At 48.3% G+C, this 57141-nt stretch carries 63 protein-coding genes (2 of these 63 cut by a window edge); 58 read left to right on the forward strand and 5 right to left on the reverse strand.

The genetic code is table 11. The features are described from left to right. The 9 genes from KNO91_RS04520 to KNO91_RS04560 form a co-directional block, all read left to right on the forward strand. Positions 1-372 carry the final stretch of a glycerol-3-phosphate dehydrogenase/oxidase gene (locus KNO91_RS04520; protein WP_214816461.1) on the forward strand. It extends 1287 nt beyond the left edge of the window, so only the last 372 of its 1659 coding nucleotides appear in the window; the start codon falls outside the window, past its left edge; the stop codon is at positions 370-372. Between the two features lie 127 nt (positions 373-499). After that, on the forward strand, positions 500-859 hold the full coding sequence (locus KNO91_RS04525) for a YxeA family protein (RefSeq protein WP_214816463.1): 360 nt from the start codon (positions 500-502) through the stop codon (positions 857-859). 91 nt (positions 860-950) lie between these two features. Next, positions 951-1310 (forward strand): response regulator, encoded by a 360-nt coding sequence (locus tag KNO91_RS04530; protein WP_214792879.1) that lies wholly within the window; start codon positions 951-953, stop codon positions 1308-1310. Positions 1311-1471: 161 nt separating this feature from the next. After that, positions 1472-2326 (forward strand): class II fructose-1,6-bisphosphate aldolase, encoded by an 855-nt coding sequence (fba, locus tag KNO91_RS04535; RefSeq protein WP_214694578.1) that lies wholly within the window; start codon positions 1472-1474, stop codon positions 2324-2326. 153 nt (positions 2327-2479) lie between these two features. Then, positions 2480-3130 carry a fructose-6-phosphate aldolase gene (gene fsa / locus KNO91_RS04540; protein ID WP_214792882.1) on the forward strand — a complete coding sequence of 217 codons (651 nt, stop codon included), beginning with the start codon at positions 2480-2482 and terminating at the stop codon, positions 3128-3130. 27 nt (positions 3131-3157) lie between these two features. Further along, on the forward strand, positions 3158-4414 hold the full coding sequence (gene murA / locus KNO91_RS04545; protein ID WP_214792885.1) for a UDP-N-acetylglucosamine 1-carboxyvinyltransferase: 1257 nt from the start codon (positions 3158-3160) through the stop codon (positions 4412-4414). A gap of 14 nt (positions 4415-4428) precedes the next feature. After that, positions 4429-5400, forward strand: coding sequence for a class II fructose-bisphosphatase (glpX, locus tag KNO91_RS04550; protein WP_074035838.1), 972 nt, complete (start codon positions 4429-4431; stop codon positions 5398-5400). Positions 5401-5487: 87 nt separating this feature from the next. Next, positions 5488-6414: an ATP-binding cassette domain-containing protein gene (locus KNO91_RS04555; RefSeq protein ID WP_214816465.1), complete on the forward strand. Its 927-nt coding sequence runs from the start codon at positions 5488-5490 to the stop codon at positions 6412-6414. After that, entirely contained in the window at positions 6404-7174 is a 771-nt protein-coding gene (locus KNO91_RS04560) for an ABC transporter permease (protein WP_012727390.1), read from the forward strand. The genes KNO91_RS04555 and KNO91_RS04560 overlap by 11 nt, the downstream gene beginning before the upstream one ends. Before the next feature lie 47 nt (positions 7175-7221). Here KNO91_RS04560 and KNO91_RS04565 read toward each other — a convergent pair whose 3' ends face one another. Further along, entirely contained in the window at positions 7222-7923 is a 702-nt protein-coding gene (locus tag KNO91_RS04565; protein WP_214816467.1) for a C40 family peptidase, read from the reverse strand. Between the two features lie 384 nt (positions 7924-8307). Between KNO91_RS04565 and rho the strand changes: the two genes are divergently transcribed. The 10 genes from rho to KNO91_RS04615 all read left to right on the forward strand — a co-directional run bounded on the left by rho (position 8308) and on the right by KNO91_RS04615 (position 16518). Next, the gene (gene rho / locus KNO91_RS04570) at positions 8308-9645 is read left to right on the forward strand and encodes a transcription termination factor Rho (RefSeq protein ID WP_214816469.1); all 1338 of its coding nucleotides are present in this window, start codon (positions 8308-8310) and stop codon (positions 9643-9645) included. An 82-nt stretch (positions 9646-9727) separates the two neighbouring features. Then, entirely contained in the window at positions 9728-9970 is a 243-nt protein-coding gene (locus KNO91_RS04575; protein ID WP_012727387.1) for a type B 50S ribosomal protein L31, read from the forward strand. 99 nt (positions 9971-10069) lie between these two features. Then, positions 10070-11293 carry a cation:proton antiporter gene (locus KNO91_RS04580; protein ID WP_214816471.1) on the forward strand — a complete coding sequence of 408 codons (1224 nt, stop codon included), beginning with the start codon at positions 10070-10072 and terminating at the stop codon, positions 11291-11293. A 106-nt stretch (positions 11294-11399) separates the two neighbouring features. Continuing rightward, a complete protein-coding gene (locus KNO91_RS04585) occupies positions 11400-12011 on the forward strand; it encodes a thymidine kinase (protein ID WP_214786257.1) in 612 nt (203 codons plus the stop codon). An 82-nt stretch (positions 12012-12093) separates the two neighbouring features. After that, complete coding sequence (gene prfA / locus KNO91_RS04590) at positions 12094-13164, forward strand: peptide chain release factor 1 (protein ID WP_214786259.1); 1071 nt, start codon at positions 12094-12096, stop codon at positions 13162-13164. After that, positions 13161-14021 (forward strand): peptide chain release factor N(5)-glutamine methyltransferase, encoded by an 861-nt coding sequence (prmC, locus tag KNO91_RS04595; RefSeq protein WP_371816634.1) that lies wholly within the window; start codon positions 13161-13163, stop codon positions 14019-14021. The genes prfA and prmC overlap by 4 nt, the downstream gene beginning before the upstream one ends. Then, complete coding sequence (locus KNO91_RS04600) at positions 14002-15012, forward strand: L-threonylcarbamoyladenylate synthase (RefSeq protein ID WP_214816473.1); 1011 nt, start codon at positions 14002-14004, stop codon at positions 15010-15012. Before prmC ends, KNO91_RS04600 begins: the two co-directional genes overlap by 20 nt. Positions 15013-15033: 21 nt before the next feature. Next, complete coding sequence (locus KNO91_RS04605; protein WP_214816475.1) at positions 15034-15534, forward strand: low molecular weight protein arginine phosphatase; 501 nt, start codon at positions 15034-15036, stop codon at positions 15532-15534. 4 nt (positions 15535-15538) lie between these two features. Beyond that, entirely contained in the window at positions 15539-15979 is a 441-nt protein-coding gene (rpiB, locus tag KNO91_RS04610; RefSeq protein WP_214694546.1) for a ribose 5-phosphate isomerase B, read from the forward strand. After that, positions 15976-16518 carry a TIGR01440 family protein gene (locus tag KNO91_RS04615; RefSeq protein ID WP_371816635.1) on the forward strand — a complete coding sequence of 181 codons (543 nt, stop codon included), beginning with the start codon at positions 15976-15978 and terminating at the stop codon, positions 16516-16518. Before rpiB ends, KNO91_RS04615 begins: the two co-directional genes overlap by 4 nt. A gap of 51 nt (positions 16519-16569) precedes the next feature. Here the strand turns inward: KNO91_RS04615 and KNO91_RS04620 are convergent, their stop codons facing one another. Then, positions 16570-17355: an alpha/beta hydrolase gene (locus KNO91_RS04620; RefSeq protein ID WP_214792911.1), complete on the reverse strand. Its 786-nt coding sequence runs from the start codon at positions 17353-17355 to the stop codon at positions 16570-16572. Positions 17356-17487: 132 nt separating this feature from the next. Here KNO91_RS04620 and glyA point away from each other — a divergent pair, with 132 nt between their 5' ends. From glyA to KNO91_RS04740, 24 genes are all read left to right on the forward strand, one after another. After that, positions 17488-18741, forward strand: a complete 1254-nt coding sequence (glyA, locus tag KNO91_RS04625; protein WP_214786268.1) for a serine hydroxymethyltransferase — start codon at positions 17488-17490, stop codon at positions 18739-18741. A gap of 4 nt (positions 18742-18745) precedes the next feature. Then, positions 18746-19690 carry a hypothetical protein gene (locus KNO91_RS04630; RefSeq protein WP_214816479.1) on the forward strand — a complete coding sequence of 315 codons (945 nt, stop codon included), beginning with the start codon at positions 18746-18748 and terminating at the stop codon, positions 19688-19690. 99 nt (positions 19691-19789) lie between these two features. Continuing rightward, positions 19790-20038, forward strand: coding sequence for a hypothetical protein (locus KNO91_RS04635; protein ID WP_214816481.1), 249 nt, complete (start codon positions 19790-19792; stop codon positions 20036-20038). A gap of 65 nt (positions 20039-20103) precedes the next feature. Then, on the forward strand, positions 20104-20781 hold the full coding sequence (locus KNO91_RS04640; RefSeq protein WP_214786274.1) for a response regulator transcription factor: 678 nt from the start codon (positions 20104-20106) through the stop codon (positions 20779-20781). A gap of 2 nt (positions 20782-20783) precedes the next feature. After that, positions 20784-22019 carry a sensor histidine kinase gene (locus tag KNO91_RS04645; protein ID WP_214792920.1) on the forward strand — a complete coding sequence of 412 codons (1236 nt, stop codon included), beginning with the start codon at positions 20784-20786 and terminating at the stop codon, positions 22017-22019. A 108-nt stretch (positions 22020-22127) separates the two neighbouring features. Then, a complete protein-coding gene (locus KNO91_RS04650) occupies positions 22128-22799 on the forward strand; it encodes a S1 domain-containing protein (RefSeq protein ID WP_214792923.1) in 672 nt (223 codons plus the stop codon). Positions 22800-22989: 190 nt separating this feature from the next. Beyond that, positions 22990-24198: a hypothetical protein gene (locus KNO91_RS04655; RefSeq protein ID WP_214792926.1), complete on the forward strand. Its 1209-nt coding sequence runs from the start codon at positions 22990-22992 to the stop codon at positions 24196-24198. Between the two features lie 103 nt (positions 24199-24301). Next, complete coding sequence (gene upp / locus KNO91_RS04660; protein WP_074035874.1) at positions 24302-24931, forward strand: uracil phosphoribosyltransferase; 630 nt, start codon at positions 24302-24304, stop codon at positions 24929-24931. 662 nt (positions 24932-25593) lie between these two features. Then, positions 25594-25821, forward strand: a complete 228-nt coding sequence (locus KNO91_RS04665; RefSeq protein ID WP_214786282.1) for an AtpZ/AtpI family protein — start codon at positions 25594-25596, stop codon at positions 25819-25821. After that, on the forward strand, positions 25818-26225 hold the full coding sequence (locus tag KNO91_RS04670) for an ATP synthase subunit I (protein ID WP_214792929.1): 408 nt from the start codon (positions 25818-25820) through the stop codon (positions 26223-26225). Before KNO91_RS04665 ends, KNO91_RS04670 begins: the two co-directional genes overlap by 4 nt. After that, a complete protein-coding gene (gene atpB / locus KNO91_RS04675) occupies positions 26225-26962 on the forward strand; it encodes a F0F1 ATP synthase subunit A (RefSeq protein WP_214786286.1) in 738 nt (245 codons plus the stop codon). The genes KNO91_RS04670 and atpB overlap by 1 nt, the downstream gene beginning before the upstream one ends. Positions 26963-27027: 65 nt before the next feature. Beyond that, positions 27028-27249, forward strand: coding sequence for a F0F1 ATP synthase subunit C (gene atpE / locus KNO91_RS04680; RefSeq protein ID WP_012727360.1), 222 nt, complete (start codon positions 27028-27030; stop codon positions 27247-27249). A 71-nt stretch (positions 27250-27320) separates the two neighbouring features. Next, positions 27321-27848 (forward strand): F0F1 ATP synthase subunit B, encoded by a 528-nt coding sequence (gene atpF / locus KNO91_RS04685; RefSeq protein WP_214816483.1) that lies wholly within the window; start codon positions 27321-27323, stop codon positions 27846-27848. Next, positions 27848-28381 carry a F0F1 ATP synthase subunit delta gene (locus KNO91_RS04690; protein WP_214792931.1) on the forward strand — a complete coding sequence of 178 codons (534 nt, stop codon included), beginning with the start codon at positions 27848-27850 and terminating at the stop codon, positions 28379-28381. Before atpF ends, KNO91_RS04690 begins: the two co-directional genes overlap by 1 nt. 18 nt (positions 28382-28399) lie before the next feature. After that, positions 28400-29908, forward strand: coding sequence for a F0F1 ATP synthase subunit alpha (gene atpA / locus KNO91_RS04695; RefSeq protein WP_214816485.1), 1509 nt, complete (start codon positions 28400-28402; stop codon positions 29906-29908). Positions 29909-29944: 36 nt separating this feature from the next. Then, complete coding sequence (atpG, locus tag KNO91_RS04700) at positions 29945-30802, forward strand: ATP synthase F1 subunit gamma (protein WP_074035890.1); 858 nt, start codon at positions 29945-29947, stop codon at positions 30800-30802. Between the two features lie 34 nt (positions 30803-30836). Further along, positions 30837-32255: a F0F1 ATP synthase subunit beta gene (atpD, locus tag KNO91_RS04705; protein ID WP_159562971.1), complete on the forward strand. Its 1419-nt coding sequence runs from the start codon at positions 30837-30839 to the stop codon at positions 32253-32255. A 28-nt stretch (positions 32256-32283) separates the two neighbouring features. After that, positions 32284-32694, forward strand: coding sequence for a F0F1 ATP synthase subunit epsilon (locus KNO91_RS04710; protein ID WP_012727354.1), 411 nt, complete (start codon positions 32284-32286; stop codon positions 32692-32694). 149 nt (positions 32695-32843) lie between these two features. Continuing rightward, positions 32844-34034, forward strand: coding sequence for an EAL and HDOD domain-containing protein (locus tag KNO91_RS04715; RefSeq protein ID WP_214792937.1), 1191 nt, complete (start codon positions 32844-32846; stop codon positions 34032-34034). Between the two features lie 200 nt (positions 34035-34234). Then, complete coding sequence (locus KNO91_RS04720; protein ID WP_214792940.1) at positions 34235-34453, forward strand: DUF1146 family protein; 219 nt, start codon at positions 34235-34237, stop codon at positions 34451-34453. 243 nt (positions 34454-34696) lie between these two features. Next, on the forward strand, positions 34697-35998 hold the full coding sequence (gene murA / locus KNO91_RS04725; protein WP_214816487.1) for a UDP-N-acetylglucosamine 1-carboxyvinyltransferase: 1302 nt from the start codon (positions 34697-34699) through the stop codon (positions 35996-35998). A gap of 81 nt (positions 35999-36079) precedes the next feature. Continuing rightward, positions 36080-37066, forward strand: a complete 987-nt coding sequence (gene mreB / locus KNO91_RS04730) for a rod shape-determining protein (RefSeq protein WP_074035900.1) — start codon at positions 36080-36082, stop codon at positions 37064-37066. A 167-nt stretch (positions 37067-37233) separates the two neighbouring features. Next, the gene (locus KNO91_RS04735) at positions 37234-37413 is read left to right on the forward strand and encodes a hypothetical protein (protein ID WP_214816489.1); all 180 of its coding nucleotides are present in this window, start codon (positions 37234-37236) and stop codon (positions 37411-37413) included. Beyond that, positions 37398-37994, forward strand: coding sequence for an SDR family oxidoreductase (locus tag KNO91_RS04740; RefSeq protein WP_214816491.1), 597 nt, complete (start codon positions 37398-37400; stop codon positions 37992-37994). The genes KNO91_RS04735 and KNO91_RS04740 overlap by 16 nt, the downstream gene beginning before the upstream one ends. A 40-nt stretch (positions 37995-38034) precedes the next feature. Here the strand turns inward: KNO91_RS04740 and KNO91_RS04745 are convergent, their stop codons facing one another. Beyond that, positions 38035-38814 (reverse strand): response regulator, encoded by a 780-nt coding sequence (locus KNO91_RS04745; protein WP_214792946.1) that lies wholly within the window; start codon positions 38812-38814, stop codon positions 38035-38037. Next, entirely contained in the window at positions 38795-40576 is a 1782-nt protein-coding gene (locus KNO91_RS04750; RefSeq protein WP_214792950.1) for a sensor histidine kinase, read from the reverse strand. Before KNO91_RS04750 ends, KNO91_RS04745 begins: the two co-directional genes overlap by 20 nt. A gap of 186 nt (positions 40577-40762) precedes the next feature. On the opposite strand from KNO91_RS04750, the gene KNO91_RS04755 reads away from it, so the two are divergent. The 4 genes from KNO91_RS04755 to KNO91_RS04770 all read left to right on the forward strand — a co-directional run bounded on the left by KNO91_RS04755 (position 40763) and on the right by KNO91_RS04770 (position 45542). Next, entirely contained in the window at positions 40763-42718 is a 1956-nt protein-coding gene (locus KNO91_RS04755; RefSeq protein WP_214816494.1) for a HAMP domain-containing sensor histidine kinase, read from the forward strand. 98 nt (positions 42719-42816) lie between these two features. Further along, positions 42817-43590: a flagellar hook-basal body protein gene (locus KNO91_RS04760; RefSeq protein ID WP_214816497.1), complete on the forward strand. Its 774-nt coding sequence runs from the start codon at positions 42817-42819 to the stop codon at positions 43588-43590. Between the two features lie 11 nt (positions 43591-43601). Further along, positions 43602-44384 (forward strand): flagellar hook-basal body protein, encoded by a 783-nt coding sequence (locus tag KNO91_RS04765; protein ID WP_214816499.1) that lies wholly within the window; start codon positions 43602-43604, stop codon positions 44382-44384. Between the two features lie 60 nt (positions 44385-44444). Next, positions 44445-45542, forward strand: coding sequence for a glycerate kinase family protein (locus tag KNO91_RS04770; protein WP_214816501.1), 1098 nt, complete (start codon positions 44445-44447; stop codon positions 45540-45542). Positions 45543-45567: 25 nt separating this feature from the next. Here KNO91_RS04770 and mscL read toward each other — a convergent pair whose 3' ends face one another. Beyond that, entirely contained in the window at positions 45568-45945 is a 378-nt protein-coding gene (gene mscL, locus KNO91_RS04775; RefSeq protein ID WP_214792967.1) for a large conductance mechanosensitive channel protein MscL, read from the reverse strand. Positions 45946-46139: 194 nt separating this feature from the next. Between mscL and KNO91_RS04780 the strand changes: the two genes are divergently transcribed. From KNO91_RS04780 to KNO91_RS04830, 11 genes are all read left to right on the forward strand, one after another. Next, positions 46140-46400, forward strand: a complete 261-nt coding sequence (locus KNO91_RS04780; protein ID WP_214784769.1) for a DNA-directed RNA polymerase subunit beta — start codon at positions 46140-46142, stop codon at positions 46398-46400. Positions 46401-46413: 13 nt separating this feature from the next. Beyond that, entirely contained in the window at positions 46414-46836 is a 423-nt protein-coding gene (gene fabZ, locus KNO91_RS04785) for a 3-hydroxyacyl-ACP dehydratase FabZ (RefSeq protein WP_214786316.1), read from the forward strand. A gap of 11 nt (positions 46837-46847) precedes the next feature. Then, a complete protein-coding gene (locus KNO91_RS04790) occupies positions 46848-47303 on the forward strand; it encodes a hypothetical protein (protein WP_214792970.1) in 456 nt (151 codons plus the stop codon). A 95-nt stretch (positions 47304-47398) separates the two neighbouring features. Next, positions 47399-49135 carry a methyl-accepting chemotaxis protein gene (locus tag KNO91_RS04795; RefSeq protein WP_214816502.1) on the forward strand — a complete coding sequence of 579 codons (1737 nt, stop codon included), beginning with the start codon at positions 47399-47401 and terminating at the stop codon, positions 49133-49135. Between the two features lie 63 nt (positions 49136-49198). Beyond that, a complete protein-coding gene (locus KNO91_RS04800; protein ID WP_214792976.1) occupies positions 49199-50248 on the forward strand; it encodes a C45 family autoproteolytic acyltransferase/hydrolase in 1050 nt (349 codons plus the stop codon). A gap of 57 nt (positions 50249-50305) precedes the next feature. Then, positions 50306-50584, forward strand: coding sequence for a hypothetical protein (locus KNO91_RS04805; protein WP_012727334.1), 279 nt, complete (start codon positions 50306-50308; stop codon positions 50582-50584). Positions 50585-50701: 117 nt separating this feature from the next. Further along, the gene (locus KNO91_RS04810) at positions 50702-52240 is read left to right on the forward strand and encodes a maltose/glucose-specific PTS transporter subunit IIC (protein WP_214792979.1); all 1539 of its coding nucleotides are present in this window, start codon (positions 50702-50704) and stop codon (positions 52238-52240) included. Positions 52241-52263: 23 nt separating this feature from the next. Further along, positions 52264-53067: a MurR/RpiR family transcriptional regulator gene (locus tag KNO91_RS04815; RefSeq protein WP_214816504.1), complete on the forward strand. Its 804-nt coding sequence runs from the start codon at positions 52264-52266 to the stop codon at positions 53065-53067. 5 nt (positions 53068-53072) lie between these two features. Beyond that, the gene (locus tag KNO91_RS04820) at positions 53073-53768 is read left to right on the forward strand and encodes an N-acetylmannosamine-6-phosphate 2-epimerase (RefSeq protein WP_214816506.1); all 696 of its coding nucleotides are present in this window, start codon (positions 53073-53075) and stop codon (positions 53766-53768) included. A 285-nt stretch (positions 53769-54053) separates the two neighbouring features. Next, complete coding sequence (locus tag KNO91_RS04825; protein WP_214816508.1) at positions 54054-56588, forward strand: ATP-binding protein; 2535 nt, start codon at positions 54054-54056, stop codon at positions 56586-56588. Between the two features lie 3 nt (positions 56589-56591). Then, positions 56592-57141, forward strand: partial view of a response regulator transcription factor gene (locus KNO91_RS04830; RefSeq protein WP_214792991.1) — the 5' portion only. The gene runs 134 nt beyond the window's last position; 550 of the gene's 684 nt are visible here — the first part of the coding sequence; it begins with the start codon at positions 56592-56594; its stop codon lies off the right edge, out of view.

A 57141-nucleotide genomic window follows, 5' to 3' on the forward strand; every position in this document is an offset into this window, starting at 1 on the left:
AAGAAAACGAAAGAACTTCAAAATCATGGTTTAGACGCAAATCATGCAGAAGAACTTGTCCGTTTATACGGATCGAATATCGACCGCGTCATCGAACGGATGGATGCGAACGCATATGACCTTCCTGAAATCGTCTATGCGCAGTTGGTGTACGGCATCGAGGAAGAATCGGTCGTTCGTGCCATCGACTTCTTGATTCGCCGCACGGGAGCGATGTTCTTTGACATCGACTTCGTCCGTCAATACAAAGACGGCGTCCTTCGCTGCATGGCCGATGTCTTCAAATGGTCAGATGAGCGTTTGAAAGAGGAACGTGAAGAAGTCGAGAAAGAAATTGAAATCGCAGTTGTTCCAGTGGCTGTCGAATCATAAGATACAATGCGTCATACGAGAGGTTCATTCTGAACAGGATGAACCTCTTTTTGTGGAATGGTTTCATGACTTCGGAATAACGGTATATCTCATAAGTAGTGACTCTTATGTTGAAGGAGAACTGTTTATGAAGAGAAATTTTATCGCCGTCTTGTTGATTGGCGTTTTAATAGTAGTAGGCTGGCGCTATGTCGACGTAGATCGTCTATTGGCGGATGTGTATTATGTCAAAGTCCCGAATGCGGAAGTGGCGACACAGACGTCGAACGGGTATCGATATGACCTCATCGGATACGATGAAGATGGGAAGAAGCGACCGCTCGCCATTACAACGACTACCCTCCTGGCCGAAGGAGACTTTCTAAAAGTTTTTGTGAAAGAAGAATCTCCCGAAGTGACCGATTATGAACGGGTCAATGCGTTGGAAGTGCCAGAACAGTTGAAAGAAGAGCAGGAAGAGGACAGTTCCGAGACGCCGTTCCCTTGATTTCAAAAGATAGGCATCGCGAAAAAGAGATGAGTTTGGTATGGTTAAATTGTTTGATTATGGAAAATGATGAATGAAAGAAGGGACATGCATGTCACGGATGTTGATTGCAGACGACCAGGATGGAATTCGTACGATGCTCGCACAAGTGTTCACGAACATGGGTGTTGACGTGGACACGGCGCAAGACGGCATCAAAGCCTGGGAGTTTTTAGAGAAAGAACGATACGACTTAGTACTTCTCGATATGAACATGCCGCGTATGTTCGGTCATGAAGTATTGCGTCGGATGAGAGAACAAGAACTAGAGACACCTGTCATGATCATGACGGCGTTCGGAGAAGAAACGGTGATTGACGAGGTGCGTCGTCTCGGAATTGCTGCGCAATTTGAAAAGCCATTTGATATATACGGAATGATTGAAAAAGTGAAGGAAGTCTTGGAAATTTGACGTTTCGTCACCAAGATGACATATGTAAACGCTTGCGCTAAGCCATTTCTATGCCCGAATAGCATAGGCACATGTTTTACGGTGTGTTATAATGGGAACGAATTGCACGGGGGAACTTTTCCCAAACGTGTATAATAGCGAACAGACAGGAGGATGTCATTATGCCATTAGTATCAATGACAGAAATGCTTAACAAAGCATTCGAAGGCAAGTATGCAGTAGGCCAATTCAACATCAACAACCTCGAGTGGACGCAAGCGATTCTTCGCGCTGCGGAAGACGAGAAATCACCAGTAATCCTCGGTGTATCAGAAGGTGCAGCGAAGTACATGGGTGGCTTCACAACAGTTGTCAAAATGGTTGAAGGTCTCATGCACGACTACAACATCACTGTTCCAGTTGCAATCCACCTTGACCACGGTTCTTCATTCGACAAGTGTAAAGCAGCGATCGACGCTGGATTCACATCAGTCATGATCGACGGTTCACACCACCCGATCGACGAAAACGTTGAAATGACGAAACAAGTTGTCGAGTACGCGCACGCTAAAGGCGCTTCTGTTGAGGCAGAAGTCGGTACAGTTGGCGGCGAAGAAGACGGCGTCATCGGTGGCGTACAATACGCTGACCTCGAAGAGTGTGTACGTGTTGTTAAAGAAGCGAAAGTGGATGCACTCGCTGCAGCACTCGGTTCTGTACACGGACCATACCAAGGTGAGCCGAAGCTTGGCTTCAAAGAGATGGAAGAAATCGCGAAAGCGACACAAACTCCACTCGTTCTTCACGGCGGATCAGGTATTCCTGAGCACCAAGTTAAAAAAGCAATCGAGCTCGGACACAGCAAAATCAACGTCAACACAGAGTGCCAACAAGAGTGGACTCGTGCGGTACGTGAGAAGCTTGACGCTGACTCGAAAGTATATGACCCACGTAAAGTTATCGGACCTGGGATCGAAGCGATCTACAACGTCGTAACTGGCAAAATGCGTGAGTTTGGTTCTAGCAACCAAGCATAATCCTGTTTGATCAAGTCGGTTCTCTATGAGGACCGACTTTTTGTATATTTCGGCTTTCATCAGGCTCGGAATCTGACAAAGGGTGTAGTAATTCACCTGTTCTTTCCTCATAATAGAGATTGTAAGCGATCACAAATGAAGGAGGAGACACATATGCGTTTTTTCATTGACACAGCAAATGTGCAAGACATTAAACAAGCTCACCAAATGGGCGTCATCGGAGGCGTGACGACGAATCCATCGCTCGTCGCCAAAGAAGGTGTCGACTTCCATACAAGACTTCGTGAAATCTGTGAGATCGTCGGGGATCTCTCGGTCAGTGCGGAAGTTATTGCACTCGATGCAAAGGGTATGGTGGAAGAAGGAAAGGAACTTGCTGCCATCGCGCCGAATATTACGGTAAAGGTACCGATGACACCAGCGGGGATGGAAGCGGTGAAACAGTTCAAAGAGCTCGGGATCAAAACGAACGTGACGCTCATCTTTAACGCGAACCAAGCGTTACTTGCGGCACGTGCCGGCGCTTCGTATGTTTCTCCATTCATCGGACGTTTGGATGACATCGGTCAAGATGGACTCGATCTCATCGAGACGATTGCCAACATTTTTGCGATTCATGGCATCGAGACAGAAATCATTGCGGCATCTGTACGTCACCCGGTTCATGCGACGAAAGCCGCACTCCTTGGGGCTGATATTGCGACAGTCCCTTACAAAGTCATCGAACAGATGATGAAACATCCGCTCACAGACAAAGGCATTGAGCAGTTTTTAGCGGATTGGAACAACGCTCAATCCAAATAAGTCCGTCGTAGAAAGGTTTTGATCAGCGTGGAAATTCTCCATATCGTTGGGCAGCAAAAATTAGAAGGAACCGTCGAGATTAGCGGGGCGAAACAAAGCGCCCTCCCTTGCCTTGTGGCTGCACTTCTCACAGAAGAGTCGGTGACAATTGAAAATGTCCCGATGATTGAAGATGTAGAAGTGATGGTCAACTTGTTAAGAGAGCTAGGAGTTCGAGTGGAGCGTGAGGGAGAACGGATGACCATTCATTCGAATGAAGCCGTCGCCATGCCTCTTCTTGGTTCCGAGACGCGGAAAGTTCGTGCCGCTGTCTATTTACTCGGTGTCTTCGCCGCTCGATTCGGAAAAGGAGCGGTCGGGCTACCTGGGGGATATGCGATTGGTCCACGACCGATTGACTTACATTTGAAAGCGTTAGAACGTCTCGGAATTCATGTCGAGAATGAATCCGGTCTCTATCATGTCCGGGTCGAAGAACTCGTCGGGAATCGAATTTACTTGGACTTGCGGTCGTTCGGGGCAACCGTGAGTGCGATGCTCGCGGCGGTTTTAGCGAAAGGGACGACGGTCATCGAGAATGCGGCCTGTGACCCTGAAGTCGTCGACGTGGCAACGATGCTCACATCGATGGGAGCACACGTGAGTGGAGCGGGTACCGATGAGATTCGCATCAAAGGCGTCGAACGTTTGCACGGATGTACACACACATTGATTCCTGATCGCCTCGAGGCCGGCACGTTCATGATGTTCGGAGCGGTATCGGGTAGCGTGACCGTACAACCGGTCATTCCGACACACCTTGAAGGTGTCATTCAAAAACTGTTGGATTTTGGTGCGGAGGTAGAGGTCGGTGAGGAGTCGGTCACTGTGACTGCTAAGAAATTCGTGCCGACAGACATTCGTGTGTTCCATTACTCGGGATATCCGAGTGATTTGCAGCCAATCATGTCAGCGGCTTTATTGAAGGCGGACGGGACGAGCATTGTCACAGACAAATTGTACTCCCAACGATTCCGACATATCGCCGAGATGCGTCGGATGAACGCACAGATTACACTAGAAGATGCTTCGGCGGTCATTCGCGGAGGGAATCAACTCGCAAACGCAGAGATGGAATGTACAGACGCAAGAAGTGCAGCGGCGCTTGTTTTATCGGCACTTCAGGCGTCTGGAGAATCGACGTTACTTCATGCAGAACGATTGAATGATTCATATGTCGACTTTGTCGGCAAATTAAAACAGCTCGGTGCGCTCGTTTGGGTGGAAGATCACGCCGAGGTATAAAGGGGAGATTTCGGGTGGAACGAAGTTTATCGATGGAACTGGTCCGGGTCACAGAAGCGGCGGCACTTGCTTCAGCCCGTTGGATGGGTCGCGGTTTAAAGGTCGAGGCAGATGATGCAGCGACTACGGCGATGCGAGATGTCTTTGATACGATTCCGATGAAGGGGATTGTTGTCATCGGGGAAGGTGAAATGGACGAGGCCCCGATGCTCTATATCGGGGAGAAGGTCGGGAACGGTTATGGCTCGCGTCTTGATGTCGCGGTCGACCCGTTAGAAGGAACGAACATCGTAGCGACGGGGACGTGGGGAGCGCTCGCCGTTCTCGCTGTCGCCGATGCGGGAGACCTTCTTCACGCACCGGATATGTACATGGAAAAAATTGCGGTCGGACCGGAAGCTGCGGGTCTCGTCAGTCTCGACAACTCGATTGAAGAGAATATCGAAATCGTGGCGAAAGCCAAGAAGAAAAACGTGGAAGACGTCGTCGTGACCATCTTACATCGGGACCGACATGAGGAAATCATTCAGCGGGTCCGGGCGACTGGAGCTCGAATCAAGTTGATTCCAGACGGGGATGTCGCGGCAGCCATTAACACGGCCTTCCCAAAAACGGGTGTCGACTTACTACTCGGTTCAGGTGGGGCACCGGAAGGCGTCATCGCCGCGGTCGCAATGAAGTGTCTAGGGGGAGACTTCCAAGGACGCTTGCTCCCGGAAGACGAGGCACAAAAACAGCGTTGCCATGACATGGGGATCGAAGACACGGATCGAATCCTTTTACTCAATGACTTGGTGAAAGGTGAAGATTGTATCTTTGCGGCGACAGGTGTCACGGACGGTGAATTGTTACGTGGTGTCCAATTCACGTCCCAAGGCGGGCAGACGCATTCCGTTGTCATGCGTGCAAAATCTGGTACCGTACGCTTCGTAGAAGGGAACCACTCTCTTACGAAAAAACCGAAAATGGTCATGAAACCTGAATAACATGGAGTCGCGGATGTGTAAACGTCCGCGGCTTTTTTGTGATGAAAGATTGAGAAAACGGGAATGGATAGTCAGGAGGTGAGTGTGATGATTGAAGTGGAAGGACTCGTGAAGACCTTTAAAGATGTTCCGGCGGTGAACGATGTTTCTTTCTCCGTGAAAGAAGGGGAAATCTTTGCGTTTTTAGGACCGAACGGTGCCGGTAAATCGACGACGGTGCAAATGTTGACGACGCTCGTCCGTCCGACGTCTGGGGTGGCGCGGGTGAACGGATTCGATGTCGTCAAACAAGAAAAAGACGTCCGCCTGTCCATCGGGGTCGCACTACAGGAAACCGGGATCGATAAAGTACTGACGGGTCGTGAACTGCTCGTCTTACAAGGACGTTTATTTAAGATGTCGAACGAGGAGGCGCGTCGCCGCGCAGATGAATTGTTAGAAGTCGTTTCTCTGACAGATGCCGCGGATCGACGGAGTGGTACGTATTCAGGAGGGATGCGGCGACGTCTCGATTTGGCCCTCACGCTCGTCCATCGTCCAACCGTATTGTTTTTAGATGAGCCGACGACGGGTCTCGACCCGGTGAGTCGGATTGAGATATGGAATGAAGTACGGCGACTGAATCAAGAATTTGGGACAACGATCTTTTTGACGACCCAGTACTTAGAAGAGGCGGATGAATTGGCTGACCGGATTGCCATCATCCATCATGGGAAAATCGTCAGTGAGGGAACGGCTGAGGAACTGAAACAACTAGTCGGCGGTGAGACGATTGCAATGGACTTCTCAAATGAAGCGGATGCGATGACCGCGGCAACGCTCTTCCAGACGACGGCGAACGGGAATCACGTTTCGTTCGAACTACGCGATGTGACGTTGACCGAAATTGTTCGAGCGTTAGATGAACGGGGACTACAACCCGAACGATTGACCGTGAAACAACCGTCGCTTGATGACGTCTTCTTACAAGTGACAGGTGAATCTTATGAAGGGGGCGAGATTCGTGTGGACTGAGACATGGTTATTCACGAAACGGAGCTTAGTGACGACAATCCGCAATCCATTTTCGTTTATCCCGAACTTGATCATCTCTGTATTCTTTTTACTCGTGTACACGAGCGGTCTATCTAGTGTGGCCTCGCTTCCTCAATTTGAAGGGAGCGACTACTTGAACTTCATCTTGCCGGTATCGATTGTCTCAGGTGCCGTCGGCGGGGCAGGAGGAACAGGACAAGCCCTTGTTCGCGATATCGAGAGCGGTTATTTCGCGAGATTACTATTGACTCCGGCGACCCGGACTGCGATTGTGCTCGGACCGATGATTGCCGGAATGTTGCAGCTGCTTGTCCAAACACTGCTCATCTTTGCGGTCGCTTTTCTACTCGGTCTCACGATTCCTGTCGGAGCGGTCGGTTTCTTCTTCACGGTATTACTTGCTATTGGATTCGGTCTTGGCTTTGCGGGTTATTCTGTAGGTGTTGCGTTAAAAACCCGGAATGCGCAAGCCGCACAGGCGGGTACGCTTTTGTTCTTCCCACTGATTTTCTTATCGACGACGTTCGTCCCGAAAGAATTGATTGAGGCGGAATGGTTGAAAGTAGCGGCGACGTTCAATCCGACGACGTATATTTTTGAAGGGATGCGGGCGGTTCTGACGCAACCAGAGATTGACTGGGGCGCTTTATCGGCAGGACTCGCGGTCGCGGGTACGATGAGTGTACTCATGATTGTGTTTGCGGCGACGAACGCGAGAGGTGCGCTCAAGCAAAAATAAAAAACGACTCGGTTCCAATGAACCGAGTCGTGATGTTTTATTATTTCTTAAAGGTATGATCCAGCGCCAACGTAACGTGGTGCCCAGTATCCAGAAGTGAAGCTCGCGTATTTCACGCCGCCTGTTTCTGAGTTGATCATTTGTGTTTTGCTAAGTGCCATCCCGACGTGTTGAATCGTTCCGCCCGAATGTGAGAAGAAGACGAGGTCTCCTGCTTGAATCGATGACTTCGAGATTTTCTTCGCGCTTGAGTATTGCTGACGTGAAGAACGTGGGAGTGTTTTGCCGATTGCTTTTTTGTAAACATGTCCAGTGTAACCTGAGCAGTCAAATCCAGCAGTCGTTGTTCCACCGTAACGGTAAGGTGTACCGAGATACTTTTTCGACTCAGCAACGAGTTTTGCACGCTTGCTTGAAGATGACGTTGAAACTGTCGTTGATGTTGAAGTAGACGTTCTAGGTTTCAAGTACGTGTACGTTGAAGATGCTGAAATGTAACGGTGAGTACCTTTGTAGTTGATCTTATAGAACGAACCGGATTTACCAAGGTATGTATAGCGTTGACCTTTATCCATCTTCGCGACAACTTTCGATGACGTAAGTGACGGGGCAGTACGGATGTTCAAGCCGTTTACTTTCGAGTAAGCAAACGTTCCGGTAGCGGCTTCTGCTTGTTCACCTGTTGAGAACATGAGACCCGAGAAAGCAACAGTGGCAGCGACGACGATAGATGCAATACGCTTTAACATTGTATAAATCCCTCCGTTTTTTAATGTGTACGTTTCTATATGACAAAATCGAGTAATATTTTTATAGTAGAGCACAAGTGGCGGATAATACCCGGTTTCCTGTGCAAATAAACTATATCATGCGCAAGACCGATAGCATTTTTCAATCACAAGTCAAAAAAGCGTTTTCTTGTAACAAAAATGAAACAATATGTGGATATAGTACTTATTTTGTTACAAAATCTTCTTTTACTGTGTAAGGATTTGTACAAGAGGGAAACGGTTGAGCAAAAGGTGATTTTTGCACGGTGACGACACGACAAAAATGTGGTTAGATGATGGCAGAACAAAAATAACGAAGTTGAATACTTCTTGTAATGAAATGTAGAAAGATAGGTGACTTGAATGAGTCAACAGACAGAACCGACAAAAAATTACACGCTTCGTGAACTCGAAACGAAGACGTTAAAAGAACTATATGAGATCGCCAAAGAAGTCAAAGTTCCAAACTTCCGAGAAGCGCGGAAACGTGAGCTCATGTTTCGGATTTTGAAATCACAGGCCGAATCAAAAGATTTGTATTTCCTCGAAGGTATTCTAGAAATCATTCCACCGAATCCTCAGTCACAAAATGACGGCGGGTTTGGCTTCCTCCGACCAATCAACTACTCTCAATCTTCCGAAGACATCTACATCGCTGCTTCACAAATTCGCCGTTTCAACCTTCGAAACGGAGACCTCGTGACGGGGAAAGTCCGCAAACCGAAAGAGAACGAACGGTTCCAAGGGTTGTTGAGTGTAGAAGCAGTCAACGGTGAATCGACAGACTCGACGCGTTCACGTGATTACTTCCCGGCACTCACGCCGATTTATCCGGAACAACAGATGGTGCTCGAAACAGAACCGAAACACCTCTCGGTACGCGTTATGGACATGATTGCACCTGTCGGGTTCGGTCAACGTGGATTGATTGTTGCGCCACCGAAAGCAGGGAAAACGTCACTCTTGAAAGAGATTGCGAACTCGATTACGACGAACCATCCGAACGTCGAATTGATCATTCTGTTGATTGATGAACGACCAGAGGAAGTGACCGACATCCAACGTTCTGTACCGGATGCAGATGTGGCATTCTCGACGTTTGATGAGACACCGGAAAACCATGCGCGTATCTCAGAACTCGTCCTCGAACGAGCGATGCGTCTCGTCGAACATAAGAAAGACGTGGTCATCTTACTCGACTCGATCACACGATTGACGCGTGCGTATAACCTATCTGTCCCACCGAGCGGGCGGACACTCTCTGGGGGGATCGACCCGGCAGCGTTCCACAAACCGAAAAAATTCTTCGGGGCGGCGCGCAATATCGAAGACGGGGGTAGCTTGACGATTCTTGCGACCGCACTCGTCGATACGGGTTCACGGATGGACGATGTCATTTATGAGGAATTCAAAGGAACGGGTAATATGGAACTTCATCTTGACCGGAAGCTAGCAGAACGTCGCATCTTCCCGGCGATTGATATCCGCCGTTCGGGTACGCGGAAAGAGGAGCTCTTACTCGGCAAGGGTGAACTCGATTCGCTATGGACGATTCGTCGTACGATGAACGAGTCTCCAGACTTCGTCGAACACTTCTTACGCCGTGTTCGTGAGACGAAAACGAACCTCGACTTTTTCGCTGCGCTCGAGGCAGATAAGAAAAAAAGACGACCAGTGAAAAAAACGAAAACAGACTTGTAAATCCTATAGTAGGGTGATATTATATTCTAGTGAACTTTCTCTAGGTTGAAAGAATACTTAGGGCCGAAGGAGTTGAAAAGCAATGAAACAAGGAATCCACCCAGAATACCGTAAAGTCGTATTCATGGACTCGACGACAGAATTCAAATTCATCACTGGTTCAACTCGTTACTCTAACGAGACAATCACGATGGAAGATGGAAACGAGTACCCACTCATCCGTGTCGATGTATCTTCTGATTCGCACCCGTTCTACACAGGTCGCCAGAAATTCGCATCTGCAGATGGTCGTATCGAGCGCTTCAACAAGAAATACCAACGTTAATCGTAAAGTTGTATGCTCACCGCCTAGGGATTGCCCTTGGCGGTTTTTTGTTACATCGACGCGGGTAAAGAGACAAAAGACTGTCGTTAGGGGGCCGTTATGGAACTTATACTCATCAGTATCAGCTTGTTGATTGGGGTCGGCATCATGTCACAATGGCTGGCATGGCGTTATCAAATTCCGGCAATCATCATTATGACGCTTGCCGGGGTGTTGGCAGGTCCAATCCTCGGGCTGTTTGACCCGCGTGAATTATTAGGGGATTTATATAGTCCGATCATCTCGTTTGCGGTCGCCATTATCTTATTTGAAGGAAGTCTCGGACTTCACTTCAGCGAAATCAATCAGTTCAGACGGTCAATCGTCCGAATCGTCACGGTCGGAGTCGCACTGGCGTTTGTCGGGATGTCGCTACTCATCCAATACGTCGGTGGGTTGCATTGGGTCGTCGCATGGACGATGGGAGCACTCTTTGTCGTGACTGGTCCAACCGTCGTCATCCCATTATTACGACAGGCACATTTGAAAGATCGTGTCGGGGCAATTTTGAAATGGGAAGGGATTATCGTCGATCCGGTCGGGGCGTTGCTCGGACTCTTTGTCGTACGACTCGGCTATATCGTATATGAAGGAATGGATTTATGGATGCAACTCCTGTTTGCGGGTGCCTGTATCATCGGGATCGGTCTCGGATATTTGTTTGGGCATCTCCTCATGGGATGGTTTGTCGCAGAGAAAGTGCCCCGTTACCTTCGGGCTTCGGTAACATTGACGGCCGTCCTCATCTTGTTCTCACTCAGTGAGCTCATGATGCATGAAGTCGGTCTTCTCGCCGTGACGGCGATGGGGATGACGATGGCCAATACGAAACATCGAGATGAAGAAATCATCGAAGAGTTGCAATCCTTTAAAGAAGATATTTCAATCTTGCTCATTTCGTCTGTCTTCATCTTATTGACGGCGTCGCTTTCTCGAGCAGAGCTCTTGAATATCTTCCAATGGCCGCTCCTCTTGACGATTGCGGGTATTTTGTTCTTGGTTCGCCCAGTAGCGATTTACTTGTCGACCGTCGGTGGAGGATTGCCGTTAGCGGAGCGAGGGTTCATCGGGTGGATTGCGCCGCGTGGGATTGTCGCGATGACGGTCGCCGGTTTCTTTGCTGAAGAAGTGGCGCATCTCGGGATTGACGATGCGAAGCAAATGTTACCGCTCACGCTCGGTCTCGTCTTCATTTCCGTGACATTACACGGTCTCACAATCCGACCGCTCGCACGTAAATTGAAATTAATTGATGTGCAAAAAGAGGCGAAAGCCGACGAGTAAAGGTCGGATTCACTTCTAACAGAAATTGAGAGAAGTCAACCCTTTTCCTCAACTCGAAAGATAGGTATAATCGGAAAGCGATTATCGATGGAGAGGGCGAAGAATAATGATGCATGTGACGAACCGATATGGTTGGATTGAAGTGATTTGTGGGAGTATGTTTTCAGGGAAGTCGGAGGAATTGATTCGTCGTGTCCGCCGTGCTCACTATGGAAAGATTCCGGTCCAAGTGTTCAAACCAGCAATCGACGACCGGTATCATGAAGAGAACGTCGTCTCACATACGGGCAACTCGGTTGTGGCGGTACCCATCGCATCGAGCCAAGACTTATACGATGCGGTACGCGAAGAAACGCAGGTCATCGCAATCGATGAAGTGCAATTCTTTGACGAAGGAATCGTCGATGTTATCGAACAGCTCGCAAACGAGGACAAACGCGTCATCTGCGCCGGGCTCGATATGGACTTCCGTGGCGAACCGTTCACGATGATGCCTGAGCTGTTGTCGCGTGCGGAGTTCGTGACGAAACTTCAGGCGATTTGCTTGTCTTGTGGCGCACCTGCTTCACGGACGCAGCGTTTGATTGATGGGCAACCGGCTCGTTATGAAGATCCGGTCATCTTGGTCGGGGCTTCAGAGTCGTACGAACCGCGGTGCCGTCATTGCCATGATGTACCGAATAAACCACATCCGGTCCGCCATACGGTGGCAGACTGATGAATCGACGGACCGCCCTCGGCGGTCCGTTTTTTTGCTATAATAGATAGAGTTTGATTTGACGGAGAAAGGACGGATCATCATGTTTGACCGTTTAAGTGTATTGGAAGATCGTTATATGCAATTGAATGAAATGCTCGCCGATCCTGAGGTGCTCAGTGATTCGACGAAGTTACGACAATATTCAAAAGAACAGGCACAGTTAGAAGAGACGGTACAGATGTATCGTCAATATAAAGAAACGAGCGAGGCGTTCAAAGAGGCGAAGGCGATGCTCGAGGACCGGACGCTCGACGCCGAGATGCGTGAACTTGCCAAAGAAGAGATGAATCTCTTGGAGCCGGAAGTGAAAGAGCTAGAAGCGAAGTTACGAATCTTATTACTTCCAAAAGACCCGAACGATGACAAGAACGTTATCGTCGAAGTCCGAGGCGCGGCAGGTGGAGACGAGGCAGCCCTTTTCGCGGGTGACCTGTATAAGATGTACACGCGATTCGCCGAGCGTCAAAACTGGAAAGTCGAGCTGATTGACGCGAACTATACCGAGCTAGGCGGGTTCAAGGAAGTCACGTTTATGATCAACGGGGCAGGCGCTTACTCGAAACTCAAGTTTGAGAATGGTGCGCACCGTGTGCAACGCGTCCCGTCAACAGAGTCGGGTGGCCGGATTCATACGTCTACGGCAACGGTCGCCGTCTTGCCTGAAGCAGAAGATGTCGAGGTTCATATCGATATGAAAGATGTACGTGTCGATACGTTCACCTCGTCAGGTCCAGGCGGTCAGTCCGTCAACACGACGCAGTCCGCCGTCCGTTTGACGCACATCCCGTCCGGTCTCGTCGTCTCGTGTCAGGATGAGAAGTCACAGCATAAAAATAAAGACAAGGCGATGAAGGTTCTTCGGGCACGTCTATATGACAAAATGCAAAGCGAGCATATGGAAGAATTGTCGGCACAGCGGAAATCTGCTGTCGGGACAGGGGACCGTTCTGAACGGATTCGAACATACAACTTTCCACAGAGTCGTGTCACGGATCATCGTATCGGTTTGACGCTTCAAAAGTTGGACCGTGTGTTAGCGGGGGAACTCGAGGACATTATCGACGCCCTCATCATGGATGAACAGGCACGTCTTATGGAGGATGCGGAATGATGCGTATCGCTGCGCTACTGAAGCAGACAGAAGAACGGCTTCAAGAGGCCGAACGCGACCGTGCGGCTGCCGAATGGTGGCTCATGCATGTTCTTGATGTCGATCGGACGGGTCTCCTCATTCGATTGTCGGATGAACTATCCATTGATGAAGCAGCGCGGTTCGAAGCTGGAATTGAGCGCCTGTTGACCGGCGAGCCGGTACAACACGTGATTGGGCAGGCGCCGTTTTATGGTCGCTCGTTCGAAGTGAATCGGGATGTCTTGATCCCGAGACCGGAAACGGAAGAATTGATTGATTGGGTGCTCGGGCAGGTTCGTCATGTAGCGGACGATGAAATCGTCGATGTCGGAACAGGGAGCGGCGCGATTGCCATCACGCTCAGCTTAGAGCTCGGTGTACGTGTGCAGACCGTCGATATTTCTCCGGAAGCGATTGCGGTCGCGAAACGAAATGCGGAATCGCTCGGTGCGAGTGTTCGTTTTTATGAAGGAGACGGGCTCGCCCCGATTGCCGATCAATCGATTCGAATCCTCGTCTCGAATCCACCATATATTGAGGCGGACGTTCTATTAGATGAGACGGTCGTCGGCTACGAACCACATCTCGCCCTCTTTGGAGGAGCGGACGGGCTCGACATGTATCGGCAATTGATTTCAGAATCAGTGCGCGTCTTACGTGCCGATTGGCAATTGATTGCGTTTGAAATCGGGTATAACCAAGGACAAGATGTGAAATCATTACTGTCTGAACGTTATCCTGAAGCAGAAACGGGTATTTTAAAAGATATAAACGGCAAGGACCGTATCGTCTATGCCGTAAGGGAAGGGATTGCGTATGGAAACGAAATGGATTAAATCGAATGAGATTGAAGAGGGGGTACGTCTTCTTCAAGCGGGTGAAATCATCGCCATGCCGACAGAAACCGTCTATGGTCTCGCTGGTGACGCCATGAATGATGTGGCGATTCGCAAGATTTTTGAGGCGAAAGGACGTCCGTCGGATAACCCACTCATCGTCCATATCGCTTCAATCGAGCAAACAAGCATGTTTGTCGATTCGATTCCTCCCGTCGCCAAACGCTTGATGGATGCGTTTTGGCCAGGCGCTTTGACGATCATCTTGCCTTCAAACGGCCGGGCCTCTTCGCTCGTGACCGCAGGATTGGATTCTATCGGACTACGGATGCCGAATCATTCGGCGGCACTTGAGTTGATTCGCAAGTCAGGCTTAGGGCTTGCGGCCCCAAGTGCGAACCGTTCCGGACGTCCGTCGCCGACGACCGCTCAACATGTGGCTGATGATTTGGCCGGGCGGATTGCCGGGATTGTGGACGGAGGTCCAACTGGAATCGGCGTCGAGTCAACCGTCATCGATTGTACGGGTGACACGGTGACGATTTTACGACCTGGTGGAGTGACGCGAGAAGAAATCGAAGCTGTCATCGGACCGGTCGCGTTAGATGCCAACTTGAGTGACGAAAAAGCTGCGCCGCGATCACCGGGAATGAAATATACGCATTACGCCCCGACGGCGCCCGTCTTTTTAGTCGATGGCACACGTGAAGAGTTACAACGTGTCATCGAGGAGCGTCAGCAAGCGGGATTGCGTATCGGTGCACTCGTATTCGACGAAGAGCCAACATTGGCTGACGTCACCTATTCCCTCGGTACTTCGATGGAAGTGGCGGCGCAACGTTTATACGATGCCCTTCGTCGATTTGATGAAACGGACGTCGATGAGATTTATGTGAACAAGATTGAACCGGTCGGGGTCGCCTTAGCCGTCTATAACCGTTTGTATAAAGCGGCGGGCGGAAAGATCGTACACCCGACGAAAGATGCCTAAAGACATAGAGGAGGACACGCGATGTCAATGAAACGCGTATTATTCATATGTAGTGGCAACACGTGCCGAAGCCCGATGGCGATGGCCTTGCTCCGTTCGAAAATGACAGGGGACGAGATCGATATTCGCTCAGCCGGTCTACGAACGATGCAAGGATTCGATGCTTCTGAAAATGCACTGCAAGTTCTCAGAGAACGTGGGATTGAGCTCGATCATGTCACCCAGACGTTCGATGAGGTGCTAGGAAACTGGGCGGACATCATCTTGACGATGACACGTGCGCACCGCGAACAAATTCGGGATACATACCCGGATTTGGCAGAGCGGACGTACACGCTCTACGAATTCGTGACAGGGCTTGAGCGAGACATCAACGATCCGTTCGGCGGTTCGATGAATGTGTATCGCCAAGTGCGAAACGAACTCGAGCCACTCGTGAATCGACTTGTGTTAAAATTAACGAATGATGGGTCAAAGGTGACGAAACCACCGAGACGCCTACCAAAGAAGACGGGGGAATGAACGAATGAAAATTGCAATCGGCGCCGACCATGGCGGCTTCAACTTAAAGAGAGATATCGTAGCATTGCTTGAGGAACTCGGACATGAGTATAAAGACTTTGGTACGCACTCTGCCGACTCGATTGACTATCCAGACGTAGCGATTCCGGTCGCCGAAGCTGTAGCAGCAGGCGAATTCGATCGTGGAATCTTGATTTGTGGGACAGGGATCGGAATCGGCATCGCAGCGAACAAAGTAAAAGGGATTCGTGCGGCACTCGTTCACGACTCGTTCAGTGCGAAAGCGACACGTCAGCATAACGACTCGAACATCATGACGATGGGCGAGCGTGTCATCGGACCCGGTCTTGCGGTCGATTTGGTGGCGACGTGGCTCGATACAGACTTTGAAGGTGGACGCCATTCAAACCGTGTCGACAAGATGAGCGCTTACGAATCGAAGTGAGCTCAATGAAGACGGAACTTCTCGGATTATTAACGGAGCTTCATGAACGCTTCCCGTTACATGATGAGCGTATTCTCGTCATCGGATGCTCCACGAGTGAAGTGCTTGGAAAAACGATTGGAAAGGCTGGGTCCATCGACGTCGCAGAAGAGTTGATGGAGGCCTTCCTTGAATTCAAAAAGAAAACAGGTGTCCATTTGGCGTTTCAAGGGTGTGAACACATCAACCGTGCGCTCACCGTGGAACGGCGGACGCTCAAGCAATTTGGTCTATCAGAAGTGACGGTCGTCCCTGTCCGATTGGCGGGTGGGGCGATGTCAGAGAAGGCATATGCGAACTTCGAGGAACCATGTGTCGTCGAATCGATTCAAGCGGATGCGGGGATTGATATCGGCTCGACATTGATCGGGATGCATTTGAAACCAGTGGCCATCCCGGTCCGATTATCGTCGAAACATCTCGGAGAAGCGTACGTCACGTTCGCTGTCACGAGACCGAAACTGATCGGTGGACCACGAGCTCAATACCCGAACAAATGAAAAAGGCATCGCATTCAGGTTTTTCGACCGAATGCGATGCTTTTTTTGTGATTATAGTTCTTCGCCAAACAAATACGACACGACCATCGGGAAGCGCTCGCGCCAGGCGAGCTCATTGTGAACGCCCTCCTCGATCACTTCGAAGCGGATGTGCTCGACTTTGTCTTTTAACAAGTTGTACACGCGTTCGCTCGACTCACGATACATCTCGTTCGTCGGTCCGTTCTCCATCGGTTCCTCGACTTCTTTGGCACCGACGTCTAAATAGAGACGTTCGACACCTTTCAAGTCGCTCACCTCAATCAATTGTTCGAGCTCAGTTTGATTGAACCAGAAGGCAGATGATAAAGAGGCGACGCGTTTAAAGATCTCTGGATAGACACATGCTGCATAGATTGAGATGAGTCCCCCCATCGAGCTCCCCATCATCGCTGTTTCGTCGGGAAGAGTCCGATAGTCGGCATCGATCATCGGTTTTAATTCTTGGGCGATATATTCGATATATGCCGATCCTTCTCCACCGAGGACGATGTCGCGTCCGAGCAGGCTATCCCCGATATACGGATTTTCCCACGGTCCATACTCATCGAGTCGTTTTTCCCCAGGTGCGCTATCGATGGCGACGACAATCAAGTCGCGTTTCGAGGCGTCTAAGTATTCACCGACGCGCCAACTCATGTTGTAGCTCGCTTCCTCGTCTGCGAAACAGTTTTGCCCGTCATGCATATAGAGGACGGGATAACGTTTCTCAGATGTCTCGTAATCTGCTGGTGTGTAGATTCGGACCGTCCGGCTACGTTCAAACGGGGTAATTGTAATGTCTTTTGTCTCAATCATGAAGTGACCTCCTCACAGTTACATTCTTTCTAATGATACCCATCTTTTCACCTGATTATAGCGATACCCAAAAAAAGATGCGTGTGGTACGATGGGGGTGTTGATTTTTAGACATTTAGAGGGGGTCTTCACATGGTAAACACGACGAAGTTAAAAGTGCAGGATGCGGAATTGTTTGAGGCAATGCAACACGAGCTCGGTCGTCAACGCGACAACATCGAACTCATCGCTTCAGAAAACTTTGTTTCAGAAGCGGTCATGGAAGCGCAAGGAGGCGTATTGACGAACAAGTATGCCGAAGGATATCCGGGACGCCGTTACTATGGCGGCTGTGAGTTTGTCGACGTCGCTGAAAACTTGGCGCGCGACCGTGCGAAAGCATTGTTCGGTGCAGAACATGCGAACGTACAACCACACTCAGGTGCACAAGCAAACATGGCGGTCTATTTCACAGTGCTTGAAGCAGGAGACACGGTGCTCGGGATGAACCTTTCACACGGTGGTCACTTGACGCACGGTAGCCCGGTCAACTTCTCTGGTGTGCAATATAACTTCGTCGAATACGGTGTAGACAAAGAGACAGAACACATCGACTATGACGTTGTCGCAGCACTCGCAAAAGAACATAAACCAAAATTGATTGTCGCAGGAGCATCGGCTTACCCGCGCACAATCGACTTCGCGAAGTTCCGTGAAATCGCGGACAGTGTCGATGCATATCTCATGGTCGATATGGCACACATTGCTGGACTCGTGGCAGCAGGTCTTCACCCGAACCCAGTCGAGCATGCGGATTTCGTCACGACGACGACGCACAAGACACTCCGTGGACCACGTGGCGGTATGATTCTTTGTAAGGAAGAGTTCGCGAAAGCAATCGACAAATCCATCTTCCCAGGAATTCAAGGTGGACCGCTCATGCACGTCATCGCAGCGAAAGCAGTCGCGTTCGGAGAGGCACTCCAACCAGAATTCAAAGAGTATCAGCGTCAAGTCATCGCCAATGCACAGGCACTTGCGGCTGGTCTTGAAGAAGAAGGGCTCCGAATCGTATCGGGCGGAACGGACAACCACCTCTTACTCGTCGACCTTCAAGGAATCGACATCACAGGGAAAGCGGCGGAGCATGCGCTCGACGCTGCAGGAATCACGGTCAACAAAAACACGATCCCATTCGATCCAGCATCACCATTCGTCACAAGCGGAATCCGTCTCGGTACGGCAGCGATGACGACGCGTGGCTTCAAAGAGGACGATATGCAAGAAGTGGCACGCCTGATCGGTCGTGTACTCAAACATCATGAAGACGAGTCGGTACTCGCAGAAGCACTCCAAGACGTGCGAACGTTAACTGCGAAGTTCCCACTTTACCCAGAACGAGGCTGAGTCAATGGACATCCGGACACTAGCAGAACGAGAGCTCTCCGAACTCCCATTGATCGATATGACGGAATGGTTGGCTCGTAAAGGGGAACATGATCCGTCTTTCCGTCTTGTCGCCAGCGAGTTCGGGGTCATTACGACGCTCCTCGACCACGGCTATTACGAAGAAGCGAGCGAACGGATTGTACCGCTCCTCGGGATGAAAGTGCCCGCAGCGTTCCATCGACTAGGTCTTGCGCTAGAAGTGAAAGCGAACGGGAAAAAAGCGGCCAAGCGCCGCTTTCGTTCGTTCTCAACGGCCGTCATCCAGCATTCGGATTTAGCCGAGTGGCGACAGACGTTCAAGTTTGATAAGAAATGGTTAGGTCTTCCGCTCGTCGTCGGGCTTGCTGCCGCCGCGCTCATCTTTTGGCCAGATGCTGAACCTCCGATTGTGCCGCCGAGCGAGACGGACCAAGTCGTCGTCGAGACGGTGACGGAGGAAGAGGCGATGGCGGAGCGTCTGAAGGAACTCGAAGCGGAAGTCGCCCGACTCGAGAAGGAAAATGAGCAGCTACAAGATCAAGAAGAGGCGCCAACTGATGCGACGGAAGAACAGTCGACTCCAGCGCCGGACGTCGTTCCGTTAGCGGAGGTCGAAGCGCTCGTACAAGACAAACAGTACGAGCAAGCTGAACAGTTGCTCGACGGGAAAGCGAAAGCAGGTCAAGAACAGGCCGTCGGATTTTATCGACTCCTTGTCGACAACAAGTTAGGCAAAGCGACAATCGCTGACTATGCGGCTTATCTCGAATCCTATCCTGAGTCTGGGTACAAGGCAGATGTCCTCTGGATGAAAGGAATCGCCGAGAAAAAAGCGGACGATCCTGCTTATCGGGATACGCTGACAACCGTGTCAGAGATGGAAGGAACGTATTGGGCGCCGATTGCAAAATCTGTGCTCGACGAGTGAGGTGTTGCGCGAGCAGCGCCTTTTCTCATGAAATTCTAATGAAGATCACCACGACTTCTCGTTTTCGCATCGTATGATGCGAATAGGAGGGATGCGTGAATGAAACGTTTACTAAAAACAATTGGGACTAGCCTGTTAGCGATTAGCCTGATGGCCGTCGGACTTGCCGGTTTTCTATTCTTTACGTCGCCAGGGCAATCGAGCCTGACACAACTGTCGCTCGCGGCGATTGATATCGAACAACAGATTGAACAAGTCGATGCAACGTGGGATCAATGGGAAGACCGTCTCGAAAGACAAGTAGAATCAGCAATCCCAGAAGACGTCCGTCTGTTTTTTGCGGATTGATTTCGGGAAATGAATCATAATGCGTCGAGCGGTCCGCTCGGCGTTTTTTCAAAGGGGTGAACAGGATGCAGACGATTCTGGTCGTAGAAGATGATTCAAAAATCGCACGGTTACTGGAGTTGGAGTTGAAGCATGCAGGGTATGAAGTCGTCGTGGCGACAGATGGGCGTAGCGGTTTAGAACGGGCCGTCGCCGACGACATCGACCTCGTCTTACTTGATATCATGCTGCCTCAAATGAGTGGACTCGAGGTGGTCCGTCGATTGAAGGAAGAGAGACCACTGTTGCCCGTTCTCATGGTGACGGCGCGAGGGGACCGCTATGACAAAGTGAGCGGGCTTGACCTAGGTGCTGATGACTACATCACGAAACCGTTCGAAATAGAAGAAGTGCTCGCTCGAATCCGGGCGTTTTTACGCATGCGCCAGCTTGTTCGACAGGACCATTCCGAACATGTCCTGACCTATGAGACACTCAAAGTCGATGTGAATCGGCATGAGGTGTATTGCGAGGGAAATAAAGTTGATTTGACACGGCGTGAGTTTGATTTGTTGGTCTTCTTTTTAGAGCACCCTGAGCGTGTGTTGACACGAGATCAACTCGTCGAACATGTATGGGGATTTGATTACTTCGGTGATACGAACGTCGTGGACGTGTATGTTCGTTACGTCCGAAAGAAACTGACCGGTTCTTGGATTCAAACCGTCCGAGGCGTCGGCTATATGTTAAAGCGTGGTGAGTGAGCATGTTACGGACAAAAATCGCTTGGGCGATGACGGGCTTCATGTTGTTGCTCCTTCTCATCTCGTTTGGCACGACATGGTTCGTCGCTAGGCAGGAGATTGTCGATTCACGTTTTGACGTGTTACAACAAGCGTTAAACCTGTTGGAAGAAGACGTTCGAAACAGTGATGCGGTACTGTCCCTTCACGAAGATAGTGTCGTCTTAGAGCGTCAAGAAAACGGAGAGTGGGGCATCATTGGCGGAGGGGTGCCGGACGGAACGACGTTTCCGATCAATTACGGCGAACCTGCACTCATTGATGACTGGTTTGTCGTCGCCACAACAGATGGATTGGCGTTCGGATTTCAAGACCGGGCGGTGAGTGACACGATTCAAGCATTGGCGACGATTTTTCTCGTCATGTTTTTCCTTGCCGTCCTTTTGACGTTCCTCGGAACATGGTGGATTTTACGCCAAGGGTTGTTACCGTTACGTCGATTGACCGAGACGATGGAGCGCATTACGGAATCGGGCAAGTTAGAAACGATTGCCGTCGATGATGGAAAGGACGAGGTGACGACCTTATCACATGGATTCAATCATATGATTGAACGAGTCGAGGGAACGATGGAACAACAGCGACGTTTCGTCGCCGATGTTTCACATGAACTAAAAACACCGCTGACCGTTATCGAAGGATATGCGAAATTATTGCAACGTTGGGGACAAGAAGATGAGAGTGTACGCGCTGAGGCTATCGACCACATTTTGACCGAGTCGCGACAAATGCGAAACGACTTGATTGAACCGATGTTGGAATTAAATCGCTTCGCCTCACTTGAACAGGTCGACCAGGAAGACATCGACTTAGCCGAACTTGGGGAAGTGTTGACGGAAAGATTTTTACGCTCGCATGGCGCGCACGTTCCAATCAAAGCGAACGGCAGTTGGTACGGGCATCGTGAATCGCTACAACGTATTCTTGTCATCTTGATCGATAATAGTTTGAAATATGCAGAAGAGACGAGTCTCCACCTGACAAGTGATCGCATCGAAGTACGCGACAGGGGACCAATCCTAACAGAAGAGATAAGAGCTCGTCTGTTCGATCGATTTTATCGGTTGGATGAAGCCAGAGATCGAAGTGGGAGTGGACTTGGGTTGGCGATTGCCAAAGAAGTCGCGAATTTGAATGGGTGGGCGATCGGAAGCAAACCGAATGACCCTGACGGCAGTGTCTTTTTCCTCACTCGATGATGAACATTTCGTATTTTCTCATCAACTTCTAATGAAGCCTTAAATGCGTTCTCACATACGAGGCTTATGATGAAAATAAGAAGAACATATCACGAGGAGGAAATGAACATGAAACGCATCGGCTGGATCATCGGAGCTTTACTTGGCGTCATGGCAATTGTAGGAATCGGATTTTATGTGAGTGGGAATCAGACGGACACAGTCATCGTCCCGCAAGCCATCAATCAAGCTAGTGACGACGCGTCACCCTCAGAAGATTCAAACGTCAACGCATCAGACGATTCATCATCTTCACGAGTAGAAGATGACTATGAACTATACGGGACACTTGTGAGTCTGACAAAAGAGGATGTCACAATCAGCTTCAATGGAAAAGAATCGACGTATCGCTTGGCACAAACGCATGAAATCGACGACGATACACCGCAAGTCGGCGACCGAGTGAAACTCGAATTGAATCGAAGCGATGAAGTGAAAGAAGTGGACCGTGAGAGCGGAGATGACGATGCATACATTACTGGAACGCTCGTCAAACTCACAGACCAAGAAGTCACGATTAACATCGATGGAACAGACGAAACGTATCCACTCGCTTCACGCTCTGAAATCGACGACGACACACCACGGGTTGGAGATCGCGTCAAACTTGAATTGAATCGGGATCAAGAAGTCATCGAAGTGGACAATGAATCTGAGGACGGCCAATATGAGCAAGACGATTCCTCACAAGACGACTCATCTCAAGATGATTCTAGTGAAGATGAGCGCGAAAACGATTAATCAAGTGACGAAAAAGAACTAATCTTAACTGATTGGTTCTTTTTTATATGGAAATGCGTTTACGCAAAAGCCTATAAAGAATCGCTGGAAACGTAATAATTCTGAAATCATCACAAAAATAGGTTATATGTTATGATGTACAAGAAAAATTTAGGTGGTTTTCACCGAATTGGGAATGAGGGGAACATCAATGCGGACGTACTGGGGAATCTTACTCAGTTGTATCTTGTTGAGTGGATGTGGGGCCGAGACGTTAAACGCGATTGAATTACGTCCTCTGTCATCTTATCGAGTCGAACAAGACCCTGAGGTGACATTAACCGAACAAACAAAAGAGAAACTTCTTACATACTGTGAGCAACGACCGACCGATGTCTTACCGAAGCGTAGGGCGAAGGTGGCGGAAGTGACATTCCGTCATCCTCTTTACGAAGCCCTCGGCTATAAAAATGTGAAGTACTTTGCCGCGGGGGAAGAACGATATCTCACTTGTGCAAACAGCAACCAATTGATGGAGCGAACGTTTGCGATTGAACCGATTCAAGAATTCGAAGCACTCGACAAAGAACGGTTCATCGAGTCAGAGGTTGTCTCGACGATTGAATTCGATCGCGTCGAGGACATGAAAGAAATTACGAGCGCTTTTAAGATGAACGATACTCATGAAGCGGTGATTGCGGATTCGGCATTCCGCTACACGACCCCGGATACGGGTGCGCTTTACGTGACATTCGAGACAATTCGGAACGGACGAACGCTCGATCCGATTGTCGAACCGAGACTGTTCCCGTTTCAAAGTGGAGAAAATGAGGGCTATGTCTTTTTGACGAAACGGGCCGACAACCGAATCGCTCTTCAAATCGGGAAGGAACCATCGCTTAAACAACTTGTTCTTCCGAGTATGTACGAAGCACCGTATATGAAAGTCGATGCAAAAGAAGAGGAACTCTCTCTAGAAGGAAATCATCGAGAACTAATGAAGCGGATCATCCTATCCGAGCAACCGATTGAAGAAGATGTTTCTGAACAGACTTCACTTGCGCTATCTAAAACATATGGGACTGTTCTTGAGATTTGGGGACACGTTCGTCGACCTGTCCCGAACAAGATGTCGTCCCGACCAATCGATGACGAGATGCAACTCGCCGTCTTCGAATCAAAGCGTGATACAGTCTGGCTAGACGGACCAAAAACCCAAGAACTATTTGATGAATTGTCTCACGTTCCAATGCGCGAGAAGCCGACTGACGCGGTCAACGTTGGACAGTTACATTTGTACCAAGAATTAACCAAACAGTCGTTTGATGTATGGAAAACGGAAACTGAGCTCTACTTGATTGACCAAAAGACGTCACGGTCTTACGAACTTCCTGCAAACGACTATTTCCAAGCCAATTGACGTTCATGGCGTCTGACCTTTGAGAAAATAGAAGTTGGCTCTACCCATCTCAACAGAGTTAGGGTACAATGCTCGAGAGAGAATGAGAGAGGAGTGAAGCAAGATGGGAAAAGTACATGTTTATGACCATCCTTTGATTCAGCACAAAATGACGATTATGCGAAAAGTAGAGACGGGGACGAAGCAGTTCCGTGAACTCGTCGACGAAGTTTCTTCACTTATGGCATACGAAATCACGCGCAGCCTACCCCTAACAGACGTAGAAATTGAGACACCGGTCTCTGTTTCCACTCAAAAGATGATTGCCGGCAAGAAATTGGGAATCGTCCCTATTTTACGTGCAGGACTTGGTATGGTGGATGGGTTCCTCAAAATGATGCCGAACGTAAAAGTTGGCCATATCGGTCTCTATCGTGATCCGGAAACACTTGAGCCACACGAATACTACTTGAAACTCCCGACAGACGTGACGGAACGCGACTTCATCGTCGTCGATCCGATGCTCGCAACGGGTGGTTCAGCCGCTGATGCCATCGCTGCTCTTAAAAAACACGGAGCGAAGTCAATTAAGTTGGCTTGTCTTTGTGCAGCACCAGAAGGCGTAGAACGTGTACAAGCAGAACATCCGGATGTAGAAATTTATCTTGCAGCACTCGATGAAAAATTAAATGATCACGGTTATATCGTTCCTGGACTTGGGGATGCGGGTGACCGTTTGTTTGGTACGAAGTAAGATTGAAGCGAGAATCGTCTATGCGATTTTCGCTTTTTTTCATGATGTTTCTCGAATAATATTTGTCATTTGAAGATGTCACAAAATAGACACAAAAGTGAACGGCAGAGAATCGATATGTGAGACGAATAAATGCTGTTCTTTCTTATTTAAATGTAATCGCGCAATTTTCCGTTTAGACGTGGCGTGAAAATGCGTCCAAAAAGAACGATGAGATTCCTCACAAAAAAATGGGCAAAATCGCTCGACATGGCAAAAACATCCTCGGTATACTGAAACAGGACGTTGAAAACGATTTCAAAATGAAGTCAACGACCGTTTCGTAACTCTTTGTGAACGTAAACGTTTACGGATTGAAATTTCCAAAACGTGGGGGTATAACTGAACTATTCTTCATCTGATTCCGTTTGTGAAATGTTATAAAGTCAACATTTTTATTTCAACGTTTCTTCACACTTTCTTTAAAAAGTGCATCAATCGTTTACTTTATGAAGTGCGTAAAACTATTGATACGACTTGATTTAAAGCGCTTTTATAATTGTGAAATTCATTGACTTCTTATGCCATTTCTATTACTCTGAACTTGTGTGACTTTTGATGGTCACGCGAGTGTGAATCTGTGAAGAACTGAGAAGCGCACCATGTGTGAAAGGGGGACCAGGATGGCGAAAAAAGACAATCGTTACCTATCCTACGCCTCGCTCGCTTCACAAATTTCGACAGCACTTGCTGGACCGATCGTCATCGGTTATCTCGTCGGACAATACGGCGAAAGACGTGAATTTTGGGGCACGTTCGGTTGGAATGTGTCGATCATCCTCGGGCTCGTGCTCGGGATTACGGCGCTAGTTCTCACCCTTCGGAGTTTATTGACAGGAGAGGACGAATGAATACGATTCAAGCAGACAGAAAAGCACAGAAAGAACTGATGAAGCGTTATACGAAATGGTTTACCGTCTGGTTTGCGATTTTGCTAGTCGGCGCATTCATCATCCCGATGTATAAAGCCGTATTTTTCGGGTTGTTCATCGGCGGGGTCGGAAGTCTCATCATTCTACATATGCAGAATCGAAGCGTCATTCGCATGTATGACGTCATCGAGCATGGACGACGACCAAAGTCGCACGGGACCGTTTCAAGAATGGCGGTCGGTGCTTTAGCAGTGATAGTCGGTCTTCTCTATGAGGATCGAGTGTCCGTCATCGCGGTGGTAACTGGTCTAATCGCCGGCCACATCATACAATTTGGCGAGTTCACACTTGCCCAGCTCAGCAGGAAAAGAGGTGAATATTAATGGGTCATGAGTTTCCCACATATTCTCTGAACTTTGGGGACTATACGTTATACGGGAGCTGGACGAACGTCATTACAGTGCTAATAGCAGCGTTACTCGTCTTCGTGTTCGCACTCTGGGGGACAAGACGTTTGGCTATGAAGCCGACTGGCAAACAAAACTTCATGGAATTCTTCGCGGAGTTCGTGCGTGGAATCATCGCAAGTGCGATGGACTGGAAGACAGGAGGACGCTTTATCGGATTTGGGATGACGTTGATTTTGTTCATTCTCTTCTCAAACTTGATGGGTCTACCGTTTAACGTCATTTCCGGACACTATCTGTGGTTCAACTCACCGACGGCCGATCCTTACGTAACCTTGGCGTTGTCGACACTCGTCGTTGCAATGTCGCATTACTACGGGGTGAAGCTACACGGATTCAAGCACTATTCGGCGGAATTCGTGAAACCAGTCTGGTTCTTACTTCCGATCAAATTGATCGAGGAGTTTGCAAACACATTGACGCTCGGTTTGCGTCTATACGGTAACATTTTTGCCGGTGAAATCATGATTACCATCATCTTGGGACTCGCGATTACAGCCGAAGGAGCACTTAACCCGCTCGGCGCAATCTTTGCGGTCTTCCCAATGATTCTATGGCAAGGTTTCTCAATCTTTATCGGGGTTATCCAATCCTACATTTTCCTGACGCTTGCAATGGTGTACATCGGGCACAAAGCTTCGGCCGAACATTGATTCGGACATCTCGCCAAAGCGTTACAAACAAATTATTTACTTAACTTTTAGGAGGAATATACACAATGGAACAACTTAATCTTCTCGCAACAGCACTTGTTATCGGTCTTGGAGCACTCGCAGCTGGTATCGGTAACGGTTTGATCGTATACGGAACAGTACAAGGACAAGCACGTCAACCAGAACTCAAAAACGAACTTCGTCAAACAATGTTCATCGGTATCGGTTTGGTTGAGGCCCTCCCGATCATCGGTGTGGCTGTCGGTTTCCTTCTCCTCAACTCTTGATTCCGAGTTAACGAGAATAGCATGAGAGGGAGCACGTCTCCCTCACTTATTTAGTCAAGAGGAGGGTATGCATGGATACGATGATGATTGCAGCTGGTGGCGGCGGCGAAGGCCTCCGCATCCTAGATATGATCTTTACAATTTTCACATTCCTCGTACTCTTGGCCCTGTTGAAGAAATTTGCTTGGGGACCACTCCTTGGAATGATGAGACAGCGTGAAGAGTATGTAGCGAATGAGATTGAACTCGCTGAAAAGAGCCGCAAAGATGCGGAAAACTATGTCGTCGAACAACGTGATGCACTCAGTGCGGCACGTACAGAGTCGAAAGAAATGCTCGACGCAAGCCGTCGACAAGCAGAAGCAGAACAAGCACGCTTGGTGGAGCAGGCGCGTTTGGAAGCTGAACAAATTAAAAACGAGGCAGAGAAGGCGATTGAGCGTGAGCGCGAGCTTGCGAAACAATCACTTCAAACCGAAGTCGTCACACAGGCGCTCTCGGCAGCACGCCACGTCCTTCAATCAGACCTTAAAGGCGATGAAGCGAAACAACGTGCCCTCGTCACAGACTTCCTGTCTAAAGCGAAAGGTGCGAACTGATGAACGCATCATTAGCAAAACGCTATGCCAAAGCACTCTTCGACTTAGCGCGGGAACAAGGCACGCTCGACCAAGTCGAAGCGGAAGTGCGTCTGCTCGATGAAGTGCTCCACGCGACTCCTGAACTCATGGATCTCTTAACGAATCCGGCAGTCAGTGACAGCGAGCTTGCACAGCTTTTAAAAGACAGCTTTGGTGATATGACGGCGATTGTCGTGAACACACTTCTCGTCATGGTCGAAAACGACCGTGCGGCAGAGGTTCGCGCATTGCCACGTTACGTCCGCGATTTCATCAACGACTACCGTGGGATTGCAGAGGGTATTGTCACTAGCGCCTACCCGTTGTCGGCAACAGACTTGAAAGACGTCGAACTTGTCTTCGGACAGAAGCTCGGGAAGACGCTCCAATTGAAGAACGTCGTCGATGAAGAAGTCATCGGTGGACTCCGTGTCCAAGTCGGATACACGACGTACGATGATACGATCGAAACGAAATTGACACGCCTCGAGCGTGAATTGTTGAATGCGTAAGAAATAGGGGTGAATTCAATGACAATCAAAGCTGAAGAAATTAGCGCCCTGCTAAAAGAACGAATCGCTTCGTACGGTTCTGAAATCGAAGTCAGCGAGACAGGTACAGTCATTCAAGTAGGTGACGGTATCGCTCGTGCACACGGACTCGATAACGTTATGGCGGGGGAACTCGTAGAGTTCTCTAACGGCGTAATGGGCTTGGCGCAAAACTTAGAAGAAGGTAACGTCGGGATTATCATCCTTGGCGATTACAAAGGCATTAAAGAAGGCGACTCTGTCAAACGTACAGGCCGCATCATGGAAGTTCCAGTCGGTGAGGCACTCCTCGGACGTGTCGTGAACCCGCTCGGACAACCAATCGATGGTCTTGGACCAATCGTGACTGACACGTATAACCCGATCGAGCGTAAAGCTTACGGCGTTATGGCACGTAAATCGGTTCACGAACCACTTCAAACAGGAATTAAGGCGATTGACGCCCTCGTTCCAATCGGTCGTGGTCAGCGTGAGCTCATCATCGGTGACCGTCAAACAGGTAAAACATCTGTTGCCATCGATGCGATCATCAACCAAAAAGAAGAGAACATGATTTGTATCTACGTTGCAATCGGTCAGAAAGAATCGACTGTACGTGGCGTAGTAGAGACGCTTCGTCAAAACGGCGCACTCGACTATACAATCGTCGTTTCGGCATCGGCATCACAGCCGGCACCACTTCTTTACCTCGCACCATTCGCAGGGGTATCGATGGGTGAGTACTTCATGGACCGCGGACAACACGTCCTCGTCGTTTATGATGACCTTTCGAAACAAGCGGCAGCTTATCGTGAGCTCTCGCTCCTTCTCCGCCGTCCTCCAGGCCGCGAAGCCTACCCAGGGGATGTCTTCTACCTCCACTCACGCCTTCTTGAGCGTGCAGCGAAGTTGAACGACGAACTCGGCGGTGGTTCATTGACAGCACTTCCGTTCATCGAGACACAAGCATCGGATATCTCAGCATATATCCCGACAAACGTTATCTCGATCACAGACGGTCAGATCTTCCTTCAGTCGGACCTCTTCTTCTCTGGGGTACGCCCAGCGATCAACGCCGGTCTCTCGGTATCGCGTGTTGGTGGTTCGGCACAGGTGAAAGCGATGAAGAAAGTTGCTGGTACACTTCGTCTTGACCTCGCGTCATACCGTGAGCTCGAAGCGTTCGCTCAGTTCGGGTCAGATCTCGACAAAGCGACACAATCGAAGTTGAACCGTGGTCAGCGTACAGTTGAAGTCTTGAAACAAGACTTGAACGCACCGCTTTCTGTAGACAAGCAAGTTATCATCATCTACGCACTCACGAAAGGTCATCTCGATGACATCCCAGTCACAGACATCCGTCGTTTCGAAGCAGAAATGAACGCATGGCTCGACCAAAACCGTAAAGACCTCTGCCGTGAAATCCGTCAGACAGGAAACCTTCCTTCAGACGAGGCAATGGTCGACGCAATTACGGAATTCAAAAAGACGTTCTCGCCATCGGTTTAATCCGGTGACGAGCGTCTATTAAGGTGGTGAATCGAAATGGCATCATTACGTGAGATCCAGATGCGGATCACCTCGACCCAAAGCACGAAGCAAATCACGAAAGCGATGAACATGGTGTCGGCATCGAAGTTGAACCGGGCCCAAGGGAACAACGCCAACTTCAAGCCGTACATGGACAAGTTGCAAGAAGTCATCTCGTCGATCGCCGGTGGTACATCAGGCGCGACACACCCGATGCTTCAAGTACGTCCCGTCAAACGGACTGGTTACATCGTCATCACGTCAGACCGCGGACTCGCAGGTGGATATAACGCCAGCGTCTTGCGTGACGTGTACCGTGAACTGAAAGACAAGCACACATCAACAGATGAGTATCGTCTTTACGTAATCGGAAAAGTCGGTGTCCAGTTCTTCAAGTCACGCAACATCCCGGTGTATAGCGCGATGACAGGGCTAAACGACCAACCAACTTTTGTTGAAGTCGCAGAAATCGTCAAACAGACGGTTGGTGCCTTCAGCGAGAGCGAGATTGATGAATTGAAGCTTTGCTACAACTCGTTCATCTCGGTCATCAGCCAAGAAGTGAAGATTCAACAATTGCTCCCGCTTGGGGATATCGAACAGTCCGCATCCAATGTGATGTATGAATACGAACCAGAAGAAGAAACGATCTTAGCGGCGCTCCTCCCACGTTATGCGGAAGGACTCATCTACGGCGCATTGCTCGATGCGAAAGTATCGGAGCACGCAGCACGGATGACGGCGATGTCGAGTGCGACAGACAATGCGGATGAACTCATTCGCGGACTCAAGCTCAAATTCAACCGCGCGCGTCAAGCAGCGATCACACAAGAAATCACAGAGATTGTCGGAGGTGCGTCGGCGCTTGAATAAGCGCACGCTCTCTAGATTGTAGGAGGCTAACACGATGAACGAATACGGCATGAAAGGCCGCGTAGTCGCAGTCATGGGCCCAGTTATCGACGTTAAGTTCGACAACCACTTACCGAACATCTACAACGCTCTCAAAGTCACTCACGTGGCAGCGACAGCAGACGATGTTAGTGTCGACTTGACGCTCGAAGTAGCTGTTCACCTTGGTGACGACACGGTCCGTACGATTGCGATGGACTCAACTGACGGCGTTCGCCGCGGTATGGAAGTACTTGACTTAGGATCACCGATTTCGGTACCAGTTGGAGAAATGACACTTGGACGTGTCTTCAACGTTCTCGGTAACCCAATCGATGATAAAGAAGTGGCAGCTGACGTGCTTCGTGCACCGATTCACCGTCAAGCGCCAACATTTGACGAATTGTCAACGAAAGTTGAAATCCTTGAAACAGGGATTAAAGTCGTCGACCTTCTCGCACCATACATCAAAGGTGGTAAAATCGGCCTCTTCGGTGGTGCCGGTGTAGGGAAAACCGTCCTCATCCAGGAACTCATCAACAACATCGCGCAAGAGCACAGCGGGATTTCTGTATTCGCAGGAGTCGGTGAGCGTACGCGTGAAGGAAATGACTTGTTCCACGAGATGACGGATTCAGGCGTTATCAAACAAACAGCGATGGTATTCGGTCAGATGAACGAACCACCTGGCGCACGTCTCCGTGTTGCCTTGACTGGTTTGACAATGGCAGAATACTTCCGTGATGAGCAAGGACAAGACGTTCTTCTCTTCGTTGATAACATCTTCCGTTTCACACAAGCAGGTTCTGAGGTATCGGCTCTTCTCGGACGTATGCCATCGGCGGTAGGTTACCAGCCGACACTTGCTACGGAAATGGGTATGCTTCAAGAGCGAATCACATCGACTGCAAAAGGATCGGTAACATCGATTCAAGCGGTTTATGTACCAGCCGATGACTATACGGACCCGGCTCCAGCAACTACGTTCGCCCACCTTGATGCAACAACAAACCTTGAGCGTCGTCTCTCGGAGATGGGTATTTACCCAGCCGTTGACCCACTCGCATCGACTTCACGTGCCCTCTCTCCTGAAATCGTAGGAAAAGAGCATTACGAAATCGCGCGTAACGTTCAACAGACGCTTCAGCGCTATAAAGAACTTCAAGACATCATCGCAATCCTCGGGATGGACGAGTTGTCTGAAGACGACAAACTCACGGTTCACCGTGCACGTCGTATTCAGTTCTTCTTATCACAAAACTTCCACGTGGCTGAGCAGTTCACGGGCCAAAAAGGTTCGTACGTGCCAGTCAAAGAGACAGTACGCGGCTTCAAAGAGATTCTCGAAGGTAAACACGATGATCTTCCTGAAGATGCATTCCGTCTCGTTGGTCCAATCGAAGACGTCATCGAAAAAGCGAAGACGTTGGTCTAAGACCTACGCGGAAGGGGGAAACTAGACGATGAATACTGTTCACGTCAACGTCGTCACCCCGGATGGTGCAGCCTTTGAAGGGGACGCACGAATGGTCATCGCCAAATCGGTTACTGGTGAGCTCGGTATCTTACCGAAGCACATCCCGATGGTGACACCACTCGACGTCTCAGTTCTCAAACTGCGCCACGAAGATGGTGGACGCACGCTGATCGCAATCAGCGGCGGTTTCATGGAAGTTCGTCCCGATACGGTGACGATCTTAGCTGAAACAGCCGAAATGGCGGATAAGATCGACTATGACCGCGCTTCTGCGGCGAAAGTTCGGGCCGAGCGCCGTCTCCAAGACACGAAGCTCTCAGAACTCGAATTCCGTCGTGCGGAACTTGCGCTCAAAAAAGCGATCAACCGCTTGAGCATTCGCGATATGAAAGAGTAACAATGACTCTCACACGAAAGTGTGGGAGTTTTTTTGTGTTTGAATGAAAAGATAGGTCTTTCGTCTTACTCCTAAATCATGGAACTAGTAAAAAATGTAGAGATGACGACCGATAATATAAGGGGAATGATTGTAAAGGGGAGTAGGAAATGAAAGTTTACGTTGCGCGACAACCGATTTTTGACCAACAATTACGCGTTTGCGGCTACGAACTGTTGTATCGCCGCAGCGAAAATAACATTTTCGAGAATGTCGATGATTCGTTAGCAACGGCTGACGTGATTCATAACGCCTATCTCGTCTTTAATTTTCGGGAATTAACAGAAGGGACAAGGGCATTCATCAATTTTCCACAGACGTTGATTGAAGGGGAAGTGCCATCGTTATTGCCTCGTCAATCACTCGTCGTGGAAGTGCTCGAGCACGTCGAACCGACCGAAAAAGTGTTGCAGTCTCTTCGTTCGCTCAGACGCCAAGGGTACACGATCGCGCTCGATGATTTCGTGTTTGAAGAAAAATATCGTCCATTAATCGGCTTGGCTGACATCATTAAAATTGATTATCAAGCCACACCAGTGGAGCAACAGCAGAAGCTGATCGATGCACTCGGTCACCGCGTCGAGTTTTTAGCGGAAAAAATTGAGACGCCTGCAGAGTATGAAATTGCGAAACGATTAGGGTATAAGATGTTCCAAGGGTACTTCTTCAGCCGACCGATTGTCGTACACGGAGCAGAGGTGCATCCGTTGCGCCATACGCTCATCGAGGTGTTAAAAGAACTAGATCGTCCAGAACCGAGTTTTCGTCGCATCTCAGCCCAAATCGAACGTAGCGTAGATTTGTCCTATAAGATGCTTCGTTCGGTCAATACGGTGTATCAGAAAGGACGTCGAACGATTCAATCGATTGAGCAAGCTGTCGCACGAATCGGGCTCGATGAATTGAAACGATGGTCTTATCTGATGTTACTTCGCGAGATGCAGACGTCCGAATCGAAGGAATTGATCAAACAGAGTGTCATTCGAGGAAAAATGATGGAATTGATTGCAGAGGATACAAGCAGTGATGTCTCTCCGTTCGATGCCTTCATCACGGGCATTTTCTCATCGCTCGACGTCATTCTCGATGAGGCGATGCAAACGTTGATCGCAGAGCTTCCTGTAGCGCCTCCTGTGAAGTCTGCGCTACTCGGAGAACCCAATGGATTGCGGATGTTACTCGAGGATGTCATCGCCTATGAGCGGTTGACAATCCCTATTCATAACACAGATTCAGATTGGGCTCAATACTATGTCGAAGCGATTCGATGGTCACGTAGCCTTGACGAATCGAGTGAATAATGTTTGAAATATGTGAAGGGCGTCAATTACTGTAGTAAGACCTTACTGCGGATGACGTCCCTTTTGGTGTGTTTGTGGAGAAAGTGAGTTGGTCGAATGGTCTAAACCGCTCGAAGCTTGAGACACTGTGTCTTTTTTTCTCTAACATGACATGATATGATTGAAAATGGTACGAATTTTAGAAAAGAGGGGAATCGTCGATGGTGAATACCGTACTTTCGCTAGCGATTTATGTCATAGCGATTTACGTCGCTTGGTGGGCACTCTTACCCGTCAAATGGGACAAGTTGCTCAATCAGGTGAGGAGCCCGCAAGCAGCTGTCTTGCGCGTTCTCGTAGCAGTCGTCTTCGGTTCGTTGATTGCTCAGTTCTTTTTGGAGTATATCCGATTGGCACAGGAGCTCGCACCTTTACAGTAGCCACAGAATATTTAATAAACTGTAATCCTGCTGTAACGACTCCTATATGTTTATCATGTAGGATAAATTCGTCTGACATGATGTTTTTTCATTCCGTTCGCATTTATTTATTACCTTTTTAATTGATGAATGAAAAACCCATCACGTTTTGCAAACCATTCTAATAATCGACATCATCACATCCGAGATCGGATATCGACGCACTATATAAAAAAACAATGAAGTTGGAGGACAAAGAGAGATATGAAGGATTTGATTGTAGTCCGTGGAGGACGTAAACTGTCAGGTACTGTGCGCGTTGAGGGAGCAAAGAACGCTGTACTCAAAACATTGGTTGCCACTCTGTTAGCTAGCGAAGGAAAGTCAATTTTACAAAACGTACCACGTCTTGCTGACGTGTACACGATTAATAAAGTACTTCGTCACCTCGGTGCAGAGGTGTCATTCAATGAAGAGAATAATGAAGTAACTGTCGATGCGTCGGGCGACATCAAAGATGAAGCACCGCTTGAGTACGTTCGTAAGATGCGTGCTTCAATCCTCGTCATGGGACCTCTTTTGGCTCGCCTCGGTCATGCGCGTGTCGCAATGCCGGGCGGATGTTCAATTGGCTCACGTCCAATTGACCTCCACTTAAAAGGATTCGAAGCGATGGGTGCGAAGACGGTCATCGGAAACGGATTCGTAGAAGCTTCTGTAGAAGGTCGTCTCCAAGGCGCGAAAATCTATTTGGACTTCCCATCAGTTGGTGCGACGGAGAACATCATGATGGCAGCTGTGCTTGCTGAAGGCACAACAATCATCGAGAACGTCGCGAAAGAGCCAGAAATCGTAGACCTTGCAAACTTCTTGAACGGAATGGGCGCACACGTACGTGGCGCAGGAACAGAAACGATTCGCATCGAAGGCGTGGAAACACTCCGTGGTGCAGAACATTCCATCATTCCTGACCGTATTGAAGCGGGAACATTCCTCGTCGCGGGTGCGATCACAGGAAGTGACATCGAAGTTATCGGTGCAGAGCGTGAACACCTTCGTCCACTCATTTCGAAAATGGAAGAGATGGGCGTACACTTCGAAGATACAGCGGAAGGCATGCGTGTCTCAGCGCCGGATCAGTTGAAGCCGGTTGATGTGAAGACGATGCCACACCCAGGATTCCCGACAGACATGCAGTCACAAATGATGGCTCTCGTCTTGAAAGCAGGCGGCACATCGGTCATCACGGAAACTGTGTTTGAGAATCGCTTCATGCACGTGGAAGAATTCCGCCGCATGAACGCAGATATTAAGATTGAAGGCCGTTCAGCAATCGTCAAAGGTGGCGTTCGCCTTCAAGGAGCGGAGGTCGTCGCAACTGACCTTCGTGCCGGAGCAGCACTTATTCTAGCGGGTCTCATCGCAGAAGAAGAGACACGCGTTGGTGATTTATATCATATCGACCGTGGATACGTAGACTTCCACAAAAAACTTCAAGCACTCGGTGCCGACATCGAGCGCATTCAAGGAACTGTCGAAGTTACGAGTGAAATGGTTCAGAACTAAGAAACGAGCACGAATTAGAGAGCGAGGAGAGACTCTTCTCGCTCTTTTCAATGAAGAAATGAACGGAGGAACCTATACATCATGTTTTCAAAAGATATCGGGATTGATTTAGGGACAGCAAACGTTGTCATTCACGTAAAAGGGAAAGGAATCGTCTTAGACGAGCCTTCAGTCGTTGCGATGAAACGCTCTACAGGGAAAGTGCTAGCAGTCGGTTCAGAAGCGTATGAGATGGTTGGTCGTACACCTGGTGATATCGTGGCGATCCGTCCTCTTCGTGATGGAGTCATCGCCGATTTCGCCACCACAGAAGAAATGCTCCGTCACTTCATCGAGAAAATTCAAGTCCGTGGCTTCTTCGGAGGCATTCGCATGTTGATTTGTACACCGGCGAACGTGACACCGGTCGAAGCGAAAGCGATACGTGAGGCTGCTGAAAAAGCGGGTGCGAAAGAAGTCTTCCTCGCCGTAGAACCAAAGGCGGCAGCTGTTGGTTCGGGCATGGACATCTGGAAGCCGGTCGGTCACATGATCATCGACATCGGTGGTGGGACGACAGATGTCGCGATCCTCTCGATGGGTGATATCGTCTGCGGGGAAACAATCAAGATTGCAGGAGATCGTTTCGATACGGACATTCTCCGTGCCATCAAAGAGAAGCACAAGCTCATCATCGGGGAACGGACAGCCGAGCAAATCAAGAAAGAGATTGCGACGGTGTTCCCAGGTGGACGTAACGAGTCGATGGACATTCGCGGACGTGACATGGTACGTGGATTGCCACGTACAGTGACGATCACGTCAGAAGAACTTCGTGAAGCGATGGCCGAGTCAGCGAACGAAATCGTGGAAGCGACGAAACGTGTCCTTGAACAGACACCACCGGAGCTTGCGGCTGACATTATCGACCGTGGCATCATCATGACAGGTGGAGGATCACTCCTTCACGGCCTCGACCAACTCGTCGCCGAGCGTGTCATGCTTCCAGTCATGATGGCTGAAGAGCCGACGCTCAGTGTCGCGCACGGAACAGGAATCATGCTCGAGAACTTAGATCGATTGAAATAAACAAACAGGCGACCGTGCGCGGGCGCCTGTTTTTGTATGGACAGAAGTTCACTGCCAATCATTGGATATATAGGTATATAATGAAATCAACGATAATGGAGAGGGGAATCATGATGGCACCGATAAACTAACGAACGAAACAGAAAACATTAGAATCGGAGGACATCATGAACAAACCACTTACACTGATTACCGGAGTCAGTCGCGATCAAGGTATAGGGGCTGCCATCGCACGAAAATTGGCCTCTGAAGGGCATGACTTATATTTGACACATTGGAGTCCGTTTGACGCGACCGAAGGCGTCGGGAAGAGACTGGATTCATTGAACGGTTGGTTGAAGAATTGACGATAAAAGGCGCTCGTGTCGAGCATGAGGCGTATGATTTAGCCTCGGGTGACGAAGTCGGGCTACTTGATCGGATTGAAGCCAAACTTGGTGTACCGAGTAGGCTGATTCATAACGCCACCTATGAGCGACATGTCAACACTGAGAACTTTACGACTGACATCTTGAGAAAACACTATATGGTGAACAACGAAGGGGTACTCGGACTCACCTTTGCGTTTATTGAACGTTATCAACAAGCGGGACATCAAGACGGACGCATCCTGTTTTTAGTATCGGGTGGAGCCGATGCGAATAACTTAGCGTATATCGCGACAAAAGGGGCACTGATCGCCATCACGCCTGCACTCGCGAACGGAGTAGGGAAGTATGGGATTGCGGTGAACGCACTCGACCCAGGACCGACAGACACGGGATGGATCAACGAGGAGCTTCGTCAGCATCTGCTTCCATTGTTCCCATACAATCGGGTGGGAGCACCTGAAGATACGGCCCGCTTCGTCGCTTTCTTGATGGGAAAAGACGGGGCATGGGTGAACGGACAGCATTTGCACGTGGATGGTGGGTTCACAGGGCGCTAATACACAAAAGCATCTCGCTTTTTACGCGAGATGCTTTTTCTTAGTGCCATGTATAGTCTTTATCGACAAGTAATCGATTTTTCAGTTCGGTCTTAGAAGTCGAAGGTTGTGCCGAATCAAGCCACTCATAGTAGTCACAAGCACAGGATTCACCGAGTTCAATCGAGTATCCGTTATTGATTGTCTTCACGGTGATATCGAGTTCATGCTCCGCTAACGTCTTTTTCAAGCGATAAATCGAATTATATACGTTGTGCAGGGCGCGTTGTGGCTCATCGATATCCGGGTACAGTGTTTCTGCGAGTACCCATTTATTGATAACCTGTTTGCGATGGTAGACCAAGTAGGCGAATAACTCCTCCGTTTTTTGTGTTGGCCACTTCACCAGATTCCCATCCTGTGTTCGCACTGAAAAACGATCGAGAAATTGAATGCGACAAGATTGGTGCGGATTTTTTTGCTGGATGGATTCGTAACGTTGCACAATTCGTGGAATGACACTATGAATCATCTGCTCCGTGATGGGCTTCAACAAGTAATGGGTCGCATGTAGGTTAAACGCTTCGACGGCATATTGTTGATGAGCGGTCGTGAAGACGACCTGCGTCCGTTCCGGAAGATAGGTCGCAAGCTCCAGTCCCGTCATTTCAGGCATTTCAATATCCAAGAAGACGAGGTCGACCGGATGTTCTTGAATAAATGTGAGGGCTTGAGTCGGACTTTGGAACGAACCGACCCATTCGAGAGACGGTTCCTCTTTCACAATCCGCTCCATCATCCCTAAAATATGATGTTCATCTTCAATTAAAATCGTACGCATTTATGTGATTCGTCCTTTCTTGTTTGGGTAATCGCAAGTGAACGGCAGTCCCTCGTTTTAAAGTTGAGGTTAAGTCGAACGTCGCCCCATGAAGGTGTTCGATTCGGCGTTTTATATTACCGATTCCGATACCTGATGATTCATCTGACTGGCTCGGATCAAATCCACTTCCTGTATCCTGAACATGGATGTCAATCATCCCGTTTCGCTCTTGAATGGAAAGTGTGAGTTTCTTTTGTCCGGGATGTCGATAAAGACCGTGTCGAACTGCGTTTTCAACGAGCGGCTGAATCAACAGCGGTGGAATTGTACATTCTAAAAGTGTGTCATCGATTTCCTTCACGACCTCGAACGAATCGCGGAACCTGGTCTGTTCGATGGCGAGGTAGGAGTCAATCATATCTACTTCTTGTCGAATGGAAATATCGTGATCCGTTCGACCATTTTCGAAAATAAAACGGACGTACGTACTTAAATGACTAAGCAGACGAGCGGCATCAGGTGGTGACGTATAGCAGAGTGCAATCACGTTCCCGAACGTATTGTAGAGGAAGTGTGGTTTGATTTGAGCGTTAAAGAACGACATCTCGTGTTGTGAGGCCAGTGCTTCGACTTGTTGCTTTTTCCTTTTATCCGTAGACAAATGGATTGGTAACAGTAGAAACATCAACAAGAAGTAAATGATGGTAAACGTATTGGCGTACAATTGTTGATTGGACGACACGATAAACGTCGACATCATAATCCCAATATACCCGATGATCTGGGCGAGTGTGAATGTTAGTAATTCAAGCGTATTCATACTTTTGTGTTTTTCAAGAAGCCATCCAATGTTTAAGCCGACCCAGAAAAACGTAATGAACAACACAACGATCCATACAAAGTATTCGAACACGCTGTAAACAGAACTTGGCAGAATGATGGCTAAGGCGGTCAGACCATAAAGTGGGTATCTCAAGATCGCTAAGAACCGATCGAAGGAGACACGTTCTAAACATCTCGCAAATTCAATCAACATGATAATACTCAAGAGGGCCAAACCTAACGTCAACTTGTCACTATCCGATATCCATACCCCGTCCCGAGACATAATGGAGAAGCTCGTTAAGAGGAAGAAGGCTGTCCCGTAACCATACAACCGTTCATTTCGATGGAATAAGTAAACGATGGCATAAAACATGGCAATCAGAAGTGAAATGAGCAACATGAAAAATTCATAGCCCGTGTAAGCATTTTGAGCCGTCATGATTTGATGTAACGGTCCGACCAATATACTTTCTTCGATGGGCAGAGAATTCCCTGCCTCAGATGTATGTTGAATCGTCAATCGGAACTCTCTCGTTTCATCGTTTAGTAACAAAAGTGAAGGTTGTTCACCAAAACGATTGTTGCCGATTCGTGTCGTGTCAACAGATGATCCATCAATCAAAATCGTAGAGGAGGACAGCGATGCAGGAATGAGTAACGCGTACGTCCCTTCTGGAAGTGAGAGATCAATTTCATATGTGGATTCCTTGTAAGGTGTTGTAAATGGGATAGTTCGATAAGAGCGGCGATCGACGTTCGAGACAATCCCGGATTCGTAACGCCACGATCCATCGAGGCGGAGAATTTCTTCGTCGATAGAGGAAGAGAGAAGCGAAGCTTCACCTTGTTTCACGGTGACGATTGGATTGATTGACTGATGTCGAATCAATAAAGTGAGGCCGATGCCAATCAACATCACAAGGATGAAGATAAACGTCATTCGATTACGAGTCATGCGCACATTCCCTTCATGCTTTGTGAGTTTCTTGTGAGGACACTACGTTATTCTTCCTATTAGGTGAATGGATTTTTGCAGTGACTCTCCGTCTCATCATCGTACCCGAACTTTTTTTGTTTGAACAGAAAAAGTCATTCACCGTACGGAATGAGACACTCCAGGAGTAAAGGAAGAAGGCATTCCATGAAACGTTGGATTGAACAACGAATTAGTCGACAAGTTATGACAATTTTTTATATATTGATCGCCTTAGTGACGCTCACTTCGGTTGGGACTTATTTTTACACACAACAATCGATTCAACAGACGACCGTTCAATTGGAACGGATCAGTGAGCAACGCGCACGGGCAACAGATTTATTTGAAACGTGGCAATCGATGCAATATGAATTACGAGGTCATGTTCTTTTAGGAGATCGTGCCTTATTAGATGAAGTACGAACGGCTCAAACGAACATTGATGAGCAAACGACCTGGTTCGAAGAACAGGCAAACAATGAAGAAGAAGCACAGTTCGCGGAAGATGCAAGACTCCTCTTCTCGATTTATACGACACGCGTCATGCCGGCGCTTGAGCAGTATGTGATTGCGAAACAAGCCGGGGAAGTGGACGAATCGTTCCTGCAAATGCGTACGGTCGGGCAATTCATGCCGAAAAATGAAACGTCGACTCAGACGCGATTTAAGCTCAACTCAAGCAGTGCTGCGGATATGAGTGCAAGTATCGTTGATATGGAGTCGGTCTTTACCGATTATCGGGCGAATCTTGATTTTCAGGAAAGTGAATTACGCGACGCACTCTCGAAACAGTTAGTGAAAGCACAGTGGATGTGGCTCTTGATTTTACTCGGCGCACTCTTCTTGTTATTCGTCGGCTTACAGCCGTATATTTTGCGGCTGACGAATCAACTACAGACGCTCATGGTCAACAGCGAGCGACTGGCGACGAATCCAAGTGCGACCCTCATTCCGATCAAGCCGCTCCAAAATGAGGTCGGTCAGTTATCGAAAGCGTTCAATGAAATGGCAACCTCGCTTCGGAGTCAGCAAGACCAAGTCGACTTAGAGCGTGAGAAGACGGCTCGAATCCTGCACACGATGCGTGACTCGATTGTGTATACGGAACTCAAGACGAATGAACGGTTCGCCAATAGCGCACTCTTTGACTTGTACGAACATCCGATTCCATCAACGGAACGCGGCAGCCTCTATCCGATTGCGATGTACTACCCGATGTTCATGAATCAGATCGATGACAAAGAGGGACTAAACCAATTCACGAAGCGTGCGAAAGAGGAAAGTATGTTCGATGAGACGTTCACGTATACGATGCAGGATGGTCAGAAGACGATTCGAATGTACGCTGAACCGATCGATTTGAAAAATGAACGAGTCGGTGTCATCTTCGTATCACGAGATATTACCCAGGAAACAGAAATCAATCAAATGAAGACCGAATTGGTCGCAACCGTGTCCCATGAGTTGCGAACACCGCTCACATCGATTCTCGGATTTTCAGAGCTTCTGAAGAGTCGTCAGCTAGACGAGACGAAACGAGAGCGTTACTTGGAAATGATTGCGAGTGAGACGAAACGTCTCGAACGTCTCGTAAGCGATCTGTTAGACGTTCAAAAAATGGAGGCGGGCATGGGGACGCCTGAATTTAAAGTTGAGAGCTTATACGACTTACTATCTGATTTACTCGAGATTCACGCAGGGTCGACGGAACAGCATCTCTTCCACTTTGACTGTGATGAAACGCTCTTTGTCGCAGGGGATCCGGCACAGCTACGACAAGTGTTCTCGAACATCTTGAACAATGCCATCAAATATTCGCCGGACGGTGGAAATGTGACGGTCGATGTGACGTGTGAAGAAGACACGATTCAAATCGCCATCACGGATGAAGGACTTGGACTTTCTGAGGAAGATGCTGAGCGTATTTTTGATAAGTTTTATCGCTCTTCATCTGAAGAAAGTAAACAAATTGGTGGAACTGGACTAGGATTATCCATTTGTAAAGAAATCGTCCAATTGCATGGCGGTACGATTGGTGTCCGCTCTCAAATCGGAGAAGGAACGACGATGGTTGTCGAGTTACCGATGGTCGATCATGTTAACGAAGAAAGTTCATCCTAAATCGTAGGATGAACTTTTTTTGAAAAAACGGTGAATGCAACGCTCGTTTGGTACGATATATAGAGTGAATCATGTTACAGGATGAAAGGAAGACGACTATGCTACGCGGATTATATACAGCGGCAGGCGCAATGAATGCCCTTCAGCGCCAACAAGAAATTTTAAGCAATAATCTCGGTAACGTCAGAACACCGGGCTTCAAGGCGTCTGACGGCGTCGTCCGATCGTTTCCGGAGATGTTGCTCGCACAGGTCAGCAATCCCGATAACGGGAAGTCGCGCGTAAACGGTGAAGTAGGTACCCTTTCAATGGGCGTCTATCTTCAAGAGACGATGCCACGTTTTTCAGCGGGGAGTATCACAGAATCGGGAAGTCCGACAGATCTTTATTTGAAGGCTTCTGCTGATTTTACGGGTGCGCCGATGTTCGCGGTCGAACAGGCAGGAGAGACGTTGTATTCGACGAACGGACGCTTCTCGATCGATGAGGCGTTATTCCTTCGTTCGGCAGACGGTGGCTATGTCCTCTCAAATGAAGGAGAGCGCATCCAGCTCCCGTCGAGCGAGTTTCAGGTAGGCAAAGACGGTGTTATCACGTCGCTTGGTCAAAACGTGGCGACACTCGGTGCCTATCAAATCGATGATTTGACGACGCTCGAGCAAGTGGGGAACGATTGGCGCGTGACAGGTGACGCACCTGCACCGGCACAAGTAGACGTGTTACAAGGTTTCATCGAAGAAGCGAACGTCAATCTCGATCAGACGATGGCCGATCTTATGATGACGTATCGTCAATTCGAAGCGAACCAAAAAGTCGTCCAAGCGTATGATAAAAGTGCCGAGCGAGCTATCGAAATCGCTCGCGTTCGTTAAGGAGGAACACCATGCAGTCCATTTATAACTCGGTCAACTCCCTGTCCCAACTTCAACGTCAGTTAGATGTGACAGGTCATAACATCGCGAACGTCGATACGGTCGGCTTCAAACGTCAGCAAGGACACTTCGCATCATTGTTATCGCAAGCGTATGATAACCAGCCGCGTCCTGAATTTGAAGTCGGGCGGGACACACCGAACGGCATTCGCATTGGGGTCGGTGGTCACGTCGCTGATATCACGCAACAATTCAATATCGGACAAGTACGCATGACAGATCGCGGTCTTGACGTCTTCTTGAAGGCGAGCCGTCAGTTCTTCGTCGTGGACACGCCGAACGGTGTCGGGGTGACACGTAGCGGGAACATGCAACTGTCTGTCGGTAATGAGACGACACTCGTCGATGTGAACGGAAACCCACTTCTTGGGGATGATGGCAATGCAATCGCCATGCCAAACGAGGCGACGAAGCATCGCATTCGTCAGGACGGCGTGGTCGTGGCGAGCGTGAACGGTGTCGAACAGGAATTTGGACGACTCGATATCGTGGAAGTCCGAAACACGTCTGAACTACGTCCTCTCGGTGATAACGTCTTCGCAGCCGATCTCGAGACTGAAGTCGATCGTCCGCTCGGTAACTTATTGATGGAAGGGACGCTCGAGTCCTCAAACGTCGATTTGACGAAAGAGATGACGGATATGACCATTACGCAGCGTGCGTATCAAATGAACTCTCGTGCCCTTTCGATGAGTGATCAAATGATGGGGCTTGTCACAGCACTACGACCTTAAGGCTTTACCGCTTCTCCGTGGGAGAGGCGGTTTTTGCTATAGAAAAAGGAGGACAGACAGATGCGAATCGTCGTTGCCATGGATTCATTCAAAGGCTCGCTATCTAGCATGGAAGCGAATCAAGCCGTACGTCGTGCGTTAGAAGGGCATGACGTCATCGTCATCCCGATTTCGGATGGAGGGGAAGGATTTCTCGATGCGTGGCTTGCGACGCACGTGGATTCGTCGTTGATAGAAGAACCTGTTCAGTGTCTGGATGGGACAAAGCGAATCGCTCGGTTTGGGTTCGAGTCGTCGACGAAACAGGCAGTCATTGAAGTTGCAGAAACGACTGGATTGACCCTCCTCACGCACGTCGATCCGTGGCGCTATAGTTCGATTGGGGTCGGAGAACAGATCATCCAAGCACTAGATTATGGTGCGACTTGTATCACCGTCGGACTTGGCGGGAGCGGGACGATTGATGGTGGGAAAGGGATGCTTGAAGCGCTAGGCGTTCGTTTCCTAGATGTGAACGGTACTGTATTACCGTCAATCCCACATCAGCTTGCGGACGTCGTATCCATCGATTGGTCTGGGCTCGATCCGAGAGTGCGCGACGTTGAATGGAGGATGGCCTCTGATGTCCATAACCCGTTGACGGGAGAACGGGGGGCCGCGCAAGTGTTCGGTCCTCAAAAAGGGTTGGCGATGGATGACGTGAAGCGCTATGATCAGTTCCTTGATGCTTACGCAAGCTGTTTTGATCAGGATATGAGGGGATTTGACGGAGCCGGAGCGGCAGGCGGCATCGGATTTGCACTCTTGCAGCTTGGGGCGACCTATGTGAGTGGCATCGAAGAAGTCGTCCGTTGGTCAAGGTTCGAAGAGCACGTGAAGGGAGCAGATTGGCTCATCACGGGAGAGGGGAAGTTTGATGCACAAAGTTTAGAGGGGAAGGCACCTTATGGATTGGCGCGTCTTGCCCACACATACGGTGTACCGACGCTCGTGTTCGCCGGACAATCTGACTTGACCGCTCATGTGGAGTCTGGGATTGTCGCCGTCTTTCCGATCGTGTCACGCATCATGACACTAGAAGAAGCGATTTGGGAAGCCGCCCCGTTACTGACAAATGCGGTCCAACGGGTTCGCCATGTTATCGAAAAAGCGCTTTGACGATCGTCAAAGCGCTTTTTGCTTGTTACGGACGTTCTTTTAATAAGTCACGAATCTCAGTCAACAACTGCTCTTCTTTCGTAGGAGTCGGGGCAACGGCCTCTTCGACTTCCTTCTCACGTTGTAGACGGTTGATGAGCTTTACAATAAGGAAGAGTGCGAAAGCGATCAAGATGAAGGATACAATCTGTTGAATGAAGTTCCCGTATAAGACGTCCACTCCAAGCACACTCGCTTTTAAGTTAGAGAAATCGATTCCTCCGATAATGATTCCGAGAAGCGGCATAAAGATATCGTTGACGAGCGAGTTCACGATGGCTGTGAACGCCGCACCGAGTACGACGGCGATAGCGAGATCGATGACGTTCCCGCGCATCGCGAACTTTTTAAATTCTTTTAACATAAATGAACCTCCTGACGTTGAATAGCATAAGCGTAGCATATTTTGGCGAAAGACAGAAAATCGTTCAGCTTCTGTCAGGGAAGGATGCTTGTTCGACATTTGTGCATAGGGTACACTAAAAAGGTAGCAATTTACGCATTTTAATACCAGGTACTAATATGATATAATCATTTTAGCTGAAAGGATGGTTGGACGTGGCGAACGATGAACAAACGAGTTCGGAAGAACAAAAGGGTTCACCAGAACAAGAGACGAAGCAGAAACAGCGATCACGATTGTCGAATCATCGTCGATTCCCGATTTTACTGCGTGTACTTGTCGTTTTGGTGTTGGCGATCGCGATGCTCGCCCTCGGAGCGATCATTGGATATAGCGTCATTGGCGGAGGCGACTGGAAAGATGTGTTTGACATCGAGACGTGGCGCCATATCACCGATTTTTGGCTAACCTCTTAAAGGCGGTGGATGGATGTATACAATTGAGCAAATTAAAGAAGTAATCCCACACAGATACCCGTTTCTGTTAATTGATCGAATTCTCGAAGTCGAGGAAAAGAAGCGTGCTGTCGGATTAAAAAATGTCACGGCGAACGAAGAGTTCTTTAACGGGCATTTCCCAGACTATAACGTCATGCCAGGCGTCTTAATTGTTGAGGCACTCGCACAAGTCGGTGCTTTCGCGATGTTGAAAGACGAATCGAATCGAGGCAAGCTCGCCTTTTTCGCAGGGATTGACAACTGTCGTTTCAAACGACAAGTCGTCCCGGGTGATCAGCTTCGCCTTGAGGTAGAAATCATGAAAATTCGTGGGCCAATCGGTAAAGGACGTGCCGTGGCCACGGTCGATGGAGAAGTTGCTTGTGAAGCAGAACTCACTTTCGCCTTGAAGTAAGGAGAAATGGGATGCGTGCTTTAGTAATTGTTTTACTAGTAGGCTTAATGACGATTGTGGGCTGTCAGCAACTGCAAACAGAAGAGTCGAACGAAGAGAACATTGTGTACGAACAGGACGTGAATGAGGCGATGATTGAGAAGCGTGCGGGTCAATCTGATGCGATTGCCGTTTCGCTCGAGCGGACGAACAATACGACGATGCTCTTCACAATTCGTATGCTTGAAAATCGGCGCCTCGACCCGACGACAGTCATGAGTTATGAGGTCGACGGTGAGCGGATCGCCATTCCATTCGGCGAACTGATTGCAGAACGGGAAGAAGATATTCGGACGTATGAATATCAGACCGATGTTAACCCTGATCTTTTCGTGTCGGATACACTTCCGCTCTTTCATTTAGTGGAGGAAGGCGAGACGGAAGTCACGATTCCGCTCGAAGTCGTCGATTCGACAAACCTTGAATAAAAACAGACGATTTTGTCGAAAATCGTCTGTTTTTTTGTTGAGATTGATTCATTTTGTCCGATACAAAGAGTAAGGACAGAATGGAGGAAATCGAGATGAAACAGAAATCACAGTCGTTACAGACACGCATTTTAGCAGCGATGCTAGTCTTCGTCACCTTGCTCATCGTTTCGTTCGGGGCGGTGCAGTACTTCAGTACGAAGCATTCCGTACTCAGCACGTTGCATGCGACGATGATTGAAGACGGTGAACGGATTAGCGAGACGTTAGATGCGGATACATATGCGTCTTTCATGGCTAATCCGTCAAAAAACGAGCAGTATGAACAGTTGCGAGAATATCTCGATACATATCGCCAACAAATCGGGGCCATGTATGTGTACACGATTGCTACGGCGGGCGAAGAAGTTCAAATTATCGTCGATGGCTTGAGTCAGGCGGATGCGGCCGAGATCGGCACACCGACTACGACGATGACATATGAAGGGGCAATGGATGCGTTTGAAGGTGAGACCGTCACAACAAACGTCATTGATGACCCGGAATACGGGAAGTATGTGACGGTACTCGTTCCAATCAAACGAGGTAGCGAGGTCATCGGAGTACTCGGGATTGATAAAGCAGCAACAGAAGTCGAGGCAATCACGGGAAATGTGTTAACCGAAAGCTTGCCGCCAATCCTAATCGGACTTCTCGTCTTACTCGTCGTTGCAGCCGTCATTATTTGGCGGTACCTTGGCTGGAAGTTACGACCGCTCCAAGCACTAGAGCGCGTCGCGACATCGATTGCAGAAGGAGACTTAGCGACAGCATCGAAGGATGTAGAGAAGATTCAATTGAAATCGAATGATGAGATTAAGCGTCTGACGGTATCAATGGATAAGATGACCCATATGTTGAAAGACCTCATCTCCGGTATCCAAACGTCGGCGCAGACGGTCCGGGATGAGAGCGGGAACGTCTCGAGCATCTCGGAAGAAGTGAATGACGCCTCTCGTCAAATCGCCTATACGATGGAAGAGATTGCGAGCGGTGTCGAAAATCAAAGTGTGTTGACGATGCGTCTGTATGGTCATATGAATGAATTCTCGACACTCGTCGAGCAAACGACGTCAGACGGAGATCAAGTGAGCGAACAAGCAGAAGTCGTCAGTCGGGTGACGATGGATGGCCTTCGCTACATGGAGAGCGCGGTCAGTCAGATGACACACATCCATGAACAAGTGAAGACGTCGCAAGGACAAGTTCGTGATTTTGAACAACAAGCGGATGAAGTGACGGAGCTCGTCACGATGATTCGTCAAATCTCACAACAGACGAATTTACTCGCGTTGAACGCAGCCATCGAAGCGGCACGTGCGGGTGAGCATGGGAAAGGGTTTGCGGTCGTCGCCTCGGAGATTCGGAAGTTGTCGGACAGTGTCGCAGAATCCGTCAGTGAGATTTCGGAAATTGTCGGAAGCGTCAAACAAAATTCGATTGCACTCGGTCAGACGTTCACGGAAAGCATGACGGCGGCCGAGGAAGGAAAAGAAACGCTCGAATCGACGAAGCGTGCCTTCACGGAAATCGAACAGAGTGTCCGGCATATGCAACAGTTAACGAATTCGATGCGTGGGCAACTCGATCGGGTGAAGACGAACCAAGACCATATCCAACACGGTCTATCCGAGATTGCTTCTATCTCTGAAGAGAGCACGGCTGGAAACGAGGAAGTGGCCGCTTCAACAGAACAGATGTCAGCGACGAGTGAGACGATGAACCGTCTCGTCAAGGACTTGTCGACGACAGCCGAATCGATGCAACAGATGAGCCGACAGTTCAAGTTGTAAGCAGTCTCACATCAGACAGACCTCTCTCGTGTCCGCTATAATGGGCGCAAGGGAGGTTTTTTCATGCAACAATTCTCTAGTGAACTGACACAATTTCGCGGAAGTCATTATGACTTCGGGCGATTTCAAGGAAAATATATAAAACGAAGTCAACTGCTCGAGAATCGGACGGACCAGTGGAAACTACGCGTTCCCCGTTTTGAGATTGACGCGACAGAGGCGAAGGCTGCCTTCGACGCAGTTGCTCCGAAGATTTGGGAAGAGTTGATTGGGCTTCAAGACGAGCTTAAACTGTCCCTCAATGATACGTTGCTCCATTTCGGACATTTCCGCGTCAATAATCCGATTAGCGGCTGCTCGATTCTGACCGGGGATAATTTCCTCGTCCGGAACTATGACTATCATCCGATGACCTATGACGGGCGCTACAACGTCTTTCAACCAGATGATGGATATGCCGTCATCGGACCGGTGTCTCGTGTCACGGGCCGCATGGATGGGATGAATGAAAAAGGTCTCGCGATGGGATACAACTTCATCAATCGTCGTCGACCGGGGGACGGGTTCGTCTGTCAAATGATTGGACGCATCATTCTTGAGACGTGTGCGACGGTAGAAGAAGCAGTCGATTTATTAAAAGAGATTCCGCATCGTGGCTCCTTCACGTACGTCGTCCACGACAAGTCGTCGAAGACACGCGTGATCGAGGCGACACCGCGGGATATTCAAGTGCGGGAATCGAATATATGTACAAACCATTTCGAACTGTTGCAACACGAGAATCGTTACCATCTTGATGATTCCACCCGTCGCATGATGGAAATCAAAGTGGTGCAACATTTGATTCAAGACGCGGAGAGCGCGTTTCGTCTCATGAACGATACTGACAAAGGAGTCTTCTCGGAACTGTACAAGAGCTGGGCGGGAACGATTCATACGGCTGCCTATTTCCCAGAAACACTCGAGACGTGGTTTGCGCTCGGTGGAGACCGTGATCCGGTCATCTTTGATTTCCAAAAATGGCTTGATGGGGAAGACTTTGACTTGCACGCACTTGACGGTGAACTCGCGACCGATATCGAGTTTGCGAATACGGTCCAACTTTGGCGCTGACGTTTGTCAGTGCTTTTTTTGTAGAAACGGGAATACACATAACAGGAGGGATGAAAGATGAAACGATTTGGCATCATACTCATTATGCTCACACTCGTTACACTACTCGGTGGGTGTGTGCCTGGCGACGGGACGTATACGACGGACCCGGCAGGCTTTTTCTGGGGCATCTGGCACGGATGGATTGCGCCGATCTCACTCATTTTAGGGTTATTCAATGATACGTATCGGGTGTACGAAGTGAACAACACCGGCTGGTTTTACGACTTAGGATTTTATATCGCTGTTATCAGTGGATTTGGAGGATTGACGTTGACGCGGAAGAGTCGGGGATGATCTTGAGTGGCCCAGCGAGGTCACTCTTTTTTAAAATCTTTTTTACCGTAAACGCTTGCATTAAAATATTTTTCATATTATGATTCAGGTGAAAATGATTTTAAGGAGGATTTATTCATGTCACGTCTCTTTGAACGAGCGCAACAATTCGGGAAATCGTTCATGTTGCCAATCGCTGTCTTACCGGCAGCCGGACTATTGTTAGGGATTGGGGGCGCCTTGTCTAACCCAAATACGGTACAAGCGTATCCGTTTCTCGACATCGACTGGTTGCAACATCTATTCACGATTATGGCGGCCGCGGGTTCGATTGTATTTGCGAACTTGGCAGTATTGTTTGCTATCGGTGTTGCTGTCGGACTTGCGAAGTCTGATAAAGGCACGGCCGGTTTGGCAGCAATGCTTGGTTATTTGATTATGAATGCGACCATCAACGCGATGCTGCAAATTACCGGAGAGTTGATGGAAACGAACTTAGCGAGTGCGGGTCAAGGGATGGCACTCGGGATTCAAACACTTGAAACCGGTGTGTTCGGCGGGATATTGATTGGGATTGTCACGGCACTCTTGCATAACCGCTATAATAAGCAAGTCTTACCACAATTTCTCGGCTTCTTCAGCGGATCACGATTTGTACCGATTATCACATCGTTCGTCGCGATAGGTGTCGGGATTGGACTCTATTTTATTTGGCCGACGGTGCAGAATGGAATTTTCTCACTAGGTGGTCTCGTTGAGAAAACTGGTTACATTGGAACATTCATCTATGGGTTTGTCCTACGGATGCTCGGTCCATTCGGGTTGCACCACATCTTCTACATTCCGTTTTGGACGACCGGGCTCGGGGGCTCGATGGTTATCGACGGTACATTGATTGAAGGGACACAAAAGATTTTCTTCGCGCAATTGGCTGATCCAAATACGAGCCAATTTTATGAAGGGACGGCGCGCTTTATGTCTGGTCGATTCATCACGATGATGTTCGGTCTTCTTGGCGCAGCGCTCGCGATGTATCACTGTGCTAAACCAGAGCAAAAGAAAGTCGTATTTGGACTTTTGTTCTCTGCTGCACTTACGTCGTTCTTGACAGGAATCACAGAACCGCTCGAATTCGCGTTCTTGTTCGTAGCACCTGTTCTCTATTTGGTCCATGCCATCTTTGATGGTCTGGCCTTTATGATGGCTCACATCTTCGAGATTACGATTGGTCAAACGTTCTCGGGAGGGTTCATCGACTTTATCTTATTCGGGGTTTTACAAGGGAATGACAAGACGAACTGGATGCTCGTACCGGTCATCGGTGCCTTTTGGTTCTTGCTCTACTACGTAACGTTCCGTTTCCTCATCACGAAGTTCAACTTCATGACACCAGGACGCTCAGATGAAACAGCTAAAACAGCAGACATTGCGGCGTCTGATCGTTCAACAGCCATCATTGCGGCACTAGGTGGCGATGCAAATATTGAAACGGTCGACTGTTGTGCGACACGCCTTCGCGTTACCGTCAACGACAATCAACATGTCCGTGAAGATTTGTTAAAAGAGACGGGCGCTCACGGGGTAGTTCAAAAAGGGAATGGAATTCAGGTAATCTACGGTCCTTCTGTTACAATTATTAAGAATGAAGTCCAAGAGGCGTTAGGCCGGGGCGAATAACGAATGTGTTGGAGGGAAGAATCGTGTGGGAGCAAATGAAACACGTGTATTCAGAAATGACAGACAGTGAGAGAAAGATTGCGGACTATCTCATGGTAAACATGAAAGAGGCCATCGAGATGAACATTACCGATCTGGCAAACGCAATCGCGACTTCTCCAGGAACAATCACGCGATTTTGTAAGAAAATCGGCGTAGGAAGCTATAGCTCACTGAAGCTCATGATGCAAAAGACGTTAACGGAAACGAATTTGCCCCAAACGACTTCACTGGAACCGATGCAGAGGTCGTATATTGAATTGATTCAAACGACCGCTCATTTGATTGATCAGGACGAATTGATTGCTATTTGTAAGGAAATTGTTTCGAGCCGTTCCGTCCATTTGTATGGGTTGGGCAACGCCGGTCTCGTTGCACAAGAGATGGAATATCGATTGAGACGGATGGGCTTACTGGCGACTACGGCGTTTGATAGTCACAGCATGGTCATGGACGCTTCGATTGTCACATCAGAAGATGTAGTCATTGCGTTCTCGAACAGTGGAGAAAGTCGAGAAGTCGTCCAAGCCGTTCAACTTGCAAAAGAATCAGGCTGTACGACAGTGGCGTTCGTCGGATACCAGCATTCACCACTCGCTGAGCTTGTTGACTATCGTTTGTTGACCGCCGGTGCGTCAGGAGAGGCATTCTTAATTAATACCCAACTCCCGCTTCTGTTTACGGCAGATGCGGTGACGAAAACATTGATGGAGACGAATGAAGCATTAAAAGCGCACTATATGCGAACGCTTAAAGCGCTTGATCGTTTAAAAGAAAGAAGTGAGTAATCAGTATGACAACATTACCGACTGGATTGATTGTTTCGTGCCAGGCTTTAGAAGGTGAACCACTCCATAGTGAGTTCATTATGGGACGGATGGCCATTGCGGCCGTTCAAGGGGGCGCCAAAGGAATTCGGGCCAATTCAGCGAAAGATATTCAAGAGATTAAACAACAGGTTTCGGTTCCGATTATCGGAATCGTCAAACGGGATTATGAAGACAGTGACGTCTTCATCACTGCAACGATGAAAGAAATCGAGGAGTTGACTGAAGTCGGCGTGGATGTAATCGCCCTCGATGCGACAAAACGCCTCCGACCGAATGGGATGACACTTCAAGAGTTGGTGCATGCCATCCGCTCGATTTATCCGAATCAATTGTTGATGGCTGATTGCGCGACCCTCGAGGACTGCATTGAGGCAGATCGCCTTGGTTTCGACTATATCTCGACAACTTTGCACGGGTATACAGACGAAACGAAAGGATCTCTCCTCTATCACGATGATTTCAAATTTTTAAAAGATGTGTTAGATCATGTGTCTCGACCAGTTGTTGCAGAAGGAAATATTTTGACACCTGAGATGGCGAAGCGTTGTATGGACTTAGGAGCGCATGCTGTCGTCGTTGGTGGTGCAATTACACGTCCACATCAAATTACCGCACGGTTTGATGCCGCACTTGCTGCTAATGTGAAGAGTTCGTTGTAAGCTCTTTGGAGCGATTTATAGAGACTTTCGATTGATTTACACCTCAATTGAAAGTTTAAAAAAGAGTATATTGCCAGCACACAGTTTGAAAAGCATATGACAAATGATGGAGCGGTCTAGATTTCAGATATCTAGATCGCTTTTTCACACTGTATTTGAGTAAAGGATACAACATGAATAGCATAATCCGTCACAACACCGTCATAACAAAAACATAAAAAATAGAGAGGAGTAGCTAAAAAAAATATAAAGCGTGCTAATCTTTTTTATAGGGTGGTGAAAGCAATGAAACATATCCGTCGTATGCGTGAAACATTTCGAGGAAGACTGTTATTTGATTTTATATTACTCATTATTGTCTCAGGTTTCTTTTCTCTATTAATCTATTTATTCGATACTGTACAAGGGGTGAAGGAAGAATTCATTCAACAAGAAGTGGCTACGAAACAAATGCAGTCGATTGTATACGATTATATTGAGCAAAGTAAACAGATGATACAAACGACTGCAGACAATATCGAAACCCTTCGTTCGACAGGTTCGTTTGTAACTGTTGAACAAGAGATGATTGATCATATCAAAACGCATAACTCACGTTTTGAAAATTTATATATCGCTGATGAGAGTGGACGTACCATCGCTTTTTCACCCAGAGTGAATGAGGACGGACAGTCGAATCTCGGACTTGATTTTAGTAATCGTTTTTACTTCAAACAACTCCAAATGACGAGAGACACCTATGTCTCTCACGTATTCCAAGGACGCGGAGGTAGCCAAAAACCTTTGATTGTCATTGCGACACCGATATTCTCCGAAGGCGATGATATGTCGGGTTACATATTAGGTGCCTTAAGTTTAGAAGGGATTGGAGAGACCTTGATTGCCAACAACTTTAATCAAGAACAATTCCCGGTAGTCGTAGATGATCGAAATCAGATTGTGTTCCATCCAAACACATACCCATCCAATGAAGTGAAAGCGGTTACGATGAATCCGGATGAGCGTGGAGAGCAAGTATGGGGAAACGTTTGGCGAGTTTTTGATGAAGAAAAACAGCAGTCTCAATTTGTCACATATGAGGTGGTGCCCGAATATGGATGGACAGTTTGGATTGCTCGTCCGGTGGAAAGTGTACTAGCTTCCGTTATAAAAACAATTATTCCCAACACATTGTTATTTCTAATGATTGCGACCATTATGTTTATTCTAGGCTCTATACTTTCCCGTAAACTAAATCGCTCGCTTGCGGATTTTGTGAATCAAACCGAACTGCTCGTTGAACACAATGAACCATCTCACGTCGTAAACCACTTGCAATCGATTCGTGCACCGAAAGAAATCATTGAATTGGCTAAACGTTTTGAACATATGGCCGAACATGTTCGGGAAAGCCAAGAAAATTTACGTCAATTGAATGAGGCATTAGAAGAAAAGGTATCCCGCCGAACAAAAGAATTAGAACGAAACAACTTAGAGTTAAAGGCGCTTAATCAATTTATGACATCGTTTCGTCATGCGCCGAACATCATTTCGCTTGTACAAAGCACGTTACAAGAGATGGCATCCATTTTGCCATATCCTTTGTTTGTCTCCTTGCCGAATCAAGTCATTTCAAAAGACGCAATCTTATCACAAGAGAGCCTATGTGAATTTTTAGATGCACAGCAAAAAGGTTATCGGTTTTATAAGAACCATTTATATTTTGGAGGACGTGCAGATGGAATGTTGTTAGTCGGTTTAACAGCCAATCAAACCATCGCCAAACGAGAAGAGATTTTCTTACACACACTTAGTGATGCCTTTTCCATCCTTCTCGATAATAAAGTGTTGGTCGATGAGACAACAAAACAGAATGCCTTATGGAATGCGACGTTGAGTAGTATGTCTGAAGGTGTAATCGTGATGAATGAAGGTGGAGAAATTGAGTATGTGAATCGCTTCATGGAGCTGAATTTCGAGTTATCTCAATCCGATCAAGTGGAGGATTGGAATACGGTTATGAAACTCTATGGAGATGAGAAAGATATCTATAGATTATTTATTGACGATCAAATCTTCCACGTACAACCGTTTTCTGTGATTGGTTCATCCGACACTGTCGGACAAGGGTACATCGTGCGTGACGTCACCCGTGAAGTAGAAATCGATCAATTAAAGGATAATTTAATTTCACTAGCATCTCATGAATTTAAAACACCGCTCACAAACATTCGTGGAAGCGTTGAAACGTTGATGAGGAAAGATGTCTCATGGGACAGCTCATTCCGAACTGAATTGTTACAAGGGATTCAAGAAGATGCACAGCGAATTCGTCAACTCATTGATGACTGGTTAGACATTACTAAAATCGAATCTGGAAACTTTCCTGTAGAACTGGAAGCGGTCTTGTTCATCCCTTATGTAAAAGCAGTCATAAAAGAGCTCCAAATTGAAGAATATACGACGTACGAATGGAATGGACCAACCGTAGTCGAAGTCGATTTTAATCGATTTCGGCAAGTACTCGTCAATTTATTGACGAATGCGGTTCGATACAGTGACGGCTCACCCAAGATTCGGATTCGGACAGAAGAGACGAACGAGTCGTGGCAACTCGTCATTGAAGATCAAGGGATTGGTATTCGTCACGATCATGTAAATCGGATTTTTGATCGCTTTTATCAAGTAGAAATGAAATCAACGAGACGAAAAGGCGGGACGGGTCTCGGGTTAGCAATCTGTAAAGGAATCATCGAAGCCCATGGTGGAGACATTCGAGTCGAGAGTGAGTTAGGTCGTGGGACTCGATTCTTTCTAACAATGCCAAAAGGGGAGGAATAAGCAATGACGACAATTGCCATAGTTGAAGATGAAAAGAAAATCGCACGTTTTGTGGCAGCAAATTTAATTTCGCTTGGATATGAAGTGAAACAATATATCGACGGTAGTCAGTTTTTAGAGGAAATTGAACGGAATCAGTTTGATTTGGTTTTACTCGATATTATGATGCCTCGAATGGACGGGTTCGAAGTGCTACGTCGTCTACGGACAGTGTCGGATATCCCTGTTATTTTGTTGACAGCTCGAAGTCAGTCCAAAGATAAAGTAGATGGATTGAACTTAGGGGCAGATGACTATTTGACCAAACCATTTGCACTTGAAGAATTGTTTGCACGAGTCAAAGCAGTGCTCAGGAGATCAGTTGCCGATGAAGTACTGGAAACGACTGTTCAGATTAAAGGTGTCGAGGTAGATCGTTTACGGAATAGAGTGTTTCATCAAGGGGAAGAAGTCAAGTTGACTCAAAATGAATTCTCCTTATTATCCGAATTGGTCAAGCATCTAGATCAAGTCGTTCAACATCGTGAGCTCTTGCAGTCGGTATGGGGACCTG

This window comes from Exiguobacterium sp. s59, assembly GCF_018617475.1.
Classification (GTDB): domain Bacteria; phylum Bacillota; class Bacilli; order Exiguobacteriales; family Exiguobacteriaceae; genus Exiguobacterium; species Exiguobacterium aestuarii.

What these genes read in the sequence shown, in the direction of transcription:
- KNO91_RS04525 (WP_214816463.1), top strand. Translation starts at nt 500, where the DNA reads ATGAAGAGAAATTTTATCGCCGTCTTGTTGATTGGCGTTTTAATAGTA.
- KNO91_RS04530 (WP_214792879.1), top strand. Translation starts at nt 951, where the DNA reads ATGTCACGGATGTTGATTGCAGACGACCAGGATGGAATTCGTACGATG.
- fba (WP_214694578.1), top strand. Translation starts at nt 1,472, where the DNA reads ATGCCATTAGTATCAATGACAGAAATGCTTAACAAAGCATTCGAAGGC.
- fsa (WP_214792882.1), top strand. Translation starts at nt 2,480, where the DNA reads ATGCGTTTTTTCATTGACACAGCAAATGTGCAAGACATTAAACAAGCT.
- KNO91_RS04555 (WP_214816465.1), top strand. Translation starts at nt 5,488, where the DNA reads ATGATTGAAGTGGAAGGACTCGTGAAGACCTTTAAAGATGTTCCGGCG.
- KNO91_RS04565 (WP_214816467.1), bottom strand. Translation starts at nt 7,923, where the DNA reads ATGTTAAAGCGTATTGCATCTATCGTCGTCGCTGCCACTGTTGCTTTC.
- rho (WP_214816469.1), top strand. Translation starts at nt 8,308, where the DNA reads ATGAGTCAACAGACAGAACCGACAAAAAATTACACGCTTCGTGAACTC.
- KNO91_RS04575 (WP_012727387.1), top strand. Translation starts at nt 9,728, where the DNA reads ATGAAACAAGGAATCCACCCAGAATACCGTAAAGTCGTATTCATGGAC.
- KNO91_RS04580 (WP_214816471.1), top strand. Translation starts at nt 10,070, where the DNA reads ATGGAACTTATACTCATCAGTATCAGCTTGTTGATTGGGGTCGGCATC.
- KNO91_RS04585 (WP_214786257.1), top strand. Translation starts at nt 11,400, where the DNA reads ATGATGCATGTGACGAACCGATATGGTTGGATTGAAGTGATTTGTGGG.
- prfA (WP_214786259.1), top strand. Translation starts at nt 12,094, where the DNA reads ATGTTTGACCGTTTAAGTGTATTGGAAGATCGTTATATGCAATTGAAT.
- prmC (WP_371816634.1), top strand. Translation starts at nt 13,161, where the DNA reads ATGATGCGTATCGCTGCGCTACTGAAGCAGACAGAAGAACGGCTTCAA.
- KNO91_RS04600 (WP_214816473.1), top strand. Translation starts at nt 14,002, where the DNA reads ATGGAAACGAAATGGATTAAATCGAATGAGATTGAAGAGGGGGTACGT.
- KNO91_RS04605 (WP_214816475.1), top strand. Translation starts at nt 15,034, where the DNA reads ATGTCAATGAAACGCGTATTATTCATATGTAGTGGCAACACGTGCCGA.
- rpiB (WP_214694546.1), top strand. Translation starts at nt 15,539, where the DNA reads ATGAAAATTGCAATCGGCGCCGACCATGGCGGCTTCAACTTAAAGAGA.
- KNO91_RS04620 (WP_214792911.1), bottom strand. Translation starts at nt 17,355, where the DNA reads ATGATTGAGACAAAAGACATTACAATTACCCCGTTTGAACGTAGCCGG.
- glyA (WP_214786268.1), top strand. Translation starts at nt 17,488, where the DNA reads ATGGTAAACACGACGAAGTTAAAAGTGCAGGATGCGGAATTGTTTGAG.
- KNO91_RS04630 (WP_214816479.1), top strand. Translation starts at nt 18,746, where the DNA reads ATGGACATCCGGACACTAGCAGAACGAGAGCTCTCCGAACTCCCATTG.
- KNO91_RS04635 (WP_214816481.1), top strand. Translation starts at nt 19,790, where the DNA reads ATGAAACGTTTACTAAAAACAATTGGGACTAGCCTGTTAGCGATTAGC.
- KNO91_RS04640 (WP_214786274.1), top strand. Translation starts at nt 20,104, where the DNA reads ATGCAGACGATTCTGGTCGTAGAAGATGATTCAAAAATCGCACGGTTA.
- KNO91_RS04645 (WP_214792920.1), top strand. Translation starts at nt 20,784, where the DNA reads ATGTTACGGACAAAAATCGCTTGGGCGATGACGGGCTTCATGTTGTTG.
- KNO91_RS04650 (WP_214792923.1), top strand. Translation starts at nt 22,128, where the DNA reads ATGAAACGCATCGGCTGGATCATCGGAGCTTTACTTGGCGTCATGGCA.
- KNO91_RS04655 (WP_214792926.1), top strand. Translation starts at nt 22,990, where the DNA reads ATGCGGACGTACTGGGGAATCTTACTCAGTTGTATCTTGTTGAGTGGA.
- upp (WP_074035874.1), top strand. Translation starts at nt 24,302, where the DNA reads ATGGGAAAAGTACATGTTTATGACCATCCTTTGATTCAGCACAAAATG.
- KNO91_RS04665 (WP_214786282.1), top strand. Translation starts at nt 25,594, where the DNA reads ATGGCGAAAAAAGACAATCGTTACCTATCCTACGCCTCGCTCGCTTCA.
- KNO91_RS04670 (WP_214792929.1), top strand. Translation starts at nt 25,818, where the DNA reads ATGAATACGATTCAAGCAGACAGAAAAGCACAGAAAGAACTGATGAAG.
- atpB (WP_214786286.1), top strand. Translation starts at nt 26,225, where the DNA reads ATGGGTCATGAGTTTCCCACATATTCTCTGAACTTTGGGGACTATACG.
- atpE (WP_012727360.1), top strand. Translation starts at nt 27,028, where the DNA reads ATGGAACAACTTAATCTTCTCGCAACAGCACTTGTTATCGGTCTTGGA.
- atpF (WP_214816483.1), top strand. Translation starts at nt 27,321, where the DNA reads ATGGATACGATGATGATTGCAGCTGGTGGCGGCGGCGAAGGCCTCCGC.
- KNO91_RS04690 (WP_214792931.1), top strand. Translation starts at nt 27,848, where the DNA reads ATGAACGCATCATTAGCAAAACGCTATGCCAAAGCACTCTTCGACTTA.
- atpA (WP_214816485.1), top strand. Translation starts at nt 28,400, where the DNA reads ATGACAATCAAAGCTGAAGAAATTAGCGCCCTGCTAAAAGAACGAATC.
- atpG (WP_074035890.1), top strand. Translation starts at nt 29,945, where the DNA reads ATGGCATCATTACGTGAGATCCAGATGCGGATCACCTCGACCCAAAGC.
- atpD (WP_159562971.1), top strand. Translation starts at nt 30,837, where the DNA reads ATGAACGAATACGGCATGAAAGGCCGCGTAGTCGCAGTCATGGGCCCA.
- KNO91_RS04710 (WP_012727354.1), top strand. Translation starts at nt 32,284, where the DNA reads ATGAATACTGTTCACGTCAACGTCGTCACCCCGGATGGTGCAGCCTTT.
- KNO91_RS04715 (WP_214792937.1), top strand. Translation starts at nt 32,844, where the DNA reads ATGAAAGTTTACGTTGCGCGACAACCGATTTTTGACCAACAATTACGC.
- KNO91_RS04720 (WP_214792940.1), top strand. Translation starts at nt 34,235, where the DNA reads ATGGTGAATACCGTACTTTCGCTAGCGATTTATGTCATAGCGATTTAC.
- murA (WP_214816487.1), top strand. Translation starts at nt 34,697, where the DNA reads ATGAAGGATTTGATTGTAGTCCGTGGAGGACGTAAACTGTCAGGTACT.
- mreB (WP_074035900.1), top strand. Translation starts at nt 36,080, where the DNA reads ATGTTTTCAAAAGATATCGGGATTGATTTAGGGACAGCAAACGTTGTC.
- KNO91_RS04735 (WP_214816489.1), top strand. Translation starts at nt 37,234, where the DNA reads ATGAACAAACCACTTACACTGATTACCGGAGTCAGTCGCGATCAAGGT.
- KNO91_RS04745 (WP_214792946.1), bottom strand. Translation starts at nt 38,814, where the DNA reads ATGCGTACGATTTTAATTGAAGATGAACATCATATTTTAGGGATGATG.
- KNO91_RS04750 (WP_214792950.1), bottom strand. Translation starts at nt 40,576, where the DNA reads ATGACTCGTAATCGAATGACGTTTATCTTCATCCTTGTGATGTTGATT.
- KNO91_RS04755 (WP_214816494.1), top strand. Translation starts at nt 40,763, where the DNA reads ATGAAACGTTGGATTGAACAACGAATTAGTCGACAAGTTATGACAATT.
- KNO91_RS04760 (WP_214816497.1), top strand. Translation starts at nt 42,817, where the DNA reads ATGCTACGCGGATTATATACAGCGGCAGGCGCAATGAATGCCCTTCAG.
- KNO91_RS04765 (WP_214816499.1), top strand. Translation starts at nt 43,602, where the DNA reads ATGCAGTCCATTTATAACTCGGTCAACTCCCTGTCCCAACTTCAACGT.
- KNO91_RS04770 (WP_214816501.1), top strand. Translation starts at nt 44,445, where the DNA reads ATGCGAATCGTCGTTGCCATGGATTCATTCAAAGGCTCGCTATCTAGC.
- mscL (WP_214792967.1), bottom strand. Translation starts at nt 45,945, where the DNA reads ATGTTAAAAGAATTTAAAAAGTTCGCGATGCGCGGGAACGTCATCGAT.
- fabZ (WP_214786316.1), top strand. Translation starts at nt 46,414, where the DNA reads ATGTATACAATTGAGCAAATTAAAGAAGTAATCCCACACAGATACCCG.
- KNO91_RS04790 (WP_214792970.1), top strand. Translation starts at nt 46,848, where the DNA reads ATGCGTGCTTTAGTAATTGTTTTACTAGTAGGCTTAATGACGATTGTG.
- KNO91_RS04795 (WP_214816502.1), top strand. Translation starts at nt 47,399, where the DNA reads ATGAAACAGAAATCACAGTCGTTACAGACACGCATTTTAGCAGCGATG.
- KNO91_RS04800 (WP_214792976.1), top strand. Translation starts at nt 49,199, where the DNA reads ATGCAACAATTCTCTAGTGAACTGACACAATTTCGCGGAAGTCATTAT.
- KNO91_RS04805 (WP_012727334.1), top strand. Translation starts at nt 50,306, where the DNA reads ATGAAACGATTTGGCATCATACTCATTATGCTCACACTCGTTACACTA.
- KNO91_RS04810 (WP_214792979.1), top strand. Translation starts at nt 50,702, where the DNA reads ATGTCACGTCTCTTTGAACGAGCGCAACAATTCGGGAAATCGTTCATG.
- KNO91_RS04820 (WP_214816506.1), top strand. Translation starts at nt 53,073, where the DNA reads ATGACAACATTACCGACTGGATTGATTGTTTCGTGCCAGGCTTTAGAA.
- KNO91_RS04825 (WP_214816508.1), top strand. Translation starts at nt 54,054, where the DNA reads ATGAAACATATCCGTCGTATGCGTGAAACATTTCGAGGAAGACTGTTA.